The sequence below is a fragment of the Plantactinospora sp. BC1 genome, assembly GCF_003030345.1.
In the GTDB taxonomy this organism is placed as follows: Bacteria; Actinomycetota; Actinomycetes; order Mycobacteriales; family Micromonosporaceae; genus Plantactinospora.
In genome coordinates, this window is sequence record NZ_CP028158.1 from 3673386 (window position 1) to 3729904 (window position 56519).

Sequence of the window (56519 nt, forward strand, 5' to 3'; positions counted from 1 at the left end):
TCTCCTCGGTGCCGGAGATCAGCCGGCCCAGCGGATGGTCGCCGTAGATCGCCTTGGCCAGCAGGTCGTGCACCTCGTCGCCGGGCTCGTCGTCGTGCATGGCGATCTCTTCGAGGATCACCCCGCGCTCGGTCTCCACGTCGGCGGCGGCCAGCACCGAGTCGGCGACCAGGTCGCACATCACGTCGATGGCCAGCGGCAGGTCCTGGTCGAGCACCCGGGCGTAGTAGCAGGTGTATTCCTTGGTGGTGAAGGCGTTCGTCTCGCCGCCCACCGCCTCGATCGCCGCCGAGATGTCCAGCGCGCTGCGCTTGCGGGTGCCCTTGAAGAGCAGGTGCTCCAGGAAGTGCGAGACCCCGGACTGCGGCCCGGTCTCGTCCCGGGAGCCGACCGCCACCCAGATGCCGAACGAGACACTCCGCATCGTCGGGATCGCCTCGGTGAGCACCCGCAGCCCGCTGGGCAGCACGGTACGGCGTACGGTGCCGCCGAGCGGGTCGCTGTCCACCACCCGGGTCACCGCCCGGGCCGCCGTACCCGCCGTACCCCGAACGCCACCGGCACCCGACACTCGTTTCGCCCGACTCAAGGGACCTGGCTCCTGCCTGTACGCCGACGACGCGGCGGACGCCGCCGGTGGAAACCCCGACAGCGGACGCCGCCCCTTGAACAGTGCGGCACCCGCACCTCGTCGGGTACGGCGGTACCGCACGCGCCGCGCCGGCCCGGTGCACCCGTGAGGTGCGGCCGGGCCAGCGCGGCGCGATCGATCAGCTGTGCCGGTTGCGTCGGCGGCGCGGCTCGCCGCCACCGCCCTCGCCGCCGCCACCTTCGCCACCCTCGCGGTCGCCCCGGCTCGGGCCACGGTCGCCGCGGTCCCGGTCGCTGCGGTCGCGCGGGCCACGGTCGCCCCGGTCCCGACCGGCCGGACGCTCGCCGCCGGCCGGCTGGGCCGGCGCCTCCTCGCCCTCGGGCCGCACCTTGTCCAGGTAGATCTTGCCCCGGGCGTCGATGTCGGCGATCGACACCTCGACCTTGTCGCCGACGTTGAGGAAGTCCTCCACCCGCTCGACCCGCTTGCCGTCGCCCACCTTGGAGATGTGCAGCAGGCCGTCCCGGCCCGGCAGCAGCGAGATGAACGCCCCGAACGCGGCGGTCTTGACCACCGTGCCGAGGAACTTGTCGCCGACCTTCGGCAGCGTCGGGTTCGCGATCGCGTTGATCCGCTCGACCGCGGCCTCGGCCGACGGGCCGTTGGTCGCGCCGACGTAGATGGTGCCGTCGTCCTCGATCGAGATCTCGGCGCCGGTCTCGTCCTGGATGGCGTTGATGGTCTGGCCCTTCGGCCCGATCACCATGCCGATCTTGTCGACCGGGATCTTCACCGTGGTCACCCGGGGCGCGTAGTCCGACATCGTGGCCGGACCCTCGATCGCCTCCTGCATCACGCCGAGGATGACCTGCCGCGCCTCGTACGCCTGCGCGAGCGCCGCCGCGAGCACGTCGGACGGGATGCCGTCGAGCTTGGTGTCGAGCTGGAGCGCGGTGACGAACTCCCTGGTGCCGGCGACCTTGAAGTCCATGTCGCCGAAGGCGTCCTCGGCACCGAGGATGTCGGTCAGCGTCACGTACTGCGTCTTGCCGTCGACCTCGTCGGAGATCAGGCCCATCGCGATGCCGGCGACCGGGGCCTTCAGCGGCACACCGGCGCTGAGCAGGGCCAGCGTGGAGGCGCAGACCGAACCCATCGAGGTGGAGCCGTTCGAGCCGAGCGCCTCGGAGACCTGGCGGATCGCGTACGGGAACTCCTCGCGGCTGGGCAGCACCGGGATCAGTGCCCGCTCGGCCAGCGCGCCGTGCCCGATCTCGCGCCGCTTCGGCGCACCGACCCGGCCGGTCTCACCGGTCGAGTACGGCGGGAAGTTGTAGTTGTGCATGTAGCGCTTGGACTTCTCCGGGGAGAGGGTGTCCAGCGCCTGCTCCATCCGGAGCATGTTCAGCGTGGTGACGCCGAGGATCTGCGTCTCGCCGCGCTCGAAGAGCGCCGAGCCGTGCACCCGGGGCAGCACCGCGATCTCGGCGCTCAGCGGCCGGATGTCGCGCGGCCCGCGGCCGTCCATCCGGACCTGCTCGCGGAGCACCCTGGCGCGTACCTCGGACTTGTTCAGCGAGCGGAAAGCCGCGCCGAGCTCCTTCTCCCGGCCCTCGAAGCTGCCGGCGAGCTGCTCGACGACCCGCTCCTTGATCCGGTCCAGGGCCTCTTCGCGGTCCGCCTTGCCGGCGATCTTCAGCGCCTCGGCGACCTCGCCGCGCGCCGCACCGGCGACCGCCTCGTAGACGTCGTCGGAGTAGTCGAGGAAGACCGGGAAGTCGGCGACCGGCTTGGCGGAGACCTCGGCCAGCTCGCTCTGCGCCCGGCACAGCTCCCGGATGGCCGGCTTGGCGGCCTCCAGGCCGCTCGCCACGACCTCCTCGGTCGGCGCCGGGGCGCCACCGGCGACCAGCGCCACGGTGTGCTCGGTCGCCTCGGCCTCGACCATCATGATCGCGACGTCGCCGTCCGGCAGGGTACGGCCGGCGACCACCATGTCGAAGGTGGCCCGGCCCAGCTCCTCGATGGTCGGGAAGGCGACCCACTGGCCGTCCACGTGCGCCATCCGGGTGGCCCCGATCGGGCCGGAGAACGGCAGGCCGGAGAGCTTGGTGGAGAGCGAGGCGGCGTTGATCGCCACGACGTCGTACGGGTGTTGCGGGTCGAGCGCCAGCACGGTCTCGACGACCTGTACCTCGTTGCGCAGCCCCTTGACGAAGGAGGGGCGCAGCGGCCGGTCGATCAGCCGGCAGGTGAGGATCGCGTCCTCGCTGGGCCGACCCTCACGCCGGAAGAACGAGCCGGGGATCCGACCCGCCGCGTACATCCGCTCCTCGACGTCGACGGTGAGCGGGAAGAAGTCGAACTGCTCCTTCGGCTGCCTGCTCGCGGTGGTCGCGGAGAGGACCACGGTCTCGCCGAGCTGGGCGAGGACGGAGCCGGCGGCCTGCCGGGCGAGCCGCCCGGTGGAGAAGGTGATCTCACGGGTGCCGAAGGACCCGTTGTCGATCACGGCGGTGCGGTGCTGGGTGCCCAGCGTGCTGTTGGTGGGGTTGGACGTTTCGGTCATAGTGCGGTAGCACTCCTTCGATCGGGGGCCCGCGACTGCCCTCCGTGCCGGTATCCACCGGTACGAGACCGTGGCCAGAGGAGCTGCCCAGACAACCGGTCTTCGATCGAAGCGCCCGGGGCGCCGGGTGTGCCGGCCGGCCCGGGGGCCACTACCGAGGACCGGTGCGTCGACCGGCTCCCCATCGGGTGGTCGCGCTGGCCCCTGGTTACGGGTGTGGCGAGGTGGGCGGGTGGAGCGGCTGCCCGTCGGTGTCGTCGGCGATCTCGTGTCGCCGGACCGGCACCGGAGCGGCCGCTCCCCCGCTCAGCTCAGCGCCGCAGGCCGAGTCGCTCGATGAGCGACCGGTAGCGGCTGATGTCCTTCTTCTGCATGTAGTTGAGTAGCCGCCGACGGCGACCCACCAGCAGCAGCAGACCACGACGGCTGTGGTGGTCGTGCTTGTGCACCTTGAGGTGCTCGGTGAGGTCGGCGATCCGCTTGGTCAGCACCGCCACCTGCACCTCGGGCGAACCGGTGTCACCCTCGGCGGTCGCGTACTCCTGGCGGATCTTGGCCTTGCTTTCCTGGTCGAGCGCCATATCTCCCTGTTCCTGGATTGTCGTGTCCGCCCTCGGCCGGTCGGTGGACCGGGTCGGGGCGACCTCGCACCCGCGGCGTCGTGCAGGCACGCGAGGCCACGCCGGTAACCCGACGTCCCCGTCAGATTACCAGCCTGCTCCGGTACGGCCGAGTCAAGGGCACGCCCGACCTGGTCGGATCGCTCCGGTTGGACGGGTTTTGCCTGCTCAGCGCCGGCCTGACCGCAGCGGCGTCAGCGGAGCACCCGGCGGGTCTGCTCGACGTCGGCCTCGATCTGCGCGATCAGCGGCTCGATGCCGTCGTAGCTGCGCATCTCCCGCAGGTACGCCACGAAGTCCAGGGCGAGCCGCTCCCCGTAGAGATCGCCGGAGAAGTCCAGCACGTACGCCTCGACCCGGCGCTCCCGGCCGGAGAACGTCGGATTCGTGCCGATCGACACGGCGGCGGGGAGCCGCTCGGCGCCCTGGCCCGCCCGGCCGCCCCGCCGGATCAGCCAGGCCGCGTAGATCCCGTCCGCCGGCACCGCCGCATAGCGGTGGCAGAGCAGGTTGGCGGTCGGAAAGCCGATCTCCCGCCCCCGCTGGTCGCCCCGGACCACCACACCCTCCAGCCGGTGCGGCCGGCCCAGCGCCGCCGCCGCCGCGCTCACGTCACCGGCGGCGACACAGGCCCGGATGTAGGTGGACGAGAAGACCGTGTCGGCGTCGGCGACCAGCGGCGCCCCCTCCACGCCGAAGCCGAAGGTACGACCCAGCCGCTCCAGCAGGGCCACGTCACCGGCCGCCCGGTGGCCGAACCGGAAGTTCTCCCCCACCACCACGAGCGCGGCGTGCAACTGCTCGACCAGTACGTCGTGCACGAACGCCTCCGGCGAGAGCCGGGAGAAGTCGGGGGTGAACGGCACCACGCAGAGTACGTCCACCCCGAGCGCCTCGATCAGCTCCGCCTTGCGGGCCGGCTCGGTGAGTACCGCCGGATGGGAACCGGCCCGGACCACCTCGGCCGGGTGTGGGTCGAAGGTGACCACCACCGACTGCACGCCCATGTCCCGGGCGCGCTTCACCGCGTGCCCGATGATCGCCTGGTGCCCCTGGTGTATCCCGTCGAAGACCCCGATGGTGACCACCGACCGGCCCCAGCCGACCGGCGCCCCGTGGTACCCCCGCCACCGCTGCATCCCTGATCCCTTCTCCTTCCCTGCGCCTGCCCCGCCGACTTCCCGGCGCCTGCCCGCCGACGGCCGCTCGCTCAGGCCGGGGCGAGCACGATCTCCGCCCGGGCCCGACCGTCCCGGTCGCTGACGATAGCGATCAGGCCACCCGCCGGATCGAAGACCGCGTACGGCCCGGTGATGCCGCCCGGGTCGAGTGGACCGCCGTGCGAGAGCACCTTCGCCTCGTCCGCGCTGGCCTGGCGCTGCGGGAAGAACCGCCGGGCCGCCGCCTCGACGGTCAGCCCGACCACGTCCGGGGCGCGTTGTTCCAGCTCCGGCAGGGTCGTCGCCTCGGCCAGCGTGAAGCCGCCCACGGCGGTACGCCGCAGCGCGGTCAGGTGCCCGCCGACCCCGAGCGCGGCGCCGAGGTCCCGGGCGAGTGCCCGGATGTACGTCCCGGACGAGCAGTCCACCGCCACGTCCACGTCCAGCACGGCCACCCCGTCGACCGTGTCGCGACGAAGGCCGAGCACGTCGAAGCGGGAGACGGTGACCCGCCGCGCGGCCAACTCGACCGCCTCGCCGTCGCGTACCCGCTTGTAGGCCCGCTGTCCATCGATCTTGATCGCGCTGACCGCGCTCGGCACCTGGTCGATCTCGCCGGTCAGCGGCAGCACAGCGGCGCGTACCGCCTCCTCGGTGACCCCGGCGGCGTCGGCGGTGGCGACCACCTCGCCCTCGGCGTCGTCGGTCACCGTCGACTGGCCGAGCCGGATCGTCGCGGTGTAACCCTTGCCGGCCCCGATCACGTACGTCAGCAGCCGGGTGGCCCGACCGACCCCGATGATCAGCACTCCGGTGGCCATCGGGTCCAGGGTGCCGCCGTGCCCGACCCGGCGGGTCCGGGCCAGCCGGCGGATCCGGGCCACCACGTCGTGCGATGTCATGTCGGCGGGCTTGTCGACCACGATCAGACCGTCACTGCTCACGGGATACCAGCGTGCCAGAGAGCGGCAGCGCACCGGCAGGTGGCCGGACCACCAGCATCCGGCGGCGGTCCCTGCCGGGGCATCGGATGTGGGAAGCTTCCGCGACCGTCCAGACCCACCCCCGGGGGAGTCGTGCCCGAAGCCGCACCGACACAGCAGGAACCGACCTCCTCCCCGCCCACCTCCGCGACTGATCAGGGGGTGACGCTCCCCGACTGGATGCGGGTCGCCAGTCCCGAGGCGCCACCACCCGGCCGGTTGCGGAGCTGGCTCCAGGACCACGGTCTCAAGACGCTGGCCCTGGCGATCGTCGGCGCGATCTTCGTACCGTTCGGGATGATGATCTGGGACGTCGCGACCGCCCCGCCCGGCACACCCAGCTATCTGAGCGAGGTGAACGCGTTCGTCGGTACCGAGGCCGCCAGATACCGGGAGGGGATCGCCGGGATCGACCCGCCGGAGCCCCGGGCGACCGACACGTTCACCGCCGACGAGGTCGGGGCGGCGCTGGAGTCCGTCCGCCGGGCGCTGGCCGCCGCCCGGCTGGACCCGGCGATGGTGTCGGACCGGGACCCGAGCGTCTTCCTGGCGCTGCTCGCCCCCGCCAGCCGGTCCCGGTTACGCACCGACTTCACCGCCCGGTCGGCGCCGTACTACGTGACCCAGGCGCACGGCCGGATTCCGTTGGCCGAGTTCGAGCCACGGGTCGACGGGGAGATGACATACCGGGAGATCAGAGTCGACGGGGCGCCCCGGCTGGAAATCAGCACCGCCTACACCTGGGTCTACCCGTTCGAGGTGTCGACGGTCACCGCCGGCCGGAACCTGGTGACGGTGACCGACGAACTGGTCTGGCACGTCGTACCGGAGACCGCCGCCGACGTCGAGTCCCGGGGCCTGCACCTGCACGACGGTGCGGCGGCGGCCGAGAACGTCGCCTGCGAGCCGTTCCGGGACGGGCGCATCTCACCGGCGACCGGTACCGCCGTCGAGGTGTGCCGGTAGCCGGCTCGTGGGGCGTCAGCGGGTGGCGCCGAGTACGGCCCAGCGGCCGGAGCGCATCCGGAGCAGCAGTCCGACCAGCCGGGCCACGATGAAGAGGGTGAGCCCGGCCCAGATGCCGCCGAGGCCGAGGTCGAGGGCGAAGGTGAGCCAGATCGCCGGCAGGAAGACGCCGAAGCCGCTGACCACGGTCAGGTTGCGCAGGAAGCGGACGTCACCGGCACCGATCAGCACCCCGTCGAGGGCGAAGACCACGCCGGCCAGCGGCTGCATCCCGACGAACCAGGGCCAGGCGATCATGGCCTGCTCGCGTACCTGGGGATCGTCGCTGAACCAGCTCGGCACCACTGGAGCACCGGCGCCGATGATCAGCGCGAAGGCGACGCCGCAGATGCCGCCGTAGATCGCGATCCGCCGGCCCAGCAGCCGGGCGCTGGCCGCGTCGCCGGCCCCGAGCGCCGCTCCGACCAGCGCCTGGGCCGCGATGGCGAGCGCGTCGAGCAGCAGCGCGGTGAAGAACCAGAGTTGCAGGGCGATCTGGTGCGCGCCGACGGCGGCCACCCCGAACCGGGCCGCCACGGTGGTCGCGGAGAGGAAGCTGGCCTGGAAGGCGGCGCCCCGGATCAGCAGGTCGCGGCTGAGCACGAGTTGCCGGCCGATCACCCGGGGCCGGGGCGCCAGCGGCACCCGCTCGGCGACCAGCGCGGCCGCGAAGAGCAGCCCGGAGAGGGTCTGCGCGACCGCGTTCGCGATCGCCGAGCCGGGCAGGCCGAGGCCGGCCGGATAGACCAGCAGTGGGCAGAGCAGCGCGGAGAGCAGGTTGGGCCCGAGCACGAACCAGAGCGGCCGCCGGGTGTCCTGGACGCCGCGCATCCAGCCGTTGCCGGCCGCCGCCAGCAGCAGGCCGGGGGCGCCGATCGCCGCGATCCGCAGCCAGAGTGCCGCGCCGTCGGCCACCTCGGGGGATCCGCCTCCGGCGACGGTACGCGCCAGCGGGCCGGCCGCGAACTGCATGGCGACCGCCAGCAGCAGGCCGGCGCCGAGGGCGAGCCAGGACGACTGGACTCCCTCGGCCACGGCGGCGGCCCGGTCGCCGTACCCGAACCGGCGGGCCGCCCGCCCGGTGGTGCCGTACGCGGTGACGGTGCCGATCCAGACGACCAGGGTCATCACCGGTCCGCCGACGGCGAGCGCGGCCAGCGGCACCGACCCGAGGTGCCCGAGTACGGCGGTGTCGACCAGCACGTAGAGCGGCTCGGCGGCCAGCACCAGCAGGGCGGGCAGGGCGAGTCCGAGGATCCGCCGCGCGGACGCGTCGACCGCCCTCGGCGCCGGGCCGGCGGCTTCCGGCGATGGTGGGGCGACTTCCGGGGTCGGGACGCTGGGCTGGCTCATCGGGAACGATCCTGGCATGACGGGTGTAAGGAACGCAAGGCATAGCATCGCTTACCTATCCAGGTGGGGGAAGCCTCGACGGCGTACTGTCGAGCTGCCCCGGCTGTGCGTCCACCACGTGGACCCGGACGCGCCGCGACTGGCTTGCACAGCGACCAGTGCCTATGCTCCGGAACCGTGTCGAACCACGGCGGGGGGCCGGGAGCGGGCCGATCGGGGCTGGGCGCCCGACTGTTGGCGGTGCCACTGCGCTGGCTGGGGCTCGGCACCGGCGTGGCCGGGCTCGCCGCGTCCGGCCTCTTCGGCGGCCTGGACACGGTGACGAAGCCCGAGGTGCCGACGGTCGCGGTCGGCGAGGTCGTCGACGGCGGGCCGTGGAACGTCACGGTGACCGGCAGCAGGCTGGTCGGCAAGCTGCCGACGCTCTACCTGCGGGACGGCAGGCGCTGGTTCACCGTACTGGCGACGGTCGAGAACACCGCCGACGAGAGCCGTACCGACTTCCGGGACGCCGTCCGGCTGACCGGTGTCGCCGGGGTCACGGAGGAGCGGGCGAGCCAGGTCCTGCTGGTACGCGACGGCAGCAGGCCGGACTATCTCAATCCCGGCCTGCCCGAAAAGCTCGCGTTCCTCTGGCAGCAGGACGACAGCACCCCCGTGCCAGAGAGCGCGACGGTGCAGGTCTGGGGTACGACGCGGCGCCTCGACACCGTCAGCGACACCTGGGAGTGGCGCGACTCCGAGCGGCGGGCCGAGGTCGAGGTGCCGGTGCAGGACCGGAGGGCCGGATGACCGTACCCGCCGAGCACCCGGAGCCCGACTCCGTCACCAGTCACCGGGCGCCGCCCGGCCCGGTGGGGCGGCTGGGCCTGCGGGCCGGCGCCGGCACCCTGATCGTCGCGGCGCTGGCCGTCGGCGGAGCCATCGCCAACTGGCGCCCGGTCAACGGCGGCGGTGCGGAGGCCCGTGAGCGGCCGTTCGTCCAGGCGGGCCGGTTCGGCGAGACGGTCTCGACCCGGGTCTTCGACGCGGCGGTGCTGGACGTCCGGGGCGCCGCCAAGGTGGCGACCGGCGGCGAGGCGTACGACACCGCCGGGGTCTGGATCGTGCTGCGGGTCCGCCTCACGACCCGGGACCGGGCGACCAGCATCGGGTACGCGGCCCTGCGCGACCAGCGGGACCGGACGTTCCGGGCCACCACCCGGTTCACCCAGTCGCTGGTCGGCGCGGGCCGGGTCCTCCAGCCGGGAATACCCGTCGAGGGTGACCTGGCCTTCGAGGTGCCCCGGGACGCGGCGACCAGACTCACGGCACACCTCGGGCAGCAGCAGGTCGACATCCGGATGGACGACCTGGCCGAGGTGCCGCTGCCCACGCTCGACCGGGCGCGCGTCGACGAGTGGGCGAGCGCCTCGGCACCGGTACCGCTGGCCGGCGCACGGGCGGTGGCGCCGTGACCCAGCCGCCACCGTCGATCCCGGCCGGCCGGGGCCTGGACGCGCTCGCCCCGCCGCCGCCCGCGCCGCCCCGCCGGGACCCGCTGGCTCCGCCACCGCCGTGGACCGGCCCGCCGACGGTGATCCTGCGGTACGCCGAGGTCGACACCGCCGTGCTTCCCGTGGTCGAATCCGGCCCGCCGCCGCCCACCACCCCGGCCGCGCCGGTCGCTTCCGGCGGCGTAGGCACCGGGCAGGTCGGCTGGTGGCGGCGTAACCGGTGGGGGCTGCTGGCCCTGCTCCCGGCCCTCGTCCTGGCGCTCGGCCCGGGGGTGAAGGACGGCTACCAGCGGTACTCCCAGGCGGAGTATCTCGAACCGGTCGGTGTCGGAGCCGACGGGTGGGCGACCTTCGCCGGTGCCCGGATCCGTCTGGTCGAACTGGTCGAGGCGCCGTCCGTACCGGGCCGGGACGACCGACCGCTCCCACTGCCGGCCGGCGTACGCCTCTGGCGGGCGAAGCTGGCGTTCGAGCTTTCCGCGCCGGAGACGCTGATCGGCTGCCTGCACTATCTGGAGGACCGGGAGGGTCGGCTGTTCAGCGCGAACCCGCCGGAGTTGAGCGGGGCCGGGCTGTCGAGCCCGGGCTGCGTCGCGGACGACCCCGCGGAGCGGACGTTGCAGGTGGAGGCGTACTTTCTGTTGCCTCGCCCGGCCACCCCGGTGGCGCTGCGGATCGTCAAGGCGACCCAGCGACCGCGCTACGCCCGGCTGCCGGTCGGCTGATCCCCCGGCCCGCCCCCCGGCTGGCCGCTCCCGGCCGGGCTGCCGGTCGCCGACGTCCCGGCGGCGAATGCCTCGGTGCCGAATGCCTCGGCGGCGGACGGCCCGGCGGCGGATGGCTCGGTAACGGACTCCTCGGTGGCGGATTCCTCGGTGGCGGATGTCGGGGGCGGTTGGATCCGCAGGACCCGGTCGACGGCGGCACCGAGCAGGCAGGCCAGCAGCACGGTGCCTACCGCGTCGTTGAGCATGGTCAGCCGCCCGGAGAGCGGCATCCAGACCGACTCCAGGTCCTGCCCGCCGATGATCAGCCGCTCCGCCTCCCACAGCCATTCCCGGGCGCTCTGGGCCAGCAGGAAGGCCAGGCAGAAGAAGAGCATCGGGGCCAGGCCGGCCCGTACCATCAGCCGCAGGCTGTGCACCATCGGGGCGAACCGCTCCCGGAGGTCGGCACCGAGGTTCGCGCCGACGACGCGTACCGGTCGGGGCAGTGCCCGCCACCGTCGGGCGGCCCGTTCCACCAGGTCGGCCTCGGACGGCGGCGGCGGGGTGAGCCGGTGGCCGTAGACGACCGCGCCGACCGCCAGCCACGCCAGCGGTACGACGACGGCCACCTGCACCGAGCCGGCCGCGTTGAGCAGGAACTCGCTCGTGGCGCGCACCGGCCCGGACAGCGGCCCGAGTCGGTCGACCAGCCCGTGCCAGGAGTCCAGCAGCCAGCCGACGACCCGGCGCTCCTGGAGCCATTGCAGCAGCGGATCCTGTGCCTGCGCGACCGTGGCGGCGACGACGGAGATCCAGATGACCTCGACGTAGGCGCCGGGAATGCCGAGCCAACCCATCCGGGACCGCTCCTGCCACCTGCCCAACAGCCAGCGCAGCACCACCGCGACGGCCACCACCGCCACGATGGTGCCGGTGATGTCGAGCGGCATACGGCGCTCCGCGTTCTCGGCGACCTGTCCGGGATCAATGAAGATGGCGGCGTCGGAGAGGTAGATGTCGACGAAGAGTTGGTAGAAGTAGTCGGTGAAATCCTCCTGGAGATATCCCCAGGAGGCGTAGACGGCGAGGAACGGCACCAGCGCGCTGCCCAGGTGGTCGAGAAGCGTCCTGCGGCGCGGCGGCCGATGTCCCCCGTCCCCCGCCGGCTCGGCCGTGGCGGGATCCGTCGGCTCGGTCGCACCGGAAGCTTCCGGCTCGGTCGTGGCGGCCGCGAGCCAGGGCAGGGAGGGGCGGAGGGCGCGCAGCATGAGTACCAGTGCGGTCAGGGTGGCGATCGGCCCCAGGACGACGACCAGCAGACCCAGTACGCCATTGATCTTGCTGACCTGCACCGCGCCGAGTACGACGAACTCCCGGGCCGCCGCCCCGGCGAAGTAGAGCGCGAACAGCACCGGCCAGTGCCGGAGCAGTAGGCGCAGCGAGGTGCCGAGCACGGCGAGGGCCTCCAGCAGCGCCGCGCCGAGCGTACGGCGACGGCGCGGCGCCCAGGTCCCCGTCCGTGGCGCCACCGCCGTCACGTCCGAGACGCCGATCACGGGCCACAGGGTACCGTCGAGCGGGGCGCGGCGAGGGCGACTCGACGGGTGCTGCACCTGCCCGACCATCTGAAGGGCGCGATCGTGCAGGGCTGCACACACTGTCTACCTCGGATAGTGTTCGGTCGACCACGCGGGCGTGATGGTGGGCGCTGCTTCCGCTACGCCGATCCGGCCCTACGCCATCCCGCCCAGCCGGTAGTCGGGGTAGTCGGGGTAGTCGGGGTAGTCGGGAGGATCGCATGGCCAGCATCGAGGAAGTCAAAGCCGCGCTTGCTCAGGCTGCTGACCAGGGCAACAGCACCCTCAACCAGATTCGGTCGGCCATCGAGAACACCGAACAGGTCCTCACCCGGCTCCGGGCGGTCGCCGCCGGCACCGGCCACCCGAAGATCGCCGAAGCCATCAACCGGGCCGAGCAGACGAAGCAGCGCCTCACCGAGGCCGCGACCATGATCCAGGGCAGCGCCGTTGCAGCCCGCGAATACGCGAACGTCCTCGGCTGATGACCACATTGCCCGGCACGACAGTTCGCCGGCTACTCCGGGCCGCTGCACGCGCCGCGCAGCCACTCGTCCGGATCGGTGCCGGCGCGCAGCTGTTCGAGGTTTCCCAGCAGCGCATCGAGCCGCTCCGGGTCCTGTAGGTATACCAGTACCGCGTGCTGGAAGGCGTTCGCCATCTCCGCCGGCATCACGTCCGAGGCGTCCAGACAGAGTGGGCTCGGGCTCGCCGTCAGCGTCTCCGCGATCCTCCGGGTCACCTCCGGCCGCCTGTCGACGCCGCCCGGCGCGCCCCCGTCACCGGGCCGGACGTCCCGGTTGACCGAAAAGAAGCTGCCGGCGCTGCTCTGCTGCCAGATTCGCTGCGCCTCGTCGGTGGCCAGGAACTCGATCAGGCGGCGGGCGGCCGGCTTGTCGCTGAACAGCCCGGCGAAGTCGGCCGACGCCATCGAGCCGTCCCGCCGTCCGGCACCGTCAGGAGCGGCACCGTCAGGACCGGCACCGTCAGGAGCGGCGCCGCCGTCGAAGGTCGGGAAGGGGAAGTAGTCCGCGCCGAGGACGTCCGCCGCCCGGATGGCGCCACTCGACTCGTCTTCGAGATAGCCGGCCCGCATGCCGATCACGAACGACGCCTGGTGTTCGAAGAGACAGCCGGGCTGGCTGGTGAACATCGGCTTGCCGGCGTCGGTGAACTCGGTCAACAGGGCGGCGGGGCTGCCGCCCCGGACCATCCCCGGAGAGCCGACCAGCCTGCCCCAGGCGTCCCAGGCCGCCCGTACCTCCGGCGAGGTCCAACCGAGACGGCCGGCCGACCAGGCGTCGTAGGCGGCCACCCCGGAACGGTGCAGCAGGATGTCCTCTATCCAGTCCGTTCCCGGCCAGCCGGAGCCCGGGGTGGCGCTCATGCCGAGGCACCACGGCGTCCTGCCGGCCTGCGCCAGCGACTCGCTGGTCTCGACCAGCGCCTCCCAGCTTCGCGGCGGCCCCGCCGCGCCGAACGGCACCCGTCCCGGCACGTACCAGACGAGACTCTTCAGGTCGGCCTTGATCGGCACCACGTCCAGTCCGTCGCCCTCGTTGAGTTGGGCCAGCCGGCGCCACTGCGGACTCATCGACGACCTGGGGTCGCCATCCAGCGGTCGGAGTACGTCCCGTCGCAGGTAGGCCGCCATCTCGCTCAGGGTCGGCAGCACCGCGACGTCCGGCGCGGCGCCCTTCTGCACCTCGGCGAGGAGGATCTGCCGTACGGCCCGGGTGCCCCGGTAGTCGACCTCGACGTCGTACTGCTCCTCGAAGGTGTCCAGCACCTGCCGGAAGCTCGCCTCCTCGGCGCCGGTCCAGGAGGCGAGCACCGTCACCGTCTCCGCGTCACGCTGGCCCAGGCAGCCGCCCAGGCCCACCCCGAGGGCGAGCACCGGCAGCAGGGCCAGGTGGGCAAGCCTGCGTCGCATGGAAAGCCTCATCTCGACCCGTACCGGTATTCCTCGATGCGCGGGCGCAGCCCCAGCCAGACCAGGAGCGCGATCGGCGAGGTCAGCAGCAGCACGACGAACGCACCGGACGTCGCCCCGGTGGCCAGCGCCGCCTGCTCGTCGACCTCCGCCGCGTGCCGGAGTACGTCGCGGTCGGCGACCGGCGTCGCGGACGGGGACGGGGCAGCGGCCGGGGCTCCGGCGTCGGAACTGCTCCGGAACACGTCGCTGCTCACCTGGCAGCCGTCCTGCCGGGGGCAGAATTCCGCGAGGAGTGCGTCGAGCGCGACGATGCCCTCGCGGTCGGCGCTGGAGGACTGTCCCGCCGACAGCCGGCGGACCTCCGACAGTTCCGCGTGGGCGTCGGCCGACTGCTCCTTCGCGACCAGCACGAACGACGTACCGGCGGCGAGCACGACGAGCAGCAGGGTGCTGGCGGCGAGGCCCCAGTTGACCGCCCGGCGGAACCGTCGGCGCAGGAAGAGTTGCGCGCCGACGAGCAGGAGGAGCAGGAGGAGTACCGGCACCGCCCAGACCAGCGTCACCCAGGGATTGAGCCACCCGGACGAGAGCCGCACCTCCAGCGTCGCGGTCTCCGCCGCCAGCATCGCGTCGATCTGGGCGAGGATTCCGCCGTCGGAGTGCAGCAGCCGGGAGGCGTACCAGGCATAGGCGGTGGTGAGACCACCGGGCCCGCTCTGCCCGTAGTGCGCGTGCGCCTGCCCCATCAGGTTGATGTACGTGACCAGCAGCCCTTCGACGACCTGGATCTGCCGGCTGCTGCTGTCACCCGATCCGATGTCCTCGGCGGCCTGCGCCAGGCTCTGGCTGGCGGCGGCGATCTGGTTCTGGTATTCCTCGCCGGGTCCGACCAGTTCGGCCTGCCGGGTCTGGAAACTGGTGATCGCCGCCGTGTCGGCCCGGACCAGGGCGGTACGCACCGCCGCCAGCTCCATCACCGAGGGGAGGCTCCGGGTGCGTACCGTCTCGGCGGTGCGATGGGTGCCCCAGATCACGGCGAGCGAGCTGGTCAGCACCAGCACCGTCGCGCCGAGCAGGCAGCCGAGCAGGCGCAGCAGGGTACGCCGGGTGGTGCTCGGCCGCACCGCACCGCCGGCCGCCGTCGGTCCCACCATCAGGCCCCCTCGCCAACTGCCGCCGCCTCGCCGAACGGGCGGCGGCAGACCTCGCACGCCGTCGCGTCGGGCGGCGAGATCCGCCCGCAGGGACAGACCTGGTCGGCGGCGGCCGTCCCCGGCTCCGGCGACGGCGGCCCCGGCGATCGGGGCGTGCGCGGCTGGGGAGCCTCCCACGGCGACTCGGCGCCGCCGGCCATCACCGAGCTGACCCCGACCCGCAGCAGCGCGCTGCGGGTCCAGCCCTCCTTGAGCCGTACCGGCCGGTCGGGGTCGCCGGTGACCTCCACCAGCCCGGCCAGCCGGTGCAGGACCTCGGTGTTGCCGAGCCGCTCCGCCAGCCCGAGGGCGATGCCGAGCTGCGCCTCGGCGGTTCTGCGGTCCCCCGCCTCCAGGGCGTCGCAGCCGGCGGTGACGGCGTCGCCCAACTCCTCCTGGCCGAGGTGCCGGGCGATCAACGGCTCGATCCGGGTCGGCGCCACCGGGTCGTCGGTCCAGCAGAGCACGATCGGCCGAGGGTCGGCGCACCGCTCGCCCGCCATCAGCAGGTCCACCCGGGCGGCCCGGAACTCCTCCTCCAGCGGCGGGCGGTCATCGTTCGACCCGTAGCCGATCGCCAGTTCCACCAGGAAGTCGCGGTTCTCGTCGTCGGTCCAGGAACCGGTGTAGAACTCGGTGGTCCGGTCGTCGAGTACGGTCGCGTGCTCGGTGAGGTCGGAGAGCGTCGGCGTCTCCTGGCGTACCGACCGGACCCGTACGCCGGGGGCGGTGGTGAGCCGGATCCGCAGGTCGGGCACCTGCTTGCCCATCGTCCTGTCCATGATGGACTCGAAGTCGGCGACCAGCTCGTCGACGTTCCCGATCGCCTCGGCCGTGCCGCGCAGCACGGAGGTGATCCGCAACAGTTGGCGATGGTCCCAGTCCTCGCCGATGCCCCGGGCGTCGCAGACGAAGTTGCCCGCGCAGCCGGTCAGCACCTCTTCGAGCTGTTCCGGTGTCTCGTGCTCGTTGCGGCCGTCGGTCAGCAGGATCACGTGCCGCACCAGGTCGGGGTGTGGTCGCAGCAGTTGGTCCGCCAGCCGCAGCCAGCCACCCATCGCGGTGCCACCGCCGGCGTAGAGGTGTCCGGTGGCCCGCCTCGCCTCCGCCCGGGTGCTGTCGCTGGCCACCGCCGTGGTCGCCCGTTCGGGATAGACCATCCGGGCGGTGTCGGTGCCGGCGACGATGGCGAAGCTGCTGCCGTCCCGGATGGCGTCGATCGCGGCCCGGGTGGCCTGCTTCGCCGCCGTTATCTTGGCCTGTGGATAGCCCATCGAGCTGGAGCAGTCGATCAGCACCACCACGCCGGCCGCGGTCGGCGCCGGCATCACCGCCTGGGCCGGGGACCGCGCCGTGACCCTGAGCACGACCGCCATCCCGGTGTCCGACGTCGACCGGTACGGGTTCTGCACGATCTCCAGCCCGAAGGCGTGTGGCGGGCCACTTCCGCCCGGTCCTGGTGTCACGCCGGCATCTCCCATCGGATCGTCACCGCCTCCCGTCCGGCCCTCGACACGGGCCGTCGGGCCGTCACCACGGGGTCCTCGGCCGCACCGCGTTGGCGAGGTCCACCAGTGCGCCGTGGTCGTCGGGCGTCCGGGCCTGCGCGGCGAGCACCCGCATCGAGCGTTCCAGCCGCCGCCGGAGGTCCTCCTCGGTCGGCTCCGGCCCGAGCACCTCACCGCCGTCGCCGAGCCCGTTCTCCGCGCGGGTGCTGCCGGTGCGGAAGAGGCCGAGCGCCGCCGCCTGGACCAGCGCGGTCAGCCGGTCCCTGGCCTCCCCGGTCTGGTTGCCGCCGTCGAGGTGCAGCGCCGGCAGCCGGCGTACCGCCTCGGCGACATCGGCCCGGGTCGGGCCGCCGGTCGGCAGCCGGCCGCAGAGGATGCGGACCGCCGCGACCCGGGCCCGCTCGTAGTGCAGGGTCTCCCTCGGTACCTCGTCCAGGATCCGCACCGCCCCGGCCCGGTCGCCGTCGCGCAGCCGCAGCCGGGCCAGCCCGAACGCGGCGCTGCCCTCACTCCGGTCGCGCCGCCAGATCGCCTGGTAGCAGCGAGCCGCCCAGTCGTGTTCGGCGAGATGCTCGGCGCAGAAGCCGAGGGCGAGCTTCGGGGCGATCTCGCCGGGGCAGTCGGCGTAGACGGCGTTGAACTCGGCCTCGGCCGCCGGAACGTCGGCACGGGCCAGCCCGAGCAGCCCCCGGTGCCAGCGGATCCGCCAGTCGTGCCGGGCCCGGGCGCCGAGGTCGGAGACCGCCGCGTCCAGGGTGCCGGCCGCGCTGCCCGGATCGCCCGCTTCCAGGTACGCCCGGCAGAGCGCGAGCCGGACCTCGACCGAGCGCAGACCGGAGTTGGCCAGCTTCTCGATCAGGCCGCGCGGGTCCGCCGCCCCGGCGGTGGCGAGCAGCTCCACCGCCTCGTCGTCCGGGTCCACGATCGGCAGCGGCAGCCCGCCGGCCGCCCAGGAGGGCGAGGGCGGCGCGATGTCGAGCACGTTCGTCGTGCCCCTGATCCAGACGTCCAGCCCGGGTACGGCGCCGAGCCCGCCGTCCAGCAACACCGGGGTCGGGGCGAAGACCGTGGACCGCACCGGGTGTGGGCGGCCGGTGCGCAGCGCCAGCAACTCCCGGAGTACCCCCTTGAGCTGCTGGGACATCTCGGCGGCGGTGGCGAACCGGCGGTCGTGCCCGGCAACGGCCCGGTTGACCAGCCGGACGAACGACTCCACGCCGAAGGCGATCCCGTCGGCGCCGGCCGGGGCCGACGGGCGTCCCTCGTCGCTGACCTCGAAGAGCACCTGGAGAGTCCGGCCGACGGTGTGGATGTCGGACCGGACGGTCAGGCCGTGCCGGCCGATCTCGTCCGGCGGTACCTGGAAGAAGTCGGTACCGACCCTCGGGCTCCTGTCGTCGTCGATCCGGCGTACGCCGCCGATGTCGATCACCTTGATCCGGTCGGCGCAGCGGATCACGTTCGCCGGCTTCATGTCGCAGTAGAGCAGGCCCCGGCCGTGCAGGTACTCCATCGCCGCGAGGATCTCGTGCCCGTACGCGAGCACGTGCTCGATCGGCAGCGCCCCGGTACGCCGGGCGGCGGCCACCTGCACGTCCTGCAACGACTGCCCGTTGAGGTACTCCATCACGATGTAACCGGCCTGCTCGCCGGTACGCGGATCGCGGTGGGTGACGGAGTTGAAGATGCGGACGATGTTCGGGTGGTCGAGGGTGGTCAGAAAGCGGCGTTCGGCGACCGCCAGCCGGAGCGCCGCCTCGTCGTTGCTGATCAGTCCCTTGAGGACGACCGGGTTGCCGTCGAGGTGGGTGTCCCGGGCCAGGTAGACCCAGCCGAGCCCGCCCCGGGCCAGGCAGCCGTCCACCTCGTACTGGTCGGCCACCAGGTCGCCCCGGCGCAGCTCGGGCACGAACGAGTACGGGCTGCGGCAGTGGCCGCAGTATCCCTTCGGCAGTGCGGGCTGGCCACGGAAGCTCCGGCCGACCTGGGCCCCGCAGTTGCCGCAGAACCGGCTCGACTCCGGCACCTCGGTGTCGCCGCGCAGCCGGCTGACCGGGTCGGCGGGCTCCAGCTCCGGCAGCGGCACCAGGCCGCCGACCAGCCAGGACGAGCCGCTGGAGACCGTCGAGCCGGGGACGACGGGCGGCGGCCCGGCGTCCGGGCTCGGCAGCGGCCGGCGGCCGCAGGTGTCGCAGAATCCGGTCTCGTCCACCGTCCCGGCGCAGTCCGGACGGTTGCAGTCGATCGTCACCGCGCCGCCCCCGGCCGATCGCCCCGACCGCCCCGCGTTCCCCGGTCGTCCCGCCCCGCGACACGGTCGTGCGGCTCGGCGGCCCGCCGCCGGATCGTCGTGGCGTACCGGTCGACCAGCACCTCGCAGGCCGCCAGGTCGGCCGGGCCGCGCCAGAGTGCCTCGTGGGCCTCGCGGTACAGCGCGGTCAGCTCCGGGTCCTCCCGCAGCGGCGCCGGTACTCCGGCCCGGTAGCCGTCGAGCCGGTCCCGCATCCGGTCGCGTTGGTCGAGGAGTTCCCCCAGTTCCCGGCGCGCCTGCCTGGCGGCGTCGAGCGCCCGGTCGGCCTTCCGCCGGCAGGACTCGATGGCGGGCAGCAGCGGGGTGTCGCCGGGTTGCGCGGCGGCGGCCCGCAGCGCGGTCAGCCGGAGCCGCAGCCCCGGCTCGTGCGGCGTCGGGGCCCGCACCGGCCTGACCCGGGCGGCGACGTGGGCGTACCGTTCCCGGGCGGCCTGTTCCGCGGCCCGCACCTCGGTGATCCGGGCGGCCAGCAGTTCGAGCGCGGCGTAGCCGAGGCTCGGCGCGCGGTCGTCGTGGAAGGCGAGCAGCAGCCGGAGGTCGCGTCCGGCCACCCGGTCGGCGATGGGTCGCACCACCTCGGCGACCAGCGCCGCCGGGTCGGCGGCCCGGTCCACGCCGTCGAGCACCAGGTTCATCGGCGGCGGCTCGCCGGCCATGCTGTCGGCCAGCGACTTCTCCGGGTCGGCCCCGACGCTCATCCAGTTGACGATCCGGCTGGCCACCTCCGCCACCGTCCGGCCCGACACGTCCAGCGCCAGGTCGATCCGGCCCGGCGGCGACTCCCCGGCGGTGGCCGGCGCCGGCCCGCCCCGGTCGGTGCCGTCGGGCCGGAACTCGCGGCTGGTCCGCAGGACGACGTCGCGCAGGGCGGCGTGTGCGGCCGAACCCGGTACGGTGACGATGATCCGGGAGTCCGGCGGGGCGCCGGGGGCGAGGAAGTCGGTGAGCTGCCGGACCACCGTCTCGTCGGTGGCGACCGGCCCGATCGGCGCGGCGAAACTCGCGTCGACCGCCGAGTCGCCGCTGACCCAGTCGCGCACCCGGGGCAGGTATCTGATGATCGTCTCGACCGGGATCATCCAGGAGAGTGCCGAATCCCGGCCGGCGAGATAGCTGACCACGATCCCGAGCACCTGGTCGGTCTCCTCGTCGAAGACCGCCGTGCCGCTGAACCCGGGCTCCACGGCGGGGCCGGCCGGCTCGGAGTCGAGTTGGATCCACTCGCCGCCGGGTCCACCGTCCCCGGCGAGCCGGGCCCGGGCCCAGACGCCGGTCGGGACCATCGACGGGAACCCGAACATCCGTACCGTGCGACGCGCTCCCGACGGCAGCCGGCGCAGTACCGGACCGGTGCCGTACGGCAGCGGCTCGGCGAGCCCGAGCAGGGCCAGGTCGGCCCGCTGGTCGTCCTGCGGCGGTTTCCAGCAGCCGTCGACCACCCGGCCCCGGGCCGGCGGGCCGGCGGGACGCCGTCCGACCAGGTCCACCTGGAAGTCCTGATCCGGCCGCCCGACCTCCGCGCCGGGGATCTGCGGCAGCAGGATGTGCGCGCAGGTGAGCACGTGGCGGTCACCGAGGACGATGCCGGCGCCACGGATCGCGGCGCGATCGTCCCGGATGCACGCCCGCCACTGTGCGCTGCCCGAATGGGACACACGGCAACGTTATTCGCATGTGTCGGATCGATGCCACCCATAACAAGGTCGGAAATCAGTCCGCACCCTCGGCCCCACGACACAGGTTGACCGTTGTCCCGGTAGGTCGACGGACGGCTGAGCCACGCACCGCCCGGGTCGAGTGCGGCGGTCCGCCCCGGTCCGCGGAGACAGCTCTCTACGCGGAGACTGTCGAGCTGCCCCGTTCGTGAGTCCGGTGCCGGGGCGAAGCAATGTCCTGATTGTCGTGCCCCGTCTCTGCACCCAGCTCGACAGTGTGCGCGGGAGGTTATCCCTCGTCCGACGGCGTCGGTCGCGAACCAAGCGGAACCAGGGTCGACCGTCGGGTCGGTCCGCTCGCGTCAGCGGCCGGGCCGGCGGCCGCCGGAACGGTCGGCACCACCCGGTCGAGCCGGGGCGGCCGCTGCCACCGGTCGACGAGCACCTCGTCACCGACACCCAGCACGCCCGGCTCCGGCACGGCGTACTTGACGCCGAACGCGATCCCGCCGTCGATCCGCCGGTAGTCGGCGAGGGTACGCAGCGGCTCCGGGCCGGTCTTCCGCCCGCTGCGCTGCTCGACAGTGGTCACCACGCACCGGCTGGCGAGCTTGGCGAAGGCCAGACCGACGCTGCCCACCGAGATCCGCCCAGCCAGGTCCTCGGTGTGCGGGACGTCCCAGCCGTCGACCACGATGTTCGGCCGGAACCGGCTCATCGGCACAGGTACGACGCCCCGGCCGAGCAGCCGTTCGTTGAGCAGATCCAACGTGGACCGGGAGAGCAGGTGCACGGCGGAACCGTCGGCGTACCCGGAGGTGCCGGCGATCTCGCCGTCGGTGACCCGGTCGTGCTCGGGCGGTACCCGCACCAGCCGGCTCGGCGCGCCGAGCACCTCCGACAGCCATCCGGCGGCCGTCTCCCCCTGGTCGATGCCCTGGTAGCGGGCGCCGAAGAGCAGCACGTCGCGGCGGGCCGCGTCGAGGTCGACCGCCAGCTCCACGGGATCGGCGCCGGGGGCGCGCAGCGTCAGCCGGGTACCGTCCGGGGTGATCGCCGGTCGGACCAGCGCCAGCCCGGGGTCCCGGCGCTGGCTGCGGAAGACGCCCTCCGGGTCGACGACCATGAAGCTGCGGTCGTGGGCGAGGCCGGCCGGGGTCACCTGGCTGCGGGCGACCGGCATGGCGGCGCAGCCCTTGATCGGGTACGTGATCAGTTCTCGGACGACGCCGTGCGGGGCGCGGGACGCGACACGGTCGGACATCGGCGGCTCCTCCTCGCGGAGGCGCCCTTGTCCCGATGGGATGTGGGGGCCGAGCGTGGCGGACACCGGTCCGTCGCAGCGCCTCTCGACCCGACGTCGACCAGTCTGCGCAGCACCGCCGCCCGCCGTCAAGGCCGATCCGGCCCCGGCCCCCCGGTCAGCAGCGGGGAACGCCCGGGACGAATCCGCTGTGCCCGGTGTTGACGTACGTGTCGGAGACCCAGCGACCGGTGCCGATCCGGTTCCAGACGCTGCTCGTGCCGTAGTAGCCGGTCACCGTCGTGCCGTTCGTCTGGCAGTAGACGATGACGGCGGCGCCGCTGGCCAGCGAGCCGACGACGGCGTGGCCGGAGCCGGGGCCGGAGCGGACGTTGAGCGAGCCGCTGGAGGTGCGGACGGTGCCCGGGGCGGTCCCGGTCACCCCGTTGACCAGTTGCATGTAGTAGGTCCAGTTCCAGTTCACCCCGGGGTCGGTGTGGGTGGCGCCGGGCACCTCGGAGTGCGCGATGATGTGCGCCCGGTCCCTCGGGATGCCGTATTTGCCGGTCAGGTTCCGGGTCAGCGCCGCCGATGCCCGGTACATGCTGTCGGTGAACCAGCTCGGGTTGTCGACGTACCCCTCGTGCTCGATGCCGATCGACTCGGTGTTGTAGGTCCAGTTGCCGGCGTGCCAGCCGACGTCCTCCTCCCGGACCGACTGCGTGACGGCGCCGTCTGAGGAGCGGAACGTGTAGTGGGCGCTCACCCGGGAGGCCGGGTTCTGGTACCAGCTGATCGAGCCGGCGTAGGAGCCCTGGGTGACGTGGATGACCACGTAGTTGATCCGGTACTGGGTGGGCGGCTGGCCACCGTGTAGTTGCCGGAGTAGGCCGGCACCCAGGCGGCCGGCCCGTAGTCGGTGCTCATCGTGCCGACGTCACCGCTGGCCCGGTCGGCCGAGCCGACCGCCGGCACCCCGGCCAGCGGCCCGCGTCGCGGTGCCACCGGTCGGCCGGCGACGACGACCCCGGCGGGTGAGCTGAAACCGGCGCCGAGCAGGTCGTAGACGGCGTCGCCGTAGAGTCGGGCGACGCGCGGGTCGGTGGCACCGCCGTACCGGACCACCGGGGCGTACCAGGAGGCGAGGTCGGCGCGCTGGGTCGCGGTCAGGCCGGCGTCGTCGGCGTACGACCGCAGCACCGCCGCCGCGCCGACGACGTTGGCGGCGGAGTCGGTACGCAGTACGGCCCGGTCGAGCCCGGTGAGCCGGGCCGCCTCGTCCAGGCTGCGTACGGTCGGGTTGCTGGTCAGGTGCATGACGCCGTAGCCGCCGGAGGCGCTCGGCGCTCCGGCGTGCCCGTCGAGGCGGGTTTCGGCCTGGCCGAGGGCGGCGAGCAGGTCCCGTGGGACGTCGTAGCGGGCCGCCGCGGTGGCGAGGGCTGCGGCGAGCGGGCTGGGCTGGCCGATGGCGCTGGTCGAGGGGGCGGTGTCCGGGGCGGCGTAGCCGGGCTGGCCGGTCAGACCGACCGCGAGTGCGAGGCTGGCGGCACCGAGCAGCGGGGCGAGTCGGCCTCGACGGATCCGAGCAGTCACGGTCACTCCTTTCCAGAGTGAGCGAAATGTCCCGGGGCGGGGGTTGGTGGCCGTACGGTATCCGCCGACGATCGTCTATGTCGAGACCTTGCAAGTTAACAACGCGGATTGAAGGAAATTTTTACGCCGGGCATAGATCGGCCCTGCCGACCAGTGCCGGGCGGACTCCTAGATCACTGCGGGTCGGGGGTGCCGTGCTCCCAGACACACGGCGAACTGCCGATCAGATAGATGTCGACCGAGCCCGGCGCGCGGTTGTAGACGGTGACGCTGACCCGGTAGCCGTCGGCCGGGTCCTCGACGCTCAGCCGGGGATCGCTGCGGTCCCGCAGGTCGTTGAGCACCTTGTAGTCGCGCTGCTGCCAGTAGTCGGCCAGTTTGGGCAGCGCCTGGTCGGCCGGCCAGTTCGCCGGGAAGACCACCTCGTACTGCTGCTCCACGAAGATCCGGCCGGCCGGGCCGCCGTCGGTCGGGTCGTCGCACGGCAGCGTGCCACGCTCGCCGAACGGCTTCAGCTCGGCGCCGGGCGGGAGCTGCGCATGCGCCTCCCGCAGGATCTCCTCGACCCGCTGGCCCGCCTGTACGGCGGTGACGGTGGGCTGCACGTCCTCGTCTCCTCCACATGCCGATGTCGCCAGGCCGGCCGCCAACAGGACCGCCGCGAGTATCCCGCCGCGCCAACCCCGGACGCCCATCAGCTGACCTTGCCGTTCTGCCCGGTCACGATGTACGCGATGTTCTCCCGGGCCAGGTTCCCGTCGTCCCAGTACGCCGAGTGCGTCGCGCCCTCGTCGTCCGGGTTGCCGGGATCGCTGGTGAAGACCCGGCCGCCGAAGTCCTCCCGGGTCGGGTCGTTGCCGTGCGCGAGGTCCCAGTCGGGCACCCGCCGGATGATGTCGTGTTCGGCCCGGCTCGCCCACACCTCGTTCGCGGGGACGCCCTTCAGCTCCGTCGCCGAGTTGGTGTCCACCCCGGGCGAGCCGACGAAGACCACGGCGTCGGCGTTGATCCCGGCGCCGGTGGCGGCGTGACCGATCACCGTCGAACCGTAGCTGTGCCCGAGGACGACGTTGCGGGACGGCTCGCCGTCGTGGGTGGCCCGCAGGCCGTTCTGGAACTGGTTGAGTTCCGGCCCACCGCTCTCGGCGGAGCCGTCGAAGGGCGCGTTCCAGGCGATCGAGTCCGGCGCGTCGTAGCCGAGCCAGAGCAGCGAGGCCGTCTCCTGGCTCGGGTCGACCCGCTTGGCGTCCAGGGCCATCCGGTCGGCCCGGTCGATGTCACCGCCCACCTTGGACAGTTCGGCGCCGGTGCCGGGAACGTAGGTCAGGACGTTGTCGGCGGCGTCCGGGTTGCCGACCGAGACGATCGCCCGGCCGTCGTCGGCGGTGGAGAGCCCGATCAGGTACGCCCGCGGCTTGCCCGGATCCTCCAGCCGGTCGTCGATCTTGTTGAGCCCGCGCAGGTTGCCGTCGATCCGCTCCCGCTCTTCCTTGATCTTCTCCAGCTCCGCCAGCGCCGCTCCGGCCGGGTTGCCGGCGTCGGGATAGAGTTCCGCCCCGCGCCCCTGCTCGACCATGGCCCGGATGTGCGCCTCCCGGGCGTCCAGGTCGGCCCGGCGCTGGGTGAGCCCGTCCAGGTCGCGGTCCAGCACGATCCGGTTGGCGATGTCCCGGCTCGCCACCGGCACCCCGTCGAGGGAGCCGATCAGCTCTGGGTACTCCGACATGACGTACCGGCGCTGGGCCGGGGAGAGCGAGTCCCACCACTTCTTCACGTCGGCCGGATCGGTGCCCTTGGCCGGCACGCTCGCCCTGTCCACCTTGGCCGACGGGGTGCCGGAGGCGGTCGCGGTGTTCTCCGCGATCGCCTTCGCGGTCCGCGCGTCCAGCTCGGCGGCCTCCTTGAGCAGCGCGTCCCGCTGCCACACCAGGCTGGACATGGAGCGCGCGGTCGACTCGTTGGCGTGTGCCGGGTCCATCGTCATCGACCCGTCCGGGTTGATGGTGACGTGCGCGGCCCGGCCCTGCTCGACCAGCTCCTCGGCCCGGACGCGCAGCTCGGCGACGTCGGTACCGTGCTGGGCGAGGGCCTGGGCGATCAGCAGGATCGGCGGGAAGGCGGAGTCGAGCTCCTTGCGTAGCGCGTCGCAGTGCGCACCCGCCGCCTGGGACGCCGACCCGGACTCCCAGACGTCCGGCAGCCGCCGCGTCGAGAGCGCCAGCGCGTCCGCGCGTTCGTCGGTCGACCTGCCGAGCCGGTCCCAGCCGGCGGCGGCCTTCCGCCACGCTTCCGGGTCGGCCTTCAGCACCATCTCGAACGTCAGCCCCGGCACGACGTCTCCTCGCCGCACCCGGCCGGAGCCGCGCGCCAGTCGTATCGCACGCTCATTCCGCGCGCAGCCCGCCGTGCCGCTGCCCGGCGCGCTGGTCGGAGCCCTGGTAGTTGTTGGCGGAATCGATCAAGGACTGTCCGGCCGCCTCGGTCCGGCCGCCGAGGCCGTTGAGATAGCCCTCCCAGCCGTCCGAGGCTCTGGTCGTCGCGTCCAGAGTGGCCCAGCCGTTCGCCCCGGGCCCGCCCGGGGGGACGAGCTGCCCCTGGACCGCCGTGACGATGCGTTTGAGTTCGGCGCCGTGGCCGACGATCTCGCCACCCAACGTCCGCAACCCGGGCACGTTCACCCGAACCGGCTGCGCCATCACGCCTCCCCGTCACACCTAGGGGGCTACCACCCGGCCGACCGGGCCCCGTTGGGGAAGCAATATACCAACGTCGAGCCCTCCCGGCGGACCTTCCCGAGCGCACGCCCGGCCCCCCGCGACGCCGCGTCAGCGGGCCTGTCCCGGTGCCCGATCACGGTGTGCGGGATGTTCTCCCGGGCCCGGTTTCCCGGGTCCGAGTACGCCGAGTGGGTCGCCCGTCGGTCGTCCGGGTCGCGTGGGTCGCTGCGGAACAGCCGCCCGCCGAATCCCGGCTCGATCAGCCCTTGTCGACGGTCCGCACCCGACATGCGACCGCACCGGCTGTCCCGGGCGGATCGAGGCCGTCCGGCAGACCGGTGCGGGCGGAACGGGCCGGCTCGTCGGCCGGCAGGAGGGACGATCGGGAACGGTACGCGCGGTTCCGGCCGGTGGCCGGGAGCTGGCCGCTCACGCGGCTCCGCGCTGGGTCACTGGCGGGTGTCCATCGACGTCTGGAGCGCGCGGCGAACCTGCTCGCGGGCCTCGTCGGTGCTCTCCGGCTTGGGCTTGGTCGGCTTGGCGGCCATGGCGTGGCTCCTTCCAGGGCGGGTGGCACCGCAGGGCGCGGGTCCACCCCGACAGGGGTCCTGCTGATCGGCCGGGACGGCGGGTCCGGGATCTTCCGGACGAGGCGGCCGGGACGGCGTGACGCCCCGGGTCGGTTGACCCTGGGAGGCAGGCGATCTGCGACGGGTTGCCACACCCGGTCACGGGTGGGACGGGTGCGACCACAACCCTAGGTATCGTTCAGTTCCGTTACCCAAGCTATCGTTCAGGTCCACATCCTGCGCAGCATTCCCGTCATTCGGGACAGCGGGAACCGTCAGATCTCGGCTGCTCCCCTGGTCGGCACGGCTCCGGCCAGCTCGGCCGGTGCGGCGCTCGATGGGGTCGGTGAGGATCGGACGGCGGCGGTGCTCAGCGGGCGGCGGCACTCGGCGGGCGGTGGTGCTCAGCGGGCGAAGAAGTGCCAGCCCATCCACCACCAGAAGCCGAACAGGGCGATCCGGCCGACCGGTACCGGACCGACCTCGTAGCGCATCACGTAGGCGCAGACGTCGCCGAAGGTGGGAATCCGGGACCCCTCCCGGCGGGCGGCCCACTCGACCACCACGAAGAGCAGCAGCGCCACGGTGAACCCGGCGATCGCGACGTACCTCATCGACGCACCAACCCCCAGAACGCGGAGAGCCACGCGAAGTAGCCGACCGAGCGGACCAGCGAGTCGTCCAGCAGCGGGTCGGCGATCTTGGAAAAGGTCGGGAAGTCGTCCCGGGAACCGAGCATGAAGGTGCTGGCCTCGAAGACCCCGAAGACGAGTACGGGGAGCAGCCACCACGCCGCGCCGGAGCGCAGCCGGTGCGGTACGGGTCGCCGGGGCACCCGGTTGGAGAGCCCCAGCCACACCAGCGCGCCGCCGGTGCCGATGGCGTAGATGTTCGCCTGCGTCGAGAACGACGGGAACTGACCGCCGATCAGGGACAGAACGGTGAGGGTCGGAACCGTGACGACCGGTCGGTCCCAGGCCCGGGGCACATCCGCAGAGAGCTCCGGCTGCTGTTCCATGAACCGATTGTCCCCGGGCCATCGCCCGGCGGAAAGCACGACGCCGTTCCCGTTACTCCAGATCTGGCTGCCCGGCCGGGGGTTGCGCGCCCTCGGCCTCGCCCCGGGCCAACTCGGCCCGGATCGCGTCGACCACCTCGGGCGCCGAGCCGTAGCCGGTGAACCCGGCCGCCAGCCGGTGCCCGCCCCCGCCCAGCGCCACCGCCACCCGGCTCACGTCGCTGGCGCCCTTGCTGCGCATGGAGACCGCCCACTCCGCCTCGGCGACCTGCTTGAGCACGCAGCTCACGTCCGCCTCGGCGGTGCAGCGCACCGAGTCGATCAGCGGCTCCAGGGTGTACGGGCGCTGCCCGTGCCGCTTCAGGTCGTCGAGGGTCGCGTACGTCCAGACCAGCCCCAGCCCACCGGCGGCCAACGGCTCCAACCGGGTACGCCCGAGCACGTCACCGTAGAGCCGGACCGCGCCGAACGGCCGGGTGTCGAAGATCCGCCGGGAGATCTCCCCGGGGCGGATGCCGGTGGCCAGCAGCCGGGCGGCCATCTCGTGCACCGCCGGGGTGGTCATGTCGAACCGGAACGAGCCGGTGTCGGTGGCGAGCGCGATGTAGAGGCACTCGGCGATCCCGGCGTCCAGCGGCACACCGAGCCGGACCAGCAGCTTCTCCACCACCACGGAGGTGGCGGCGGCGTCCGGGTCGACCAGGTGGATCCCGCCGAACCGGGTGTTCGAGGCGTGGTGGTCCAGCACGACGGCGGTCTCGGCCCGGTCCAGCCGGTCGGCCAGGTCGCCGAGCCGGGAGACGGCGGCGACGTCGAAGCAGATCACCAGGTCCGGATCCGGGTCGGCCTCGGTCGCCGGGACGAGCAGGTCGAGGCCGGGCATCGCCTGGAGCGGCTCCGGCACCTCCGGACGCCCGGGGAAGGTGGCCTGGAGCTGCCGTACGCCGAGCCGGCGCAGCCCGAGCCCGAAGCCGAGCATGCTGCCCAGCGCGTCGCCGTCGGGGTTGACGTGGCAGATCAGCAGTATCCGGCCGTCGGCGGGGAGCCGGGTGATGGCGGAGACCGCCGCCGCCCACTCCGCCTCGGTCGGCCCTCCGGCGGCCGGCTGGGAAACGTCGGTGAGCAGTGCCCCGCTCACCGCCGGTCTCCGCCGTCTCCGGCCGGCGGCCGGTCCTCGTCCTGCTCGTCGTCGTCGGAGTCGACCTCGTCGTCGTCGGAGTCGAGCTTGTACGGCTGCGGCTCGCCCGCGTACTCGGCCCGGGCGGCCAGCCGCTGCACCTCCGCGTCGGCGGTACGCGCCGCCGCCAGCAGTTCGTCGATCTGCTTGACCTGGTCCTGTACGTCGTCGAGCACGAAGGTCAGGCTCGGCGAGTGACGCAGCCCGAGGGCCTTGCCGACGGTGCTCCGCAGCAGTCCCTTGGCGCTCTCCAGCGCGGCGGCGGTGGCCGCCTGGTCGGAGGCGTCGCCGAGCACCGTGTAGAAGACCGTGGCGTCTCGCAGGTCCGGGGTGATCCGGGCGTCGGTAATGGTGATCATGCCGAGCCGGGGGTCCTTGATCTGGGTACGCACCACCGACGCCACCAGTTCCCGCACCCGCTCCGCATGCCGACGCACCTTGGCCTGGTCCGTCATCTCCGCACCTCCACGCCCATCTGCTTCCGGGCCGGACCGGCGGCGCTGGGCGCCGCGGCCGGACCGGCCGACCTGGGAAACACTACCCGCGCATCCTGCGGCCTCGCCGCCGCCGTCGCCATTGGCCGTACCGGCTGATTACCCCCTGGCCAGCGGCCAATTCAGTCGTCCGCGCCGTGCAATCGGCGCCGTACGGAGAGCAACTCGACCTCCGGTCGGCCGGCGACCAGACGCTCGCAGGCGTCCAGCACCGTGCCGACGTGCTCGGGTTCGGAGGCGACCAGGGCGACCGCGATCTGGGCCCGCCCGTGCAGGTCGAGCGCGCCGACCTCGGCGGCCGAGACCTCGAACTTGCGGAGCGCGGCGACGATGGGGCGGACATAGGACCGCTTCGCCTTCAGGGAGCGCGAGTCTCCGGGCAGCAGCAGGTCGAACAGGGCGGTTCCGGTATACACGGCGGGAAGGGTACGCCATCGCACCCCCGCCGCTCACCGCCTTTCCCGGCCGGCCCCGGACAGGCCGGTGGCCGGAACCCCACGGGTTCCGGCCACCGGTTATCGAACTCGCTCAGGCGCGCGGCTTCTCGCGCATCTCGAACGTCTCGATGATGTCCCCGACCTGCACGTTGTTGAAGTTGCTCAACGTCAGACCGCACTCGAAGCCCTCGCGGACCTCGGTGGCGTCGTCCTTGAACCTCTTCAGCGAGCTGATCGAGACGTTGTCGGCCACGACCGTCCCGTCCCGCAGCAGCCGCGCCTTGGCGTTACGGCGGATGACACCGGACCGGACGATACAACCGGCGATGTTGCCGATCTTGGACGAGCGGAAGACGTCGCGGATCTCCGCGCTGCCCAGCTCGACCTCTTCGAACTCCGGCTTGAGCAGGCCCTTGAGCGCGGCGTCGATCTCCTCGATGGCCTGGTAGATCACGGTGTAGTACCGGATCTCCACGCCCTCGCGGTCGGCGATCTCCCGGACCTTGTTGGAGGCCCGGACGTTGAAGCCGATGATCGTGACCGCCTCGGACGAGGCGCTGGCCAGCATGACGTCGCTCTCCGTGATGGCACCGACGCCCCGGTGGATGATCCGCAGTTGGACCTCCGCCGGAATGTCGAGCTTGAAGAGCGCGTCCTCCAGCGCTTCCACCGAACCGGAACCGTCGCCCTTGAGCACCAGGTTGAGCGAGGTCTTCTCGCCCTCCTTGAGCTGCTCCATGATCGTTTCGAGACTCGGCCGCCGCTGCGAGTTGGCGAAGCTCGCCGCCCGCCGCCGCGCCTGCCGCTGCTCGGCGATCTGCCGGACCGTACGGTCGTCCTCGGCAGCCAGGAAGGTGTCACCCGCTCCCGGTACCGCGGTCAGACCGAGCACCATGACCGGACGCGCGGGACCGGCCTCGGTGACCGGCTTGCCGTTCTCGTCCAGCATGGCCCGGACCCGGCCGTGCGCCCCACCGGCGACGATCGAGTCGCCGGCCCGCAGGGTGCCCTTCTGCACCAGCACCGTGGCCACCGCACCGCGCCCCTTGTCCAGGTGCGCCTCGATCGCCACACCCTGGGCCGGCCCGTCGATCGGAGCGGTCAGCTCCAGCGACGCGTCGGCGGTGAGCAGGACCGCCTCGAGCAGTTCCTCGATGCCGATGCCGGGCTTGGCGGCCACGTTGACGAACATGGTGTCGCCGCCGTACTCCTCGGCGACCAGACCGTATTCGGTCAACTGCTGCCGTACCTTGTCCGGGTTTGCCTCCGGCTTGTCGATCTTGTTGACCGCCACCACGATCGGCACGTCCGCCGCCTTGGCGTGGTTGAGCGCCTCGATCGTCTGCGGCATGACGCCGTCGTCGGCGGCGACCACCAGCACCACGATGTCGGTGACCTGGGCACCACGGGCACGCATGGCGGTGAACGCCTCGTGACCCGGGGTGTCGATGACGGTCAGCGCCCGGTCCTCACCCTCGTGCGGCACGTGCACCTGGTAGGCGCCGATGTGCTGGGTGATGCCGCCGGCCTCGCCCTCGACCACGTTCGCCTTGCGGATCGCGTCGAGCAGCTTGGTCTTACCGTGGTCGACGTGACCCATGACGGTCACCACCGGCGGCCGGCTGACCAGCCGGTCCGTGGCGACCTCGGCGTCCAGGTCGATGTTGAACTGGGCGAGCAGCTCGCGGTCCTCGTCCTCCGGGCTGACGATCGAGACCTCGAAGCCGAGGTGCTCGCCGAGCAGCAGGAGCGTGTCGTCGGAGACGGACTGGGTCGCGGTGACCATCTCGCCCAGGTTGAACATCTCCTGGACCAGCGAACCGGGGTTCGCGTTGATCTTGTCCGCGAAGTCCGACAGCGACGCACCGCGAGGCAGCCGAATGACCTGACCCTGGCCGCGCGGGGCGCCCGAGCTCATGGTCGGCGCCGACAGGTTGTCGAACTCCTGTCTGCGCTGCTTCTTCGACTTGCGACCACGGGTCGGCTTGCCGCCCGGACGCCCGAAGGCACCCGCGGCACCGCCGCCACGGCCGCGACCGCCACCACCGGGGCGACCCGCACCACCGGCCGGCGCACCGCCACCGGGGCCACCGCGGTAGCCGCCACCGGCACCGCCGCCACCACCGGGACCGCCGCGGTAGCCGCCACCGGCACCGCCGCCACCGCCACCGGGGCCGCCACGGAACCCGCCGCCGCCACCGCCACCGGGGCCGCCACGGAACCCGCCGCCACCGCCACCGGGACGACCGGCACCGCCACCGCCACCGGGACGGCCGGGGCCGCCACCGGGACGACCCGGCCGCTGCGTCGGCATCGACGCCGGGCTCGGCCGGGGCGGCATCGAGGCCGGGCTCGGCCTCGGCGGCATGTTCGCCGGGTTGGGCCGGGGCCCACCCGCCGCAGCCGGACGCTGTCCGCCCGGAGTGATGCCGAACGGGTTGTTACCGCCGCTGCGCGCCGGCGGACGGCCACCGGGCCGGCCGGGGCCGGGCGTCGGAGCACCGGGCGGCGCGGGACGGGCACCCGACGGGGCACCCGGACGCGGCGGTACGGCATTCGGACCCGGCTTCGGCCGGTTCGTCGGGCCGCCGTCGGCCGGCGGTTCCCGCCGGACGGTCTCGTTGCGCTGCTGCCGAGCCGCCTGGGCGGCCTTGACGGTCGCCTCCTGCTCGGCCTTGAGCGCGGCCGCGCGCGCCTCGGCGGCGGCCAACTCGATGTCGTGCGCGCTCGCCGGCTTGGCGACCGGAGCCGCCGGCTGCGGCGGACCGGGCACCGGGCCCTTGGGCTTCGCCGGCGGCGTCGGCCGACGCGGCGGTCCGGGCTTCGCGGCGATCCTGGGTTCTCCCGGACCCGCCGCCGGAGCCGCCTTCGGAGCCGGCGGTGGCGTCGGGGCGGCGGCGGGTGCCGCCGGTTCCGGGGACGCGACGAAGGCGCCGCGCAGCCGACGGGCCACCGGGGCCTCGACGGTGCTCGACGCTGATTTGACGAACTCGCCCATTTCCTTCAACTTGGCGAGAACGGTCTTGCTTTCGACCCCGAGCTCCTTAGCCAGCTCGTGTACGCGGGCCTTGCCTGCCACTGCACTCCTCACTCCGAGGTCGTGCGGGCAGCACCCGCAGCGACCTCACTCGTGCACTTGAAGCCTGGTCATTTCTGGGACTTCATCGTGTGCTCATGTCGGTCGTCCTACCTTGCTCGGGTTCCGTCGCGTCGATCCCGCCCGGCCGGATGGCCGGTCATGGTCGTCGACGCCTTGGACGTGCTCGGCCAACTCACTCGCGTCAGGTACGCCAGCGATACGCAGCGCCCGCCCGAAGGCGCGTCGCCGCACTGCCAGCGTGAAGCAGGCCGGATCGGGATGCAGGTGTGCTCCCCTTCCCGGCAGCTTACGGGTCGGATCGGGTCGGAGGCTGTGACCAGTCTCATTGCCGACCGCGACAATCCGCAGCAGCTGGCCGGCCGGCGCCCGTTGCCGACAGCCCACACAGGTGCGCTCCGGCTCCGCGCGTCGTACCACTGGGAAAGTCTACCCCTACCCGGCCGAGATCGCTCCGTCCGCCTCGGCTGCGTGATCAGGACCGCCCTGCCGACCGGCCGACGCCTGGGTCGGCATCTGCTCCGTATCGGGCCGGATGTCGATTCGCCAACCGGTCAACCGGGCCGCCAGTCGGGCATTCTGCCCCTCTCGGCCGATCGCCAGCGAGAGCTGGAAGTCCGGCACGGTCACCCGGGCCGTCCGGGTCGCCGCGTCGACCACCTCGACCCGGAGCGCCTTGGCCGGCGAGAGGGCGTTGCCGACGAACTGGGCCGGATCGTCCGACCAGTCGATGATGTCGATCTTCTCACCGTGCAGCTCGCTCATCACCGCCCGGACCCGCTGCCCCATCGGACCGATGCAGGCGCCCTTGGCGTTCACCCCCGGCACGGTGGACCGGACCGCGATCTTGGTCCGGTGGCCGGCCTCGCGGGCGATCGCGGCGATCTCCACGGTGCCGTCGGCGATCTCCGGGACCTCCAGGGCGAAGAGCTTCTTCACCAGGTTCGGGTGCGACCGGGAGAGGGTGATCTGCGGGCCACGGAAGCCCTTGACCACGTGTACGACGACGCAGCGGATCCGCTGACCGTGCTCGTACAGCTCGCCGGGGACCTGCTCGGCCTGCGGCAGTACCGCCTCGACCTTGCCGAGGTCGACCGAGACGATGCCCTTCTCACTGCGCGCCTCGTGCGCCTGCACCACCCCGGTGACCAGGTCGCCGTCCCGGCCCGCGTACTCGCCGAAGTGCACCTCGTCGGTGGCCTCGCGGAGCCGTTGCAGGATGACCTGCTTGGCGGTCATCGCGGCGATCCGGCCGAAGTCGTGCGGAGTGTCGTCGAACTCCCGAATCACCGTACCGTCGGCGTCCTGCTCCTGGGCGTAGACCAGGGCGGCGCCGGTCTTGCGGTCGATCTCGACCCGGGCGTGCGCCTGGGCCCCCTCGGTGTGCCGGTACGCCGTCAGCAACGCGGTCTCGATCGCCGCGAGAATCGTGTCGAACGGGATCTCCCGCTCGCGCTCCAGGGCGCGCAACGCCGCGAGGTCGATGTTCACCTCTCCTCGCCCTCCACATCTTCGTCGTCGCCGTTGTCGACGTCGTCATAGTCATCATCGCCGGCAGCGGTCAGATCGTCGTCGGCGATCTCCTCCAGCCGGCTGAACTCCACCTGGACCCGCCCCGGCCCGAGGTCGGGGTACGCCCAGCCGACCGGTCCGGCGTCGGTCTCCAGCACCACCCGCTCGTCGTCGGCGGCGACCACCCGGGCGGTCAGCTGCCGGTCCGCGGGTGCCGGCGGCCGCTCCTCGGCGCCGCCCTGCTCGGGGCGCTCACCCGGGCCGCGTACGGTCACCTTCACCAGCCGGCCCACGTTGCGCCGCCAGTGCCGGGGCTGGGTCAGCGGCCGGTCCACGCCGGGCGAACTCACCTCGAGCTGGTATTCCCCGGCGACCAGGTCACCACCGGTCTCCTCCGCCTGGTCGAGCGCCTTGGAGAGGAGCCGGGAGACGTCGGCCACGGCGTCGAGGCTGACCCCGCCGTCGCCGTCCACGATCACCCGGACGACGTACCGGCGGCCGGCCCGGGACACCGAGAGGTCCTCCAGGTCGTAGCCGGCGGTGTTCACCACGGGCTCGATCACGGCACGGAGCCGGAGCCGACGCGCGGACTGGTCCTCGCGGGGACGGTCCGGAGCCCGGTGGCCCGCCCTGGGCCGACCGGTGTTCCGGCCACGCTGCGTCATCTCCGCCCCTCTCTCGTGATCGCCGGCTGGCGCCCGGCAGCCACACCGGCGTGCCACCGGACTGAAGCGTCCGGCGGCTGCGCAGAGCGTAACGCGCTGGCCGCCCGAGAGCCCGATCGGCGCACCGACGACCGGCCGTGCTGACCGTGCCGACCCCGTCGGCCGCACCGATGGTGTTGACTTGCCGGGTGCGGACCGGCAACACGAACCAGACGATCGGCGCGGCGGGGCGGTCCCGACGCGAGATGATCCGGGCGGTCGGCCTGGCGGCACTGGTCGGTGCCGCCGGCCCCCTCACCGGCTGCGGCCTCTTCGGCGGCGAGCCCGACCCGCCGCCCGAGCCGGACCCGCTGACACCGTTGATCGGCGGCGCCCTCGACCTCGCCGCCCGGCACGAGGCCGCGATAGCCGCCTTTCCGGAGCTGTCCGACCGGCTCCGGCCGGTCGCCGAGGCGCACCGGGCGCACGCCGCCGAGCTGTCCCGGGTGACCGGCACCGCGCTGCCGACCGCCACCGCCACCGCCCCGACCGCCGGCGCCGACCCCGGCGCCGCCAGCGCCTCGGCGGCCCTGGCCGGGCTGCGGGAGGCCGAGCAGCAGGGCCGGGACGCCGCCGTGAAGGCCTGCACCGAGGCGCCCGCCGGCCGGGCCGCGCTGGTCGGTTCGATCGCCGCGGCCCGGGCGACCCATCTGGAGGTACTGCGGTGAGCGGACGCGACGGGGCGCGGGAAGGGGTGGCGTGATGTCCGAGGCACTGGCGGCGGCGCTGGCCGCCGAGCACGCGGCGGTCTACGCGTACGGGCTGATCGGGGTACGCCTCTCCGGTGCCGCCGCCGAGCAGGCCCGCTCCGCCGAGGCGGCACATCGCGGCCGGCGGGACGCGCTGGTGCTGCTCCTCACCGAGCGGGGCGGCCCGGTGCCGGCGCCCGAGCCGGCGTACGCGCTGCCGTTCGCCGTCACCGACGAGGCCGGCGCGCTGCGGCTGGCGGTCGAGGTCGAGGAGCGGACCGCGGCGGTCTGGCGGGCCGCGCTGCCGGCGACCGAGGGCGCCGAGCGGAGCCGGGCGCTGGACGGGCTCACCGACGCGGCGGTCCGGGCCACCCGGTGGCGCGGGACGGCCGGGGTCAGCCCGGCCACCGTGCCGTTCCCGGGCCGCCCGGCCTGACCCGCAGGCCCCGGGCCCGCCCCGAATCGCGGTGTCGGCGGACGGTGGCGACGCCACAGCCGGCACACTGTACCGATGTCCGCTCTGGGAAGACCGGTCTCCGCCCTCGGCCGGGCCGTACGCCGGCTCGGCCACGCGCGCTGGTTCGCCGCCTGCACCCCGTTGCTGGTCCCGGCCGACCGGCTGGTCGCCAGGCTGACCCGGGGCCGGGTGGTGGCGCTCGGGCTGGTGCCGTCACTGCTGATCACCACCACCGGGCGGCGGTCCGGGCGGCCACGCAGCAATCCGCTGCTCTACGTGCCGGACGGCGACGCCTTCGTGGTGACCGGCTCGAACTGGGGTCGCCCCGAGCAGCCCGCCTGGGCGCTCAACCTGCTCGCCGACCCGGCCGCCACGGTCACCGTCGACGGCACCCGGATACCGGTCCGGGCCCGGCTGGCCCAAGGCGCCGAGCGGGAGCGGCTCTGGGCGCTGCTGGTGGCCGAGTGGCCGGCGTACCGGACCTACGTTCGCCGGGCCGGCGGCCGGGACATCCGGGTCTTCCGACTCGAACGGACCTCCACCGAGGGTTAGCTCGGCTCCGGGGCGGCCGTCAGCTCACGCCGACGCCGATGAGCCGGCCGACCAGGTACGTCGCGGCGGTGGCCGCCGCGCCGAGCAGCAGTTGCCGGCCACCGCTCACCCACCACCGCCGCTTGGTGAACCGGGCGACGACCGCACCCGCGACGAAGAGGCCGAGACCGCCCACGCCGAGCGCCAGCCAGAGGCTGGAGAAGCCGAGCAGATAGGTGATCAACGGCACCACGGCACCGACGGAGAAGCAGAGGAAGGAGGAGAAGGCGGCGGTCCACGGGCTGGGCCGCTCGTCGGCGTCGACGCCCAACTCCTCCTGGACGTGCACCCGGAGCGCCTCGTCCGGGTTGTGCCGCAGCACCTCGGCGACCTGCTCGGCGAGGTGCCGGGGCAGCCCCCGCTGCACCCACGTCTCGACGAGTTCCCGGGCCTCGCCGGCCGGGTTCCGCTCCAGCTCGCGGCGCTCCTTGGCGACCTCGGCGGCCACCTGCTCGTTCTGCGACTGCACGCTGGTGTATTCGCCGAGCCCCATCGAGATCGCCCCGGCGACCAGCCCGGCGAAGCCGGTCAGCACGATGTTGCGCGGCGCGACCCCGCCACCGCCGACGCCCGCGATCAACGCGATGTTGGTGACCAGGCCGTCCATCGCGCCGAAGACGGCGGGGCGCAGCCAGCCGCCGGAGACGTCCGCGTGGTGGTGCTCGCTGACCGGGGTGGCCGCGTCCGTCACCGGTGCCCGTCCGTCACGGCAGGGTGAGGATCTCGTGGCCGTCCTCGGTGACCACGATGGTGTGCTCGAACTGCGCCGTCCAGCGCCGGTCCTTGGTCACCACGGTCCAGCCGTCCTCCCACACGTCGTACTCGTGGGTGCCGAGGGTGATCATCGGCTCGATCGTGAACGTCATCCCCGGCTCCATCACGTCGGTCGGCCGGGGGCTGTCGTAGTGCGGCACGTAGAGCCCGCTGTGGAACGCCTCGCCGATGCCGTGCCCGGTGAAGTCCCGGACCACCCCGTAGCCGAACCGCTTGGCGTACGACTCGATCACCCGGCCGATCACGTTGATCTGCCGGCCCGGGGCGACCGCCCGGATGCCCCGCATCATCGCCTCGTGGGTCCGCTCCACCAGCAGCCGGGCCGGCTCGGCCACCTCGCCGACGCAGAAGGTGGCGTCGGTGTCCCCGTGCACCCCGTCGAGGTACGCCGTCACGTCGACGTTGATGATGTCGCCGTCCATCAGCACGGTCGAGTCCGGGATGCCGTGGCAGATCACCTCGTTGAGGCTCGTGCAGCACGACTTCGGGAAGCCCTTGTAGCCGAGGGTGGAGGGGTAGGCGTTGTGGTCGATCAGGAACTCGTGCACCACCCGGTCGATCTCGTCGGTGGTGACGCCGGGCTTGCAGTGCTCACCGGCGAGCTGGGTGGCCTGGGCGGCGATCCGGCCGGCGACCCGCATCTTCTCGATCGTCTCGGCGGACTGCACGTGTGAACCGCGCCACTCCTTCGGCCGCTTCTTGCCGACGTACTCGGGGCGGACGATGTGGGGCGGCACCTGGCGCCACGGGGAGAGCGTGCCGGGGGTCAACGGCGCACGGACGGTCATGACTTCCACCCTAACGTCGGCGCCGGCACGCACTCACGCTTCGGTGACCCGGACGACAGCCGCCCGTCGCCGCGCTCACAGCGGGGTGACGTAGGCGCCGGTGATCCCCCCGTCCACGACGAACTGGGCGGCGGTCATGAACGAGGCGTCGTCGCTGGCCAGGAAGGCGACCGCGGCGGCGATCTCCTCGGGTTCGCCGAACCGCCCCATCGGTACGTGCACCAGCCGCCGGGCGGCCCGCTCCGGGTCCTTGGCGAAGAGTTCCCGCAGCAGCGGGGTGCCGATCGGCCCGGGGCAGAGCGCGTTGACCCGGATCCCCTGCCGGGCGAACTGCACGCCGAGTTCCCGGGTCAGCGCCAGCACCCCGCCCTTGCTCGCCGTGTAGGCGATCTGTGAGGTGGCGGCCCCCATCAGCGCGACGAAGGAGGCGGTGTTGACGATCGAGCCCTTGCCCTGGCGGAGCATGTGCGGCAGTACGTACTTGCAGCAGAGGTAGACGCTGGTGGTGTTGACCCGGATCACCCGCTCCCAGGCGTCCAGGCCGGTGGTCAGGATCGAGTCGTCCTCCGGCGGGGAGATGCCGGCGTTGTTGAACGCGATGTCGATCCGGCCGCGCCGGGCCGCGACCTGGTCGAAGAGATCACGTACCTGTGCCTCGTCGGCCACGTCGCAGGCCACGAACTCGCCGTGCACCTCGTCGGCGGCGGCCTCTCCGGCCTCGGCGGCGACGTCGACGCAGACCACGTACGCGCCCTCGGCGGCGAACCGGCGTGCCGTGGCCAGCCCGATCCCGCTGCCCGCACCGGTCACCACCGCCACCCGCCCGGCCAGTCGGTCACTCGTCACCATCGCGGCCCACCCTTTCGTCGCCGGCCCGTTCCGGCATCCTCGCCGAACGGCGGCCCCTGGTCGAGTACCGTTCGGCCGCTAGGCTGCCGGGCAGGGGGCACGGAAGCGGGGTGGTCCGGATGGGCGAGGATCGGGGCGAGGTCGTCCTCTACTGGCGACCGGGGTGCCCGTACTGCATGAAGCTGCGGTTCCGGCTGCTCTTCACCCGGCTGCCGGTCAGGAAGGTGAACATCTGGCGGGATCCGGACGCGGCGGCCTTCGTCCGCTCGGTGGCGGACGGCAACGAGACCGTGCCGACGGTGACGGTTGCCGGTCACCCGATGGTCAACCCGTCCCACCGCCAGCTCCTCGCGGCGGTACGCGAGCACGCCCCGCGTCTACTGAACGACCAGGGCTGAGGTTCTGCCGGTTCCGCCGCCACTTCTGCCGGTGACACTCGGCTGCGACAGGGTTACTCTCGGCGCGGTCATTTCCGGCGGTACCCGGAGCACTGTGGAGCAAGCATGGCGAACAAGCTCATCCTCACCGCAGACCTCATCCGGACCCAGTTGCGGCTGATGCGCACCAACGCCGAACTGAGCCAGGACGAGTACGGCAAGCTGGCGCACTTCTCCGGCTCGATGGTGTCGGCGGTCGAACTCGGCCAACGTCCACTGGACGCCGACTACCTGGCGCGGGCGGACAAGATCTTCAAGACCGGAAACCTGTTCGTGTCGCTGCTGTCGCTCGCCGAGCGGGACGGCGAGCCGATCTGGTTCCGCCCCTGGCTCGACGCGGAGCGGGTGGCGAAGCAACTCCGCTGCTTCGAGCCCAACCTGATTCCCGGCCTCCTCCAGACCCCCGCCTACGCCCGCGCGATCCTTCGCGGCGCGGACGACACCCGCACCGAGGAGGAGGTGGAGACCCTCGTCAATGCCCGGATATCCCGGCAAGCGATCCTGACTCAGGAACACCCACCGCAGTTCGTCGCCGTGATCGAGGAGACGGCGTTGCGCCGGTTCGTCAATGGCTACGAGAAGGTGATGGCCGAGCAGCTCCTTCACCTGCTCAACATGGCCGAACGCCCACACATCCATGTGCACGTGCTTCCTTCCAACGCCGGCTTGCATGCGGGATTGAGCGGTCCATTCGTGCTTTCCCGGTCCGAGGAGGGCGGCTGGGTCGGGCATCTGGAGAACCAACTCGGCGGGTCCGTGGTCGACCGGACCGAGGACGTGGAAGCTCTGCTGGGAAGGTGGGAGAGTGTCCGGAACGTAGCGCTGCCGGCCGGGCAGTCGCTCGGCCTGATCAAGGAGATCGTGCGGCCATGGATCTGACGAAGGCGAACTGGCGGAAGTCCACCCGCAGCGGCGGCAGCGGCGGGAACTGCGTCGAGGTGGCCGACAACCTGCCGGGGGTCGTACTCGTGCGGGACAGCAAGGACCGGGACGGTGGCACGCTCGCCTTCGACGCCGAGGCGTGGGGCGCGTTCGTCGGGCTGGCGAAGGGCCGTTGAGCGCGACGACGTCGCCGTGACCGTCCGGCCCGGCGACGCCGTCGGCGTACTCCTGATCAATCCCGCATCCGGACCGTGACGTTCGCGGTGTCGCTGCGGCCGTTCTGGCTGAGCCGGTAGCTGAAGGTGTCGGCCAGACCGTGCGCGGCGGTGCGCTCGTAGACCAGCTCCCGGCCGGAGGCGGACCGGGTCACCCGGCCGTACCGGGGCTGCCCGGTCACCGACAGCGCGGCGTTCCAACTCGCGTAGTCGTTGGCCCGCACCGCGAGCACGTTCGGCCGGCCCCGCCACGCGTCCACCCGCTCGCCGTTGGCCAACGGTGCCTCGACGAAGGTCTGGTCCCCCCGGTTGATCCGCACCGACACGACGCTCGGGGTGCGGAGTTCCACGTCGGGTCGACCGTCCCGGTCCGCGTCGACGACCCGGAACGTCTCGTACTCGTCCTCGCCGGCCAACTGCACCTTGGTGCCGTCGCCGAAGGCCGCGACGAAGCCCTCGTAGGGCCGCTCCGCGCCCTCGATGTAGTGCAGCACCACGTCCATCCCGCCGTCGCCGTCGAAGTCGGCGATGTGGTAGCCGCGATTGTTGCCCCAGTGGCTCGGCGCTCCGGGGACCAGCCGACCGGCAGGGGTGTTCCGGTAGGTCTGGAAGCCGTCCGGATCGTCGGTGACGATGTAGATGTCGCGCAGCCCGTCGCCGTCGAAGTCGGCCGAGTGGATGCCGCCGGGACGGCACACGAACCGGTGTGTGGCGATCGGACGGTACTCCCGGAGTACCAGCGTGCAGTAGCCGAGGCTGTTCGACGGCCCGTTGAACCAGGCGAGTACGAGTTCCGGCGTGGCGTCGCCGCCGAGGTCGACGTACTCCCCGGTGTCGGGGCAGTCGATGATCCGGCCGGTGAAGCCCGGCAGCCGGTAGTAGTGGTCGGTCACCGGGCCGTACCCGCCCTGCGGCAGCCCGTGTGCCACGGAGATCCGGCACCGGTCGCCGGAGCCACCGGAGGTCACCCGGTCGACGCGGCCGTCGCCGTTCATGTCGCCGTGGATCGGCTGGAACGCGCCGGCGGCCCCGGCCGGGGCCGGGATCGCGGCGGCCAGCGTACCGGCGCAGAGCAGCACGGCGAGCCAGCCGTGCGGACGTCTTCCAGCGGTCCGCGCGCGGCGCTCCCCGAGCACCGCACCGACCGGTCTTCTCCTGCGGTCCATCCCCACCGACCCTCCCCTGTTCGCCGAGGTCAGCGACGCTGTCCACGGCTGACAGTGCTGTGTGAGCAGCAGGCTAGGAGCGGGTGACCCGGGGCGGCAGGCAACTAACCGCATTCCGACAGTCACGCTGAGTTGTCGACGTCTTCGCTGACGGCTACCCGTCAGTGGCCAGGAAGACGTTCTTGACGTCGGTGAACGCGTGCAGGGCGTCCGGGCCCAACTCCCGGCCCAGGCCGGAGCGTTTCATCCCGCCGAACGGCGTCCAGTAGCGCACCGACGAGTGCGAGTTGACGCTGAGGTTGCCGGACTCGACGCCCCGGGCCACCCGGATCGCCCGGCCCAGGTCGCGGGTCCAGATCGAGCCGGAGAGGCCGTACTCGGTGTCGTTGGCCAGCGCCACCGCCTCGGCCTCGTCGTCGAAGGGGAGCACCGAGACGACCGGCCCGAAGATCTCCTCCCGCCAGTGCCGCTCGGCCGGCGAGCGGGCCAGCAGGACCGTCGGGGCGTACCAGAAGCCGGGCCCCTCGGGGCAGCCGCCGGTGAAGGCGACCTCGGCACCGTCGACATGGGAGGAGACGGATCGGCGCTGTCCGGCCGAGATGAGCGGGCCCATCTCCGCCGTCTCCAGCGCCGGATCCTCGACCCGGAACGCCTTGACCGCCGGCTCCAGCAACTCCAGGAAGCGGTCGTACACCTGGCGCTGCACCAGGATCCGGGACCGCGCGCAGCAGTCCTGGCCGGCGTTGTCGAAGACCGCGTACGGCGCGGTCGCCGCCGCCCGCTCCAGGTCCGCGTCGGCGAAGACCAGGTTGGCGCTCTTGCCGCCGAGTTCCAGGGTCAGCCGCTTCACCTGGGCGGCACAGCCGGCCATGATCCGGGTACCCACCTCGGTCGACCCGGTGAAGCAGATCTTCCGGACGGCCGGATGCGCCACGAACGTCTCGCCCACCACACTCCCCCGGCCCGGCAGCACGGTGAGCACGTCCGGCGGCAGCCCGGCGTCGAGCGCCAGCTCGCCGAGGCGGAGCGCGGTCAGCGGGGTCAGCTCGGCCGGCTTGAGCAGTACCGTGTTGCCGGCGGCGAGCGCCGGGGCGAACCCCCAGCCGGCGATCGGCATCGGGAAGTTCCACGGCACGATCACCCCGACCACGCCGAGCGGCTCGTGGAAGGTGACGTCCAGCCCGCCCGGCACCGGGATCTGCGCCCCGGTCAGCCGCTCCGGCGCCCCGGCGTAGTAGTCGAGCACGTCCCGGACGTTGCCGGCCTCCCAGCGGGCGTTGCCGACGGTGTGCCCGGCGTTGCGCACCTCCAGTTCGGCCAGCTCCTCGACGTGCGCGTCGACGACGGCGGCGAACCGGCGCAGCAGCCGGGCCCGGTCGCCCGGCGACACCCGACGCCACGAGTCGAACGCCCGGGCCGCCCGGTCGACCGCCGCCGCCGTCTCGGCCGCGCTCGTCTGCGGCACCGTCGCCACCACCAGCCCGGTCGCCGGGTTGACCACCTCGGTGACGTCGGAGTCCCCGGTGCCGGAACCGGTGGCGTCAGAGTCGTTCGAAGCCACGCCGCAGCTCCCAGTCCGTCACCGCCGCGTCGAAGGCGGCCAACTCCACCCGGGCCTGGTTGGCGTAGTGCGCCACCACCTCGGCCCCGAACGCGTCGGCGGCCAACGGCGAGGCCGTCCAGCGGTCGAGGGCGTCCCGCAGCGTGCCCGGCACCCGGGGCGCGGACTCGTCGGCGTACGCGTTGCCGGCGAACTCCGGCTCCAGCTCCAACTCCGCCTCGATCCCGTGTACCGCCCCGGCGACCAGCGCCGCGATCGCCAGGTACGGGTTGACGTCCGCCCCGGGCAGCCGGTTCTCCACCCGCATCCCCTGGCCGTGCCCGACCAGCCGCAGCGCGCAGGTGCGGTTGTCGGTGCCCCAGCGCAGCGCGGTCGGGGCGAACGAGCCGGGCTGGTAGCGCTTGTACGAGTTCACGTTAGGCGCCATCAGCAGGCTGAAGTCGGGGATCGTCGCCAGCAGCCCGGCCAGCGTCCGGGTGCCGGTCGGCGACAGCCGGGCCGGGCCGTCGCCGAGCATCGCCGACCGCCCGTCGGTGCCGCGCAGCGAGAAGTGGATGTGGCAGGAGTTGCCCTCCCGCTCGTTCGGCTTCGCCATGAAGGTGATCGACATACCCTCCTGGGCGGCGATCTCCTTCGCCCCGTTCTTGTAGACGACGTGGTTGTCGGCGCAGGTCAACGCGTCGGCGTACCGGAAGGCGATCTCGTGCTGGCCGAGGTTGCACTCGCCCTTGGCGCTCTCCGGGGTCAGCCCGGCGCCGGCCATCTCGACCCGGATCCGCCGCAGCAGCGGCTCGACCCGGGCGGTACCGAGCAGCGAGTAGTCCACGTTGTAGAGGTTCGCCGGGGTCAGCTCGCGGTAGCCCCGGCGCCAGGCGTCCTCGTAGGAGTCGCGGTAGAGCACGAACTCCAGCTCGGTCCCGGCGTACGCGGTCAGCCCGTGCGCGGCGAGCCGGTCGAGCTGGCGGCGCAGGATCTGCCGGGGCGAGGCGGGCACCTCCCCGCTGCCGTCCGGCCAGCGCAGGTCGGCCAGCAGCATCGCGGTGCCGGGCTGCCAGGGCACCCGGCGCAGCGTACCCAGGTCGGGGACCATCGCCAGGTCGCCGTAGCCGCGTTCCCAGCTCGACATCGCGTACCCGTCGACGGTGTTCATCTCCACGTCCACGGCGAGCAGGTAGTCGCAGCCCTCGCTGCCGTGCCGGAGCACCTCGGCGAGGAAGTACGGCGCGTGGAACCGCTTGCCCTGGAGCCGCCCCTGCATGTCGACCAGGGCCAGGACCACGGTGTCGATGTCGCCGCTGTCGACCGCCACCCGGAGCGCCTCCAGGCTCAGCGACGGAACCCTGGCTCTCATGCCCGGTCCCCGTCCGCCGCGCCCGCCCGGTCCGCAGCCGGGGTGCCGGGGGCCGGACCGTCCGGGGCCGGGTCGGGGATGTCCGGGTCGGGGATGTCCGGGTCGGGCTGGGCGACGGTCGGCACCACGTTCTGCCGGGGGCCGGTGAACCAGTGCCGGGCGCCGAGCAGCCACCAGAGCCCGGCCGCGCCGAGCACCACCGCGACCGCCACGATCGTGTAGTTGAAGGTCGTCGCGGTGATCGGCGCGGTGGTGGGGAGCACGAAGAGTACGCAGATCACCGCCACCCAGCCGATCGCCAGCCAGCCGACCAGCGGGCTCCACCGGCCCAGGTTCCACGGGCCGGGCCGGAAGTCCGGGCTGCGGCGGCGCAGGAAGACCGGCCCGACGTACGCGATGTAGAGGCCGATCACCGCGATCGAGGTGGCCGCCAGATAGGCGGTGGTGTTCCAGAGCGACGGCAGCACCAGCAGGCTGGAGCAGGCCACGCAGAGCCAGATGGAGTTGGTCGGGGTGCCGGTGCGCGGGTTGACCCGGCGCCAGATCGCCGAGCCGGGCAGCGCGCCGTCCCGGCTGAACGCGTACGCCATCCGGGAGTTGGCGGTGACCGAGGCCATCCCGCAGAAGAACTGCGCCACCACGCAGATGAAGAGCAGGAAGGTGCCCGTGGTCTGGCCGGTGGCGTCGATGAAGATCTGGGCCGGCGGGAGCCCGAGTTCGGTCTGCCGCTGGGCGTCGTAGTCCCGGATCGACCAGGTGATCGCGACCAGCAGGAAGAAGCCGGCAACCACCGAGACCACCACCGACATCACGATGCCCCGGGGTGCCGCCCGGGCGGCGTCGTGGGTCTCCTCGGCCACGTGCGCGCTCGCGTCGTAACCGGTGTACGTGTACTGCGCCATCAGCAGCCCGATCAGTACGGCGTAGACCGCCGCACCGGTGAAGTCGAAGCCGGTGGCGTTGCGTACCTCGAAGAAGACCTCGGAGATCGGCTTGTGCTGGTCCGGCACGATCGCCAGTACCCCGACGATGACCGCCACCCCGACCAGGTGCCACCAGGCGCTCACGTCGGAGAGCAGCCGGACCAGGTTGACGCCGAAGGTGTTCAGCAGGCCGTGCGCGACGATGATCACCAGGAAGACCACGAAGGTGCGTTCCGGGGTGACCTCCAGGTCGAAGGTGAGGCTGAGGAAGGCCGAGGTGGTGATCGCCGCGCCGAAGTCGATCGCGGCGGTGACCGCCACCTCGCCGAGGAAGTTGAACCAGCCGATGAACCAGGCCCAGGCCGCCTTGTTCCGTTTGGCCAGCGCCGCCGCCCACCAGTAGAGCGCCCCGGCGGTCGGGTAGACCGAGCAGATCTCCGCCATCGCGAGCGCGACCAGGGTCACCATGCCGCCGACGAAGAGCCAGCCGAGGGTGATCGCCAGCGGGCCGCCGGAGTTCATCGCGATGCCGTAGGACGTGATCGCGCCGGCCAGGATCGAGATGATCGAGAACGAGACCGCGAAGTTGGAGAAGCCGGAGAGTTTCCGGCGCAGTTCCTGCTGGTAGCCGAGTTCGGCGAGGCGCTGCTCGTCGAGGTCGACCCCGGGGTCCACCGGCGTACGCGGCGGCGGGACGGCTGTGCTCATCGGCGTCTCCTTGGTCCGGCTCCGGGGTGGGACGCGAAGTGTGACCGGCGTCACGCCTCTGTCCGAGATCGTGCGCCTCCCGAAGATCCACGTCAACCGATGCCGGCCGGGTGACCGAGATCACGCTTCCGCCCAGGGCGTCGAGCCGGCCATTCGAAGAAGTCTTCGACTGCTCGTATGCGGGTTCCGCCGTACCAGGCCAAGGTCGAGTCCCGACAGCACCGCGGCGTGTCAGCACTTGATTTCGGCAATATCATCCGGGGTTTCGGCTAGGTTTTCCCGCATGAGCTTGCTGGGTGACGCGGTGGCGGTGCTGGACGAGAGGGGCGTGCTGGACCGGCTGGGACGGCTGATCCAGCAGGTCTACCGGCGCGCGGCCGACCGGCACGAGCCGGAACTCGGCGACGACGCGATGAGCTTCGGCACCACCGTGTGGCGCAACCTGACCAACCTCGGCAAGGCCGAGTTCGAGGGGCTGGACGGCATCCGGGTCCGGCTGGAGGACAACTCGCTGGAGATCCTCTGCGCCGGCTACGTCGTCCGGCTCTACTCGTTGCAGGGCGGGATCGAGTCGATCCGCTGGGAGGGCAGCGAGGCCCGGCTCGGCGGCGCGGTGGAGAACAGCCGCGACGGGCAGCTCGCCTTCGACGACGAGGGGCAGTTCCCCGAGGTCTTCGCCGAGGTGGTGCCGCCGAAACGGCACATCCGGATCGCGCACACCGGCGACATCGTCACCGGCGAGGCGGTCGCCTACATCGGGCTGCCCCGGGACAACCGGGACAGCGGCTCCCCCTGGTTCGAGGTACGCCTCTGGTTCGGTGAGCCGGCCACCACCGGGGCGCCACTGCCGGTGGTCGAGGGGACGGTGCCGCAGCCCCGCACCGACGAGCTGCCGATCCCCGAACTCGACCTGCTCGCCCTCCAGCCCGGCGACCCGGGAAGCGGGTTCGGCGCCGCGTTCGGCCGTCCGGCCGAGCGGTCGGCGTGACGGGCCGGCTCCGACCGCCGGTACCCGCCGCCGCAGCCGCCGCAGCGTTCGCGCCGCACGCCCTCGCCCTGGCCCGCCGGTGGCGGCGGATGCGCAAGAACGAGCTGGCCCGGCAGGTCGGGGTCACCGCGGCGGCGGTCAGCCAGTACGAGCTGGGCCAGGCCCGTCCGTCGGCGGCGACACTGGCCCGGCTGGCCCTGGCCCTCTCCATGCCGGTCGAGTTCTTCGCCGCCGGCTTCGGCGTGCCGGTCACCTCGGGACAGGCGCACTTCCGCAGCCTGCGCACCACCAGCCAGGCCGAACGGGACCAGGCGGAGGCGTTCGGCGAACTCGCCTGGCGGGTGGTGGAGGTGGTCGAGCGGCAACTCCGGCTGCCCCGGCTCCGGTTGCCGCACCTGGAGCTGGCCGAGCCGACCGGCCCGGACGACGTACGCGCCGCCGCCGTCACCGCCCGGGACGCGTTCGGCCTGGGGGCCGCCCCGGTGCCGCACATGGTGCGGCTGCTGGAGTCGGCCGGGGTGATCGTGCTCGCACTGCCGGACGTCTCCGAGCGGGTCGACGCCTTCTCGCACTGGTACGGCCAGCGTCCGTTCGTCTTCCTCAACCCGGGTAAGGACGACAAGGCCCGGTCCCGGATGGACGCCGCGCACGAGCTGGGCCACCTGCTGATGCACCACGACGCCGAGCCGGGCAGCCAGCTGCTGGAACGCCAGGCCACCGCCTTCGCCTCGGAGTTCCTGGCCCCGAGCACGGCACTGCGCGACGAACTGCCGCCCCGGCTCGACTTCGACCGGCTGCACGAGCTCAAGCGCCGCTGGGGGATCAGCCTGAAGGCGCTGGTCTATCGGGGCCACGACCTCGGCGTCTACCGGGAGCACACCTACCGGCGCGGGATGGCGCTGCTCGCCCAGTGGGGCTTTCCGGAGCCGGGCGACCTCGGCCCCCGCGAGCAGCCGTCGCTGCTCGGCAAGGCCGTCGAACTCCTCGGCCGGCAGCAGGTCACCGTCGGCCGGTTGGCGACCCTGGCCGGACTGCCGGCCGGGCTCACCACGGCGGTGCTGGCCGCCGGCACCGAGCACGTGCCCGAGCTGGAGATCGCCGCCACCTGAGCTGCTCGGACCCGCCCGCACCGGGCGCGTCGACGCCGGTAATTGCCTTGCCGAGCCGCCCTTCCGGTCGCATGATTCAAGGCGTGACATGGCAGGAACCGCACACCGCACGCCGCCGCTGTCGGCGTGCCGGGTCCCTGGCCTGACCGGACGACATCGCGCGCGATCTCGGCGCGCCGGTCCGGCGACCGCCGGACCCGAGGGCCCCGCCCGGGGCCCGACGCCGGGTTCTCGGACAACCCGGCCTCCCGCGGCGGCGCGGGGCGCGGTCACCTCTCTCATCGGGTACGACGCAGGTCGTGCCAGCGCCCGCCCCGCGCCGCCGCACCACACCCGCGCCGACCGGCCGTGACCATCCCGACCCGTCCGGCCGCCCTCAGGTGAGGACGAGGCCGACCAGCCAGACGCCGGTGATGCCGAGCGCCGCCGCCAACTCGACCAGCAGGGCGAGCCCGACCGCCGAGAGCGCGTGCCGGGTGGACGGCCACGCCTGCTTCGCGTCTCCGAGCCGGGCCAGTTCGGCGAGCCAGAGCCCGAGTACGAAGCCGAGCACCAGCCCGACCACCGGCACCACGAAGAACCCGACCAGCCCGAGTACGCCCCCGGCGAGCAGCGACATCGTCGGTACCCCGCTGCGCTTGAGGTTCCGCCCCGGCCAGAGGTACTTGATCGTGGTGCCGAGTACGGCGATCACGGTGGCGAGGCCGAGCACCACCCAGCGGCCGAACCCCTCGCCGTCGCCGAAGAACGACCAGACCACCACGCCCAGCCAGCACAGGATCAGCCCGGGGATGATCGGCACGATCACCCCGCAGACGCCGATCACGATCGTCACGCCACACAGGAGGGTCACCACGGACTCGGTGTCGGTCATGTCCACGTCCTCCAGGGTGCCCTACCGGCTCGACCCGCACCGCATCCGCCACCCCGGGTCGGACGGGCACGCTCCGTCACCGGACGGCACCCTGGCAGCGTCAGACGGCACCCTGGCAGCGTCAGACGGCACCCTCGCGGCGGCGCTGTGCGCGGGCGGCCAACCACCGGGTGATCTCGTCCTCCGGGGCCGGCGCGGCGAAGTACCGGCCCTGGGCGGCGTCGCAGCCCAGCGCCCGGAGCTGGTCCGCCTGGCCGAGCGTCTCCACCGCCTCGGCGGTGACGGTCAACCCGAGCGCGTGGGCCAGCCGCACCAGCGCGTCGACGATCCGCCCGTCCACCAGGCCCTGCCGGTCGCTGGACCGGATCCCCTCGACGAACGGCCCGGCGAGCTTGAGGTTGTGGATCGGCAGCCGGCGCAGGTACGCCAGGTTGGAGTAGCCGGTGCCGAAGTCGTCGATCGCCAGCCGTACCCCCAGGGCGGCCAGCCGGCGCAGTGCCGGCAGCGGCTCCCCCGCCGTGGCCATCACGGCGCTCTCGGTCAGTTCGAGTTGCAGCAGGTCGGCCGGGAGTTCCGTCTGGCGCAGCACCTCCGAGACCGTGCCGACGATCTCCGGGTCGCGGGCCTGCCGGGCGGCCAGGTTGACGCTGACCACCAGCCGGGCGTCGGTGAACTCCCGGTGCCACCGGCTGGCCGCCTCGCAGGCCCGGGTCAGCACCCAGCGGCCGAGGTCGACGATCAGCCCGGTCTCCTCGGCCAGGCCGATGAACTCGTCCGGGCCGAGCAGCCCCAGCTCCGGATGCCGCCACCGGACCAGCGCCTCCACCGCGCAGATCGTCTCGTCGGCCAGGGTCACGATCGGCTGGTAGTCGACAGTGAACTCGCCCCGGGCCAGCCCCGCCGACATGCCGGCGACCAGGGCCGACCGGGTCTGCTCCCGGGCCCGCCGCGCCGGGTCGTAGCTCACCCACCGGCTCCGGCCCTCGGCCTTGGCCCAGTAGAGGGTGACGTCCGCGGCCTTCATCAGCTCGCCGACCGAGGTGGTGGCGAGCGGCCCGGAGACCACGCCGATGCTGGCCGAGACCGACAGCCGGTGCTCGCCGATCTGCACCGGCTCGGCGACCGCCGCCAGCGCGAGGTCGGCCACCGCCTTGACCGCCCGGCAGCCGGCGTTGTGGTCGATCAGGATCACGAACTCGTCGCCGCCCATCCGGGCGACCAGGTGCCCCTGCCCGGCCACGCAGTCGGCGAGCCGCCGGGCGACGGTGACCAGCAGGTTGTCGCCGAGGTCGTGCCCGAGACTGTCGTTGACCGCCTTGAAGCCGTCGAGGTCGAGGAAGCAGATCCCGACCCGGTCGTCCGGCCCGCCGGTGGCGAAGACCTCGCCGAGCCGCTCGAAGAAGAGGGTACGGTTCGGCAGCCCGGTCAGCGGGTCGTGCGACGCCTGGTAGCGCAGCCGCTGCGCGAGCTCGTGCCGTTCGGTGATGTCCTCCACCATCGCCACGGTGAACCGGGGCCGCCCGTCGTCGTGCCGGATCAGCGACACCGCGAGGTCGGTCCAGACCGCGCTGCCGTCCTTGCGGTAGTAGCGCTTCTCGACCCGTACGGCGTCCTGCTTGCCCTCGATCAGTTCCTGGTACAGCTCCCACATCCCGGCCGCGTCGTCGGGGTGGAACAGCGCGGCCACGTTGATCTCGCGCAGTTCGGCCACGGAATAGCCGAGCAGTTCGGCGAAGGCCCGGTTGACGTCGATGATCTGCCCGTCGAGGTCGGCGATGCCGATCCCGATCGCGGCGTCGACGAAGACCGCCCGGAACCGCGCCTCGCTGTCCCGCAGCGCCTGCTCGACCCTGTCCCGGGCCTCCCAGGCGGCCTGGCCGATCCGCTCCTGCTCGCGCAGTGTCCGCTGACGCAGCGCGGCGGCGAACCCGGCCGACAGGGCACCCTGGAGGGCGGCGACCCGGGGTGCGGCCGTCGACTCGGGCAGGCCGGGCAGGACGACGGAGCGGAACTGCTCGCCGAGGGCGCGTACCGACCAGTCCAGTACGCCCGGCTCGGTGAGGTGGGCGTCGACCAGGGCCCGGCCGACGTCGTACCCGGGCTGGGCGGTGAACGGTTCGGCCAGGGTCGCCTCGGCGAGTCGTACGCTCTGCGCCAGCAGCAGCCGCTCGTTCTCGGGGGTACTCGTCGCCACGAAGCCGCACCGGGCCACCTCCCGGGCCCAGCGTCGCGCGTACAGCCGCGCACCGGACCCGTCGTACCCCGGCTCGGCGACGGAGGCGGACACCACTAGCCCGCGCCGCGGTCGTGCCGGCCCACGCCGCCGAACGCCCCGAGCCGCTCCGGATGCTCCCCCGGGTCGGTCGGTTCGTCGGGTCGCCAGAGCGGCATGTGCACGACACCCGGTTCGACGATGGTGAAGTCGCCGAAGAAGGCGGTGATCTCGGCCCGGGAGCGGAGGGTGATCTCGGTCGACGTCCGGGCGGAGAGCCGCTGCGCGTCGAGCATCTCCCTGGGCTGGTCCTCGTGGGTCGAGTGGGAGAGCAGCAGGTAGCTGCCGGGGACCGTGGCGGCGCGCAGGGTCGCCAGGATCTCCTGCGGATGGTCCGAGTCCGGGACGAAGTGCACCACCCCGGCCAGGAGTACGGCGACCGGGCGGCTGAAGTCGATCACCCCGAGCTTCTCGGCCTCGGCGAGGATCCGCTCCGGCTCCCGCAGGTCGGCGTGGATCACCCCGGTGTACTCGTTGCCGGCCAGGATCGACCGGCTGTGCGCCACCGCCACCGGGTCGATGTCGACGTACGCGATCCGGGCGGTCGGGTTGAGCGCCTGGGCGACCTCGTGCACGTTGCCGACGGTGGGGATGCCCGAACCGATGTCGAGGAACTGGTCGATGCCCTCGCCGACCAGCATCCGTACGCCCCGGCGCAGGAACGCCCGACCGGCCCGCATCGTCTCGGCCAGGTTCGGTGTCATCCCGGCGATCTGCTCGGCGAGCTGCCGGTCGATCTCGAAGTTGTGCGCGCCGCCGAGGAAGTAGTCGTAGACCCGGGCGGCGCTGGGCCTGGTCAGATCGATGTCCGCGGGTAGCCCGTCCGGAAGTCGCATGTCCGCCTCAGCTCGTCACTCCGGCCCGTGCAGGGGCTGGTCGGCCACGACCTGCACCCGGCAGGAAGCGCCGACGAACCCGGCGGGGTCGTGGTGATCGACCCACACTTTAGGGCCTGCCCAGCGGATCTTCTACCGGCCGTACGGTGGCGGGATAGGTTTGGCCGCATGGCGCAGGCGGCGGTCGTCCGGGAGATCGGCATCGATGGTCCGGTCGTCCGACCGGCCGGCCGGTGCGGCGACCGGATCGGCGCTCCGGCCCGGCCCCAACCCGTCCGGAGGTGACGCGCCGCGAGGTGACCCGCCCGGAGCTGGTGGGTACCGCTGTCACCGCGGCCCGGCGGCCCGCCGTCGCGTTCGCCTCGGCGGCCTGCACGCTGCTCGGTACGGTCGCGGTGGCTCTCGCCGTGTTCGTCGGCCCGGCCCCGGAACTCGCCGCGTACGTCAGCGAGACCGGCGCCTCGGGCGGTGCCACCGTCTGGGCGTACCGGATCGGCCTGCTGGCCGCCGCCGCCGGGCAGATACTGCTCGGCGCGGCCCTGCCCACCGTGTCGCGGCTGGCGACCGGGCTGCTGGTGGCGAGCGCGGCCGCCACGGTGCTCTCGGCCGGGGTGAGTTGTCGCGCCGCCTGCCCGCTGCCGCCCTTCGACCGGGTGACCCTGGCCGACCTGGTGCACGGCGGGGCCAGCATCGCGGCGGTGGCCGGCACCGTCTTCGCGATGCTGGCGGTGGCCGGGACGACCGGCGCGCCCCGGACGCTGCGCGGGATCTCGGCGGCCGCCGCCGCGGTCGCGCTGCCGCTGTCGGCGGTTGCCGGGCTCGCCCTGCTGCTGGTCGGCCGGAGCGTCCTGATGGGCGCGGTCGAGCGGCTTCTCCTGCTCGACCTGGCCGCCTGGGTGATCGCCACCGCGCTCACCCTCGGGCTGCCCCGGGCCGCCGCCGGGGCGGCGCCAGCGGGCGAACCTGCGGGTGCGCCGGCCCGAGGCCGGCGTGCCGGGCCGGCGGGCCGGGGAGGCACGGGCCGCCTGTAAGGCGCCTCACGACGGTCCGTCCTTTCATTACCGGCCCGGGCGTCGTATCGTCTCTTGACGATGACCAATGTCTGGTTCCTGACCGTGCGCCTGTATGTCGACCTCCGACTACAGGCCAGCGGCTGTTGTCGCGGCTGACGCGTTCTCCGCCGACCACAGACCGCCAATCCGGCGTACCCCCCGGTCACCAACCGCCCGCCGGATCCAGACCCTGGGACTTCCCTATGATTTCGGCTCTTCGCAAGATCCCCTTCTCGGCACAGATCCTCGCCGGCCTGGTCCTCGGCGTCGCGCTGGGCTACCTCGCCCGGGCCGCCGACCTCTCCTGGCTCGGCACCACCCTCGACCAGATCGGCAGCATCTTCGTCCAACTGCTGCGGCTCGCCGTACCCCCGCTGGTCTTCACCGCCCTGGTGGTCAGCGTGGTCAGCCTGCGCGGAGTGGCGAACGCCGCCCGGCTGGCGCTGAAGACCCTGCTCTGGTTCGGCATCACCGCGCTGATCGCGGTCGGCGTCGGCATCGGGCTCGGCCTGCTGGTCGACCCCGGCCGGGGCGTCACCCTGGACATCGCCGGGGCCAAGGCGCCCGAGCGGACCGGCTCGTGGACCGACTTCCTCACCGGCATCATCCCGGAGAACCCGGTCGGCGCCTTCGTCGAGAACAACGTGCTCCAGATCGTCTTCCTGGCCGTGGTCGCCGGGATCGCGTCGCTGCTGGTCGGCGCCGCCGCCGAGCCGTTCGTCAACTTCAACCGGGCACTGCTGGCGATCACCCAGAAGGCGCTCTGGTGGCTGATCCGGCTCGCCCCGATCGGCACGCTGGGCCTGATCGGCCACGCCGTCGAGGCGTACGGGTGGGACCTGCTGGCGCCGCTGGCCAAGTTCACCACCGCGGTCTACGTCGGCTGCGCGATCGTGCTGCTGGTGGTCTACCCGCTGGTGCTGATCGTCGGCGGCAGGCTGAACCCGCTGCGTTTCTACGCCGGCACCTGGCCGGCGATCGAGCTGGCCTTCGTGTCCCGCTCGTCGGTCGGCACCATGCCGGTGACCCAGCGCTCGGTGGAGCAGATCGGCGTGCCCCGCGAGTACGCCTCGTTCGCGGTGCCGTTCGGCGCGACCACGAAGATGGACGGTTGCGCGGCGATCTACCCGGCGCTGGCCGCGATCTTCGTCGCCCAGGTCTTCGGGGTCAGCCTGAGCCCGCTGGACTACCTGCTGATCGCCTTCGTCTCGGTGGTCGGTTCGGCCGCCACCGCCGGGCTGACCGGTGCGCTGGTGATGCTGACGCTGACCCTGAGCACGCTGGGGCTGCCGCTGGCCGGGGCGGGTCTGCTGCTCGCCATCGACCCGATCCTGGACATGATCCGCACCGCCACCAACGTCGCCGGGCAGGCGCTGGTGCCGACCGTGGTCGCCGCCCGGGAGGGCGTACTCGACCGGGCCGCGTACGACTCGGCCGGCCGGCGCGAGATCATCGACGAGGAGCCTCCGGCCGAACAGCCGGCCCGGGACCGCGAGCCGGCCCCGCAACCGGCCTGACGTTACCGTGACCGTGGTCTCCTGCCAGCTCCAGTAGAGCGGTGGGAGGCCACGATCCGTTTCCGGCGCCCCGGCCGGGGCAGCGAGGGAAGAGGCGAGGATGAGTGAGCTGTTCAGCCCGTTGACGCTGCGCGACGTGACGCTGCCGAACCGGATCGTGATGTCCCCGATGTGCCAGTACTCGGCGGGTCCGGACGGGCTGCCCACCGACTGGCACCGGGTCCACCTCGGCTCCCGGGCGGTCGGCGGGGTCGGGCTGGTGATCAGCGAGGCGACCGCGGTCGTACCCGAGGGCCGGATCAGCCCCCGGGACACCGGGCTCTGGTCGGACGCCCATGTCGACGCCTGGCGGCCGATCACCGCGTTCGTCGCCGGTGCCGGTGCGGTGCCGGCGGTGCAGCTCGCGCACGCCGGCCGCAAGGCGTCGACCTACTGGCCCTGGTCGGAGCGGAAGGGCGGGGTGCCGGACGGGGAGGGCGGCTGGACCCCGGTCGGTCCGGGCACCGAGCCGTTCGTGCCGGCGTACCGGACACCGGCCGCCCTGGACCTCGCCGGCATCGACCGGGTGGTCGAGGCGTTCGGGCGGGCCGCCGCGCGGGCCCTGGAGGCCGGTTTCCGGGCGGTCGAGATCCACGCCGCGCACGGCTACCTGCTGCACGAGTTCCTCTCCCCGCTGGTCAACACCCGCACCGACCCGTACGGCGGCGACCTGGCCGGGCGCAGCCGGTTCGCCCTGGAGGTGACCCGTACGGTCCGGGCGGCGGTCGGCGACGACGTACCGGTGCTGGTCCGGATCTCGGCCACCGACTGGGTGCCGGGCGGCTGGACCCCGGCCGACAGCGTGCTGCTGGCCAAGCTGCTCGCCGAGGCCGGCGCCGACCTGGTGGACTGCTCGTCCGGCGGCAACGTGCCCGACGCCGAGATCCCGCTCGGCCCCGGCTATCAGGTGCCGCTCGCCGCCCAGCTGCGCCGGGAGGCCGGGGTGCGGACCGGCGCGGTCGGGCTGATCAGCGAGCCGGAGCACGCCGAGGCGATCGTCGCGACCGGCGACGCCGATCTGGTGCTGCTCGGCCGGGAGCTGCTGCGCGACCCGTACTGGCCGCGCCGGGCGGCGGACCGGCTCGGCGCCGCCGTGCACACCCCGGAGCAGTACCTGCGGGCCTGGTGAGCCGGCGGCCGGCCCTCGCCGCCGTTCAGAAGAGCACGGTGGCGAAGGTGCCGACCGAACGGAACCCGCACCGCTCGTAGACCCGG

The 56519-nt window shown here is 72.9% G+C and carries 54 protein-coding genes (2 of these 54 cut by a window edge); 16 read left to right on the forward strand and 38 right to left on the reverse strand.

All coding sequences use genetic code 11. The features are described 5' to 3' along the window. The 5 genes from C6361_RS15845 to truB all read right to left on the reverse strand — a co-directional run. A protein-coding gene (locus C6361_RS15845; protein WP_107263944.1) for a pitrilysin family protein crosses the window boundary here: on the reverse strand, positions 1 to 589 show its 5' portion. The gene continues 788 nt to the left of window position 1, outside the view; the window shows 589 of its 1377 coding nt (coding positions 1–589); its start codon is at positions 587 to 589; the stop codon falls past the left edge of the window. 181 nt (positions 590 to 770) lie between these two features. Beyond that, complete coding sequence (locus C6361_RS15850) at positions 771 to 3161, reverse strand: polyribonucleotide nucleotidyltransferase (protein ID WP_107258543.1); 2391 nt, start codon at positions 3159 to 3161, stop codon at positions 771 to 773. A gap of 311 nt (positions 3162 to 3472) precedes the next feature. Beyond that, the gene (rpsO, locus tag C6361_RS15855; RefSeq protein ID WP_101370399.1) at positions 3473 to 3742 is read right to left on the reverse strand and encodes a 30S ribosomal protein S15; all 270 of its coding nucleotides are present in this window, start codon (positions 3740 to 3742) and stop codon (positions 3473 to 3475) included. A gap of 233 nt (positions 3743 to 3975) precedes the next feature. Next, entirely contained in the window at positions 3976 to 4920 is a 945-nt protein-coding gene (locus C6361_RS15860; RefSeq protein ID WP_107258542.1) for a bifunctional riboflavin kinase/FAD synthetase, read from the reverse strand. A gap of 71 nt (positions 4921 to 4991) precedes the next feature. Then, entirely contained in the window at positions 4992 to 5924 is a 933-nt protein-coding gene (gene truB, locus C6361_RS15865; RefSeq protein WP_369931431.1) for a tRNA pseudouridine(55) synthase TruB, read from the reverse strand. A 162-nt stretch (positions 5925 to 6086) separates the two neighbouring features. Between truB and C6361_RS15870 the strand changes: the two genes are divergently transcribed. After that, positions 6087 to 6890, forward strand: coding sequence for a hypothetical protein (locus C6361_RS15870; protein WP_107268201.1), 804 nt, complete (start codon positions 6087 to 6089; stop codon positions 6888 to 6890). Positions 6891 to 6905: 15 nt separating this feature from the next. Here the strand turns inward: C6361_RS15870 and C6361_RS15875 are convergent, their stop codons facing one another. Next, positions 6906 to 8282, reverse strand: a complete 1377-nt coding sequence (locus C6361_RS15875; protein ID WP_107268202.1) for an MATE family efflux transporter — start codon at positions 8280 to 8282, stop codon at positions 6906 to 6908. Positions 8283 to 8459: 177 nt separating this feature from the next. Here C6361_RS15875 and C6361_RS15880 point away from each other — a divergent pair, with 177 nt between their 5' ends. The 3 genes from C6361_RS15880 to C6361_RS39015 are packed head-to-tail and all read left to right on the forward strand — an operon-like array spanning position 8460 to position 10503. Beyond that, a complete protein-coding gene (locus tag C6361_RS15880) occupies positions 8460 to 9074 on the forward strand; it encodes a hypothetical protein (RefSeq protein ID WP_159079341.1) in 615 nt (204 codons plus the stop codon). Further along, positions 9071 to 9739: a hypothetical protein gene (locus C6361_RS15885; protein WP_107268204.1), complete on the forward strand. Its 669-nt coding sequence runs from the start codon at positions 9071 to 9073 to the stop codon at positions 9737 to 9739. The genes C6361_RS15880 and C6361_RS15885 overlap by 4 nt, the downstream gene beginning before the upstream one ends. Then, the gene (locus C6361_RS39015; RefSeq protein ID WP_159079342.1) at positions 9736 to 10503 is read left to right on the forward strand and encodes a hypothetical protein; all 768 of its coding nucleotides are present in this window, start codon (positions 9736 to 9738) and stop codon (positions 10501 to 10503) included. The genes C6361_RS15885 and C6361_RS39015 overlap by 4 nt, the downstream gene beginning before the upstream one ends. Here the strand turns inward: C6361_RS39015 and C6361_RS15895 are convergent. Next, positions 10479 to 12041, reverse strand: a complete 1563-nt coding sequence (locus C6361_RS15895; RefSeq protein ID WP_107268206.1) for a hypothetical protein — start codon at positions 12039 to 12041, stop codon at positions 10479 to 10481. The two genes, C6361_RS39015 and C6361_RS15895, sit on opposite strands and share 25 nt — an antisense overlap. A gap of 242 nt (positions 12042 to 12283) precedes the next feature. On the opposite strand from C6361_RS15895, the gene C6361_RS15900 reads away from it, so the two are divergent. Then, positions 12284 to 12547, forward strand: coding sequence for a hypothetical protein (locus C6361_RS15900; protein WP_107258535.1), 264 nt, complete (start codon positions 12284 to 12286; stop codon positions 12545 to 12547). 32 nt (positions 12548 to 12579) lie between these two features. On the opposite strand, the gene C6361_RS15905 is transcribed toward C6361_RS15900, so the two are convergent. The 20 genes from C6361_RS15905 to rimP form a co-directional block, all read right to left on the reverse strand. Then, the gene (locus C6361_RS15905; RefSeq protein WP_107268207.1) at positions 12580 to 13995 is read right to left on the reverse strand and encodes an extracellular solute-binding protein; all 1416 of its coding nucleotides are present in this window, start codon (positions 13993 to 13995) and stop codon (positions 12580 to 12582) included. An 8-nt stretch (positions 13996 to 14003) separates the two neighbouring features. Further along, a complete protein-coding gene (locus tag C6361_RS15910; RefSeq protein ID WP_107268208.1) occupies positions 14004 to 15152 on the reverse strand; it encodes a hypothetical protein in 1149 nt (382 codons plus the stop codon). Next, positions 15152 to 16657 carry a VWA domain-containing protein gene (locus C6361_RS15915; protein WP_159079343.1) on the reverse strand — a complete coding sequence of 502 codons (1506 nt, stop codon included), beginning with the start codon at positions 16655 to 16657 and terminating at the stop codon, positions 15152 to 15154. The genes C6361_RS15910 and C6361_RS15915 overlap by 1 nt, the downstream gene beginning before the upstream one ends. A 64-nt stretch (positions 16658 to 16721) precedes the next feature. After that, on the reverse strand, positions 16722 to 18950 hold the full coding sequence (locus tag C6361_RS15920) for a serine/threonine-protein kinase (RefSeq protein ID WP_199853365.1): 2229 nt from the start codon (positions 18948 to 18950) through the stop codon (positions 16722 to 16724). Next, on the reverse strand, positions 18947 to 20665 hold the full coding sequence (locus C6361_RS15925) for a serine protease (RefSeq protein WP_107268210.1): 1719 nt from the start codon (positions 20663 to 20665) through the stop codon (positions 18947 to 18949). Before C6361_RS15925 ends, C6361_RS15920 begins: the two co-directional genes overlap by 4 nt. 289 nt (positions 20666 to 20954) lie before the next feature. Further along, complete coding sequence (locus C6361_RS15930; RefSeq protein ID WP_107268211.1) at positions 20955 to 21929, reverse strand: MOSC domain-containing protein; 975 nt, start codon at positions 21927 to 21929, stop codon at positions 20955 to 20957. Between the two features lie 157 nt (positions 21930 to 22086). Further along, the gene (locus C6361_RS38205) at positions 22087 to 22743 is read right to left on the reverse strand and encodes an N-acetylmuramoyl-L-alanine amidase (RefSeq protein ID WP_234359518.1); all 657 of its coding nucleotides are present in this window, start codon (positions 22741 to 22743) and stop codon (positions 22087 to 22089) included. Beyond that, positions 22671 to 23501, reverse strand: a complete 831-nt coding sequence (locus C6361_RS15935) for a hypothetical protein (RefSeq protein ID WP_199853366.1) — start codon at positions 23499 to 23501, stop codon at positions 22671 to 22673. The genes C6361_RS38205 and C6361_RS15935 overlap by 73 nt, the downstream gene beginning before the upstream one ends. A gap of 173 nt (positions 23502 to 23674) precedes the next feature. Then, complete coding sequence (locus C6361_RS15940) at positions 23675 to 24196, reverse strand: hypothetical protein (protein ID WP_159079344.1); 522 nt, start codon at positions 24194 to 24196, stop codon at positions 23675 to 23677. Beyond that, positions 24196 to 25833 (reverse strand): alpha/beta hydrolase, encoded by a 1638-nt coding sequence (locus C6361_RS15945; RefSeq protein WP_234359519.1) that lies wholly within the window; start codon positions 25831 to 25833, stop codon positions 24196 to 24198. Before C6361_RS15945 ends, C6361_RS15940 begins: the two co-directional genes overlap by 1 nt. Before the next feature lie 52 nt (positions 25834 to 25885). Continuing rightward, positions 25886 to 26197 carry a hypothetical protein gene (locus tag C6361_RS15950; protein ID WP_159079345.1) on the reverse strand — a complete coding sequence of 104 codons (312 nt, stop codon included), beginning with the start codon at positions 26195 to 26197 and terminating at the stop codon, positions 25886 to 25888. A gap of 994 nt (positions 26198 to 27191) precedes the next feature. Next, the gene (locus tag C6361_RS15955; RefSeq protein WP_101370376.1) at positions 27192 to 27401 is read right to left on the reverse strand and encodes a DUF6186 family protein; all 210 of its coding nucleotides are present in this window, start codon (positions 27399 to 27401) and stop codon (positions 27192 to 27194) included. Further along, entirely contained in the window at positions 27398 to 27805 is a 408-nt protein-coding gene (locus tag C6361_RS15960; RefSeq protein WP_107258527.1) for a hypothetical protein, read from the reverse strand. The genes C6361_RS15955 and C6361_RS15960 overlap by 4 nt, the downstream gene beginning before the upstream one ends. 52 nt (positions 27806 to 27857) lie before the next feature. Then, complete coding sequence (locus tag C6361_RS15965) at positions 27858 to 28943, reverse strand: bifunctional oligoribonuclease/PAP phosphatase NrnA (RefSeq protein WP_234359520.1); 1086 nt, start codon at positions 28941 to 28943, stop codon at positions 27858 to 27860. Then, positions 28940 to 29437 (reverse strand): 30S ribosome-binding factor RbfA, encoded by a 498-nt coding sequence (gene rbfA, locus C6361_RS15970; protein ID WP_107268213.1) that lies wholly within the window; start codon positions 29435 to 29437, stop codon positions 28940 to 28942. Before rbfA ends, C6361_RS15965 begins: the two co-directional genes overlap by 4 nt. A gap of 161 nt (positions 29438 to 29598) precedes the next feature. Beyond that, complete coding sequence (locus C6361_RS15975) at positions 29599 to 29892, reverse strand: DUF503 domain-containing protein (RefSeq protein ID WP_101370373.1); 294 nt, start codon at positions 29890 to 29892, stop codon at positions 29599 to 29601. 112 nt (positions 29893 to 30004) lie between these two features. After that, complete coding sequence (gene infB / locus C6361_RS15980; RefSeq protein WP_107258525.1) at positions 30005 to 32992, reverse strand: translation initiation factor IF-2; 2988 nt, start codon at positions 32990 to 32992, stop codon at positions 30005 to 30007. Positions 32993 to 33085: 93 nt separating this feature from the next. Next, entirely contained in the window at positions 33086 to 33430 is a 345-nt protein-coding gene (locus tag C6361_RS15985; RefSeq protein WP_107258524.1) for a YlxR family protein, read from the reverse strand. Positions 33431 to 33445: 15 nt separating this feature from the next. Next, positions 33446 to 34501, reverse strand: coding sequence for a transcription termination factor NusA (gene nusA, locus C6361_RS15990; protein ID WP_107258523.1), 1056 nt, complete (start codon positions 34499 to 34501; stop codon positions 33446 to 33448). Then, on the reverse strand, positions 34498 to 35187 hold the full coding sequence (gene rimP, locus C6361_RS15995; RefSeq protein WP_107268214.1) for a ribosome maturation factor RimP: 690 nt from the start codon (positions 35185 to 35187) through the stop codon (positions 34498 to 34500). The genes nusA and rimP overlap by 4 nt, the downstream gene beginning before the upstream one ends. A 188-nt stretch (positions 35188 to 35375) precedes the next feature. Here rimP and C6361_RS16000 point away from each other — a divergent pair, with 188 nt between their 5' ends. The 3 genes from C6361_RS16000 to C6361_RS16010 all read left to right on the forward strand — a co-directional run bounded on the left by C6361_RS16000 (position 35376) and on the right by C6361_RS16010 (position 36924). After that, positions 35376 to 35894 carry a hypothetical protein gene (locus C6361_RS16000; RefSeq protein WP_369931397.1) on the forward strand — a complete coding sequence of 173 codons (519 nt, stop codon included), beginning with the start codon at positions 35376 to 35378 and terminating at the stop codon, positions 35892 to 35894. A 34-nt stretch (positions 35895 to 35928) separates the two neighbouring features. Beyond that, positions 35929 to 36351 (forward strand): ferritin-like domain-containing protein, encoded by a 423-nt coding sequence (locus C6361_RS16005; protein ID WP_107258521.1) that lies wholly within the window; start codon positions 35929 to 35931, stop codon positions 36349 to 36351. A 75-nt stretch (positions 36352 to 36426) separates the two neighbouring features. Beyond that, positions 36427 to 36924, forward strand: a complete 498-nt coding sequence (locus C6361_RS16010; protein ID WP_107258520.1) for a nitroreductase/quinone reductase family protein — start codon at positions 36427 to 36429, stop codon at positions 36922 to 36924. A gap of 19 nt (positions 36925 to 36943) precedes the next feature. On the opposite strand, the gene C6361_RS16015 is transcribed toward C6361_RS16010, so the two are convergent. The 3 genes from C6361_RS16015 to C6361_RS16025 form a co-directional block, all read right to left on the reverse strand. Further along, positions 36944 to 37654: a VIT1/CCC1 transporter family protein gene (locus C6361_RS16015; protein WP_107258519.1), complete on the reverse strand. Its 711-nt coding sequence runs from the start codon at positions 37652 to 37654 to the stop codon at positions 36944 to 36946. 13 nt (positions 37655 to 37667) lie between these two features. Further along, positions 37668 to 38525, reverse strand: a complete 858-nt coding sequence (gene map, locus C6361_RS16020; RefSeq protein WP_107258518.1) for a type I methionyl aminopeptidase — start codon at positions 38523 to 38525, stop codon at positions 37668 to 37670. A gap of 75 nt (positions 38526 to 38600) precedes the next feature. Continuing rightward, complete coding sequence (locus C6361_RS16025) at positions 38601 to 39374, reverse strand: 3-oxoacyl-ACP reductase (RefSeq protein ID WP_107258517.1); 774 nt, start codon at positions 39372 to 39374, stop codon at positions 38601 to 38603. Between the two features lie 119 nt (positions 39375 to 39493). Between C6361_RS16025 and C6361_RS16030 the strand changes: the two genes are divergently transcribed. From C6361_RS16030 to C6361_RS16040, 3 genes are all read left to right on the forward strand, one after another. Beyond that, entirely contained in the window at positions 39494 to 39772 is a 279-nt protein-coding gene (locus C6361_RS16030) for a glutaredoxin domain-containing protein (protein ID WP_107270984.1), read from the forward strand. Between the two features lie 105 nt (positions 39773 to 39877). Next, positions 39878 to 40690, forward strand: coding sequence for a DUF5753 domain-containing protein (locus tag C6361_RS16035; RefSeq protein ID WP_107258516.1), 813 nt, complete (start codon positions 39878 to 39880; stop codon positions 40688 to 40690). Then, on the forward strand, positions 40681 to 40869 hold the full coding sequence (locus tag C6361_RS16040; protein WP_107268215.1) for a DUF397 domain-containing protein: 189 nt from the start codon (positions 40681 to 40683) through the stop codon (positions 40867 to 40869). Before C6361_RS16035 ends, C6361_RS16040 begins: the two co-directional genes overlap by 10 nt. A gap of 56 nt (positions 40870 to 40925) precedes the next feature. On the opposite strand, the gene C6361_RS16045 is transcribed toward C6361_RS16040, so the two are convergent. The 4 genes from C6361_RS16045 to C6361_RS16060 form a co-directional block, all read right to left on the reverse strand. Next, positions 40926 to 42074, reverse strand: a complete 1149-nt coding sequence (locus tag C6361_RS16045) for a VCBS repeat-containing protein (RefSeq protein ID WP_159079346.1) — start codon at positions 42072 to 42074, stop codon at positions 40926 to 40928. 154 nt (positions 42075 to 42228) lie between these two features. Continuing rightward, the gene (locus C6361_RS16050; protein ID WP_304598540.1) at positions 42229 to 43635 is read right to left on the reverse strand and encodes an aldehyde dehydrogenase; all 1407 of its coding nucleotides are present in this window, start codon (positions 43633 to 43635) and stop codon (positions 42229 to 42231) included. After that, on the reverse strand, positions 43616 to 44986 hold the full coding sequence (locus C6361_RS16055) for a glutamine synthetase family protein (protein ID WP_199853367.1): 1371 nt from the start codon (positions 44984 to 44986) through the stop codon (positions 43616 to 43618). Before C6361_RS16055 ends, C6361_RS16050 begins: the two co-directional genes overlap by 20 nt. Beyond that, on the reverse strand, positions 44983 to 46617 hold the full coding sequence (locus C6361_RS16060) for an amino acid permease (protein ID WP_107268217.1): 1635 nt from the start codon (positions 46615 to 46617) through the stop codon (positions 44983 to 44985). The genes C6361_RS16055 and C6361_RS16060 overlap by 4 nt, the downstream gene beginning before the upstream one ends. Positions 46618 to 46900: 283 nt before the next feature. Between C6361_RS16060 and C6361_RS16065 the strand changes: the two genes are divergently transcribed. Both C6361_RS16065 and C6361_RS16070 read left to right on the forward strand, forming a co-directional pair. Then, positions 46901 to 47605, forward strand: coding sequence for a hypothetical protein (locus tag C6361_RS16065; RefSeq protein ID WP_107258510.1), 705 nt, complete (start codon positions 46901 to 46903; stop codon positions 47603 to 47605). Beyond that, positions 47602 to 48714 carry an XRE family transcriptional regulator gene (locus C6361_RS16070; protein ID WP_199853368.1) on the forward strand — a complete coding sequence of 371 codons (1113 nt, stop codon included), beginning with the start codon at positions 47602 to 47604 and terminating at the stop codon, positions 48712 to 48714. Before C6361_RS16065 ends, C6361_RS16070 begins: the two co-directional genes overlap by 4 nt. A 376-nt stretch (positions 48715 to 49090) precedes the next feature. Here C6361_RS16070 and C6361_RS16075 read toward each other — a convergent pair whose 3' ends face one another. The 3 genes from C6361_RS16075 to C6361_RS16085 all read right to left on the reverse strand — a co-directional run bounded on the left by C6361_RS16075 (position 49091) and on the right by C6361_RS16085 (position 52696). Then, a complete protein-coding gene (locus tag C6361_RS16075; protein ID WP_107258509.1) occupies positions 49091 to 49594 on the reverse strand; it encodes a DUF456 domain-containing protein in 504 nt (167 codons plus the stop codon). Positions 49595 to 49709: 115 nt separating this feature from the next. Then, complete coding sequence (locus tag C6361_RS16080) at positions 49710 to 51875, reverse strand: bifunctional diguanylate cyclase/phosphodiesterase (RefSeq protein WP_234359521.1); 2166 nt, start codon at positions 51873 to 51875, stop codon at positions 49710 to 49712. Between the two features lie 2 nt (positions 51876 to 51877). Continuing rightward, on the reverse strand, positions 51878 to 52696 hold the full coding sequence (locus C6361_RS16085; protein ID WP_107258507.1) for an SAM-dependent methyltransferase: 819 nt from the start codon (positions 52694 to 52696) through the stop codon (positions 51878 to 51880). Between the two features lie 281 nt (positions 52697 to 52977). Between C6361_RS16085 and C6361_RS16090 the strand changes: the two genes are divergently transcribed. The 3 genes from C6361_RS16090 to C6361_RS16100 all read left to right on the forward strand — a co-directional run bounded on the left by C6361_RS16090 (position 52978) and on the right by C6361_RS16100 (position 56433). Then, a complete protein-coding gene (locus C6361_RS16090) occupies positions 52978 to 53727 on the forward strand; it encodes a DUF998 domain-containing protein (RefSeq protein ID WP_159079347.1) in 750 nt (249 codons plus the stop codon). 224 nt (positions 53728 to 53951) lie between these two features. Continuing rightward, entirely contained in the window at positions 53952 to 55265 is a 1314-nt protein-coding gene (locus tag C6361_RS16095) for a dicarboxylate/amino acid:cation symporter (protein WP_107268220.1), read from the forward strand. A 100-nt stretch (positions 55266 to 55365) separates the two neighbouring features. Further along, complete coding sequence (locus tag C6361_RS16100) at positions 55366 to 56433, forward strand: NADH:flavin oxidoreductase/NADH oxidase (protein WP_107268221.1); 1068 nt, start codon at positions 55366 to 55368, stop codon at positions 56431 to 56433. Positions 56434 to 56458: 25 nt separating this feature from the next. Here the strand turns inward: C6361_RS16100 and C6361_RS16105 are convergent, their stop codons facing one another. Continuing rightward, on the reverse strand, positions 56459 to 56519 hold the end of the coding sequence (locus C6361_RS16105; RefSeq protein ID WP_107258503.1) for a DUF4081 domain-containing GNAT family N-acetyltransferase. The gene runs 779 nt beyond the window's last position; the window shows 61 of its 840 coding nt (coding positions 780–840); the start codon falls outside the window, past its right edge — the gene reads right to left on this strand; the stop codon is at positions 56459 to 56461.

What these genes read in the sequence shown, in the direction of transcription:
- C6361_RS16010 (WP_107258520.1), top strand. Translation starts at nt 36,427, where the DNA reads ATGTCCGCTCTGGGAAGACCGGTCTCCGCCCTCGGCCGGGCCGTACGC.
- rpsO (WP_101370399.1), bottom strand. Translation starts at nt 3,742, where the DNA reads ATGGCGCTCGACCAGGAAAGCAAGGCCAAGATCCGCCAGGAGTACGCG.
- C6361_RS15885 (WP_107268204.1), top strand. Translation starts at nt 9,071, where the DNA reads ATGACCGTACCCGCCGAGCACCCGGAGCCCGACTCCGTCACCAGTCAC.
- C6361_RS15930 (WP_107268211.1), bottom strand. Translation starts at nt 21,929, where the DNA reads ATGTCCGACCGTGTCGCGTCCCGCGCCCCGCACGGCGTCGTCCGAGAA.
- C6361_RS15940 (WP_159079344.1), bottom strand. Translation starts at nt 24,196, where the DNA reads ATGGGCGTCCGGGGTTGGCGCGGCGGGATACTCGCGGCGGTCCTGTTG.
- C6361_RS15900 (WP_107258535.1), top strand. Translation starts at nt 12,284, where the DNA reads ATGGCCAGCATCGAGGAAGTCAAAGCCGCGCTTGCTCAGGCTGCTGAC.
- map (WP_107258518.1), bottom strand. Translation starts at nt 38,525, where the DNA reads ATGACCGTCCGTGCGCCGTTGACCCCCGGCACGCTCTCCCCGTGGCGC.
- C6361_RS16060 (WP_107268217.1), bottom strand. Translation starts at nt 46,617, where the DNA reads ATGAGCACAGCCGTCCCGCCGCCGCGTACGCCGGTGGACCCCGGGGTC.
- C6361_RS16040 (WP_107268215.1), top strand. Translation starts at nt 40,681, where the DNA reads ATGGATCTGACGAAGGCGAACTGGCGGAAGTCCACCCGCAGCGGCGGC.
- C6361_RS15860 (WP_107258542.1), bottom strand. Translation starts at nt 4,920, where the DNA reads ATGCAGCGGTGGCGGGGGTACCACGGGGCGCCGGTCGGCTGGGGCCGG.
- C6361_RS15910 (WP_107268208.1), bottom strand. Translation starts at nt 15,152, where the DNA reads ATGGTGGGACCGACGGCGGCCGGCGGTGCGGTGCGGCCGAGCACCACC.
- C6361_RS16055 (WP_199853367.1), bottom strand. Translation starts at nt 44,986, where the DNA reads ATGAGAGCCAGGGTTCCGTCGCTGAGCCTGGAGGCGCTCCGGGTGGCG.
- C6361_RS15905 (WP_107268207.1), bottom strand. Translation starts at nt 13,995, where the DNA reads ATGCGACGCAGGCTTGCCCACCTGGCCCTGCTGCCGGTGCTCGCCCTC.
- C6361_RS16095 (WP_107268220.1), top strand. Translation starts at nt 53,952, where the DNA reads ATGATTTCGGCTCTTCGCAAGATCCCCTTCTCGGCACAGATCCTCGCC.
- C6361_RS16025 (WP_107258517.1), bottom strand. Translation starts at nt 39,374, where the DNA reads ATGGTGACGAGTGACCGACTGGCCGGGCGGGTGGCGGTGGTGACCGGT.
- C6361_RS15875 (WP_107268202.1), bottom strand. Translation starts at nt 8,282, where the DNA reads ATGAGCCAGCCCAGCGTCCCGACCCCGGAAGTCGCCCCACCATCGCCG.
- C6361_RS16065 (WP_107258510.1), top strand. Translation starts at nt 46,901, where the DNA reads ATGAGCTTGCTGGGTGACGCGGTGGCGGTGCTGGACGAGAGGGGCGTG.
- C6361_RS15850 (WP_107258543.1), bottom strand. Translation starts at nt 3,161, where the DNA reads ATGACCGAAACGTCCAACCCCACCAACAGCACGCTGGGCACCCAGCAC.
- C6361_RS15955 (WP_101370376.1), bottom strand. Translation starts at nt 27,401, where the DNA reads ATGAGGTACGTCGCGATCGCCGGGTTCACCGTGGCGCTGCTGCTCTTC.
- C6361_RS16085 (WP_107258507.1), bottom strand. Translation starts at nt 52,696, where the DNA reads ATGCGACTTCCGGACGGGCTACCCGCGGACATCGATCTGACCAGGCCC.
- C6361_RS16045 (WP_159079346.1), bottom strand. Translation starts at nt 42,074, where the DNA reads ATGGACCGCAGGAGAAGACCGGTCGGTGCGGTGCTCGGGGAGCGCCGC.
- rimP (WP_107268214.1), bottom strand. Translation starts at nt 35,187, where the DNA reads ATGACGCAGCGTGGCCGGAACACCGGTCGGCCCAGGGCGGGCCACCGG.
- rbfA (WP_107268213.1), bottom strand. Translation starts at nt 29,437, where the DNA reads ATGACGGACCAGGCCAAGGTGCGTCGGCATGCGGAGCGGGTGCGGGAA.
- C6361_RS15960 (WP_107258527.1), bottom strand. Translation starts at nt 27,805, where the DNA reads ATGGAACAGCAGCCGGAGCTCTCTGCGGATGTGCCCCGGGCCTGGGAC.
- C6361_RS16030 (WP_107270984.1), top strand. Translation starts at nt 39,494, where the DNA reads ATGGGCGAGGATCGGGGCGAGGTCGTCCTCTACTGGCGACCGGGGTGC.
- C6361_RS16005 (WP_107258521.1), top strand. Translation starts at nt 35,929, where the DNA reads ATGTCCGAGGCACTGGCGGCGGCGCTGGCCGCCGAGCACGCGGCGGTC.
- C6361_RS16100 (WP_107268221.1), top strand. Translation starts at nt 55,366, where the DNA reads ATGAGTGAGCTGTTCAGCCCGTTGACGCTGCGCGACGTGACGCTGCCG.
- C6361_RS15950 (WP_159079345.1), bottom strand. Translation starts at nt 26,197, where the DNA reads ATGGCGCAGCCGGTTCGGGTGAACGTGCCCGGGTTGCGGACGTTGGGT.
- C6361_RS16035 (WP_107258516.1), top strand. Translation starts at nt 39,878, where the DNA reads ATGGCGAACAAGCTCATCCTCACCGCAGACCTCATCCGGACCCAGTTG.